This is a genomic window from Gallalistipes aquisgranensis, assembly GCF_014982715.1.
Taxonomy (GTDB): domain Bacteria; phylum Bacteroidota; class Bacteroidia; order Bacteroidales; family Rikenellaceae; genus Gallalistipes; species Gallalistipes aquisgranensis.
Genome location: NZ_JADCJY010000001.1, coordinates 749,731 through 807,401 on the forward strand (window position 1 = coordinate 749,731; position 57,671 = coordinate 807,401).

48 protein-coding genes and 1 tRNA gene (2 of these 49 only partly in view) are annotated in these 57,671 nt (G+C 57.5%); 30 read left to right on the forward strand and 19 right to left on the reverse strand.

What is annotated here, in order from left to right:
* Nucleotides 1-398, reverse strand: partial view of a glycerol kinase GlpK gene (glpK, locus tag INF32_RS02670; RefSeq protein ID WP_226386871.1) — the beginning only. Its footprint begins 1,111 nt before the window's first position; the window shows 398 of its 1,509 coding nt (coding positions 1-398); its start codon is at nucleotides 396-398; its stop codon lies off the left edge, out of view.
* Nucleotides 399-617: 219 nt separating this feature from the next.
* On the opposite strand from glpK, the gene INF32_RS02675 reads away from it, so the two are divergent.
* The 3 genes from INF32_RS02675 (at nucleotide 618) to INF32_RS02685 (ending at nucleotide 1,962) form a co-directional block, all read left to right on the forward strand.
* Nucleotides 618-1,331, forward strand: coding sequence for a peroxiredoxin (locus tag INF32_RS02675; RefSeq protein WP_226386872.1), 714 nt, complete (start codon nucleotides 618-620; stop codon nucleotides 1,329-1,331).
* Nucleotides 1,332-1,413: 82 nt separating this feature from the next.
* Nucleotides 1,414-1,773, forward strand: coding sequence for a thioredoxin (trxA, locus tag INF32_RS02680; protein WP_226386873.1), 360 nt, complete (start codon nucleotides 1,414-1,416; stop codon nucleotides 1,771-1,773).
* A gap of 3 nt (nucleotides 1,774-1,776) precedes the next feature.
* Nucleotides 1,777-1,962, forward strand: a complete 186-nt coding sequence (locus INF32_RS02685; RefSeq protein WP_226386874.1) for a 4Fe-4S binding protein — start codon at nucleotides 1,777-1,779, stop codon at nucleotides 1,960-1,962.
* A 103-nt stretch (nucleotides 1,963-2,065) separates the two neighbouring features.
* Here the strand turns inward: INF32_RS02685 and INF32_RS02690 are convergent, their stop codons facing one another.
* From INF32_RS02690 to INF32_RS02710, 5 genes are all read right to left on the reverse strand, one after another.
* The gene (locus tag INF32_RS02690) at nucleotides 2,066-4,090 is read right to left on the reverse strand and encodes a beta-L-arabinofuranosidase domain-containing protein (RefSeq protein WP_226386875.1); all 2,025 of its coding nucleotides are present in this window, start codon (nucleotides 4,088-4,090) and stop codon (nucleotides 2,066-2,068) included.
* Between the two features lie 142 nt (nucleotides 4,091-4,232).
* Nucleotides 4,233-4,454, reverse strand: a complete 222-nt coding sequence (locus INF32_RS02695; protein ID WP_226386876.1) for a DUF2795 domain-containing protein — start codon at nucleotides 4,452-4,454, stop codon at nucleotides 4,233-4,235.
* A gap of 54 nt (nucleotides 4,455-4,508) precedes the next feature.
* Nucleotides 4,509-5,069: a cob(I)yrinic acid a,c-diamide adenosyltransferase gene (locus tag INF32_RS02700; protein WP_226386877.1), complete on the reverse strand. Its 561-nt coding sequence runs from the start codon at nucleotides 5,067-5,069 to the stop codon at nucleotides 4,509-4,511.
* Between the two features lie 4 nt (nucleotides 5,070-5,073).
* Entirely contained in the window at nucleotides 5,074-5,544 is a 471-nt protein-coding gene (locus INF32_RS02705; RefSeq protein ID WP_226386878.1) for a hypothetical protein, read from the reverse strand.
* Entirely contained in the window at nucleotides 5,541-6,857 is a 1,317-nt protein-coding gene (locus INF32_RS02710; protein ID WP_226386879.1) for a BaiN/RdsA family NAD(P)/FAD-dependent oxidoreductase, read from the reverse strand. The genes INF32_RS02705 and INF32_RS02710 overlap by 4 nt, the downstream gene beginning before the upstream one ends.
* A gap of 81 nt (nucleotides 6,858-6,938) precedes the next feature.
* On the opposite strand from INF32_RS02710, the gene INF32_RS02715 reads away from it, so the two are divergent.
* The 14 genes from INF32_RS02715 to INF32_RS02780 all read left to right on the forward strand — a co-directional run bounded on the left by INF32_RS02715 (nucleotide 6,939) and on the right by INF32_RS02780 (nucleotide 25,843).
* Complete coding sequence (locus INF32_RS02715) at nucleotides 6,939-7,877, forward strand: transcription antitermination protein NusB (protein ID WP_226386880.1); 939 nt, start codon at nucleotides 6,939-6,941, stop codon at nucleotides 7,875-7,877.
* A 102-nt stretch (nucleotides 7,878-7,979) separates the two neighbouring features.
* Nucleotides 7,980-8,402: a DUF1573 domain-containing protein gene (locus tag INF32_RS02720; RefSeq protein WP_226386881.1), complete on the forward strand. Its 423-nt coding sequence runs from the start codon at nucleotides 7,980-7,982 to the stop codon at nucleotides 8,400-8,402.
* Between the two features lie 39 nt (nucleotides 8,403-8,441).
* Nucleotides 8,442-9,395: a VOC family protein gene (locus INF32_RS02725; RefSeq protein WP_226386882.1), complete on the forward strand. Its 954-nt coding sequence runs from the start codon at nucleotides 8,442-8,444 to the stop codon at nucleotides 9,393-9,395.
* A gap of 75 nt (nucleotides 9,396-9,470) precedes the next feature.
* The gene (gene yajC, locus INF32_RS02730; RefSeq protein ID WP_226386883.1) at nucleotides 9,471-9,797 is read left to right on the forward strand and encodes a preprotein translocase subunit YajC; all 327 of its coding nucleotides are present in this window, start codon (nucleotides 9,471-9,473) and stop codon (nucleotides 9,795-9,797) included.
* Between the two features lie 9 nt (nucleotides 9,798-9,806).
* Nucleotides 9,807-11,045: a glucuronyl esterase domain-containing protein gene (locus tag INF32_RS02735; RefSeq protein WP_226386884.1), complete on the forward strand. Its 1,239-nt coding sequence runs from the start codon at nucleotides 9,807-9,809 to the stop codon at nucleotides 11,043-11,045.
* A gap of 198 nt (nucleotides 11,046-11,243) precedes the next feature.
* Nucleotides 11,244-11,747 carry a sigma-70 family RNA polymerase sigma factor gene (locus tag INF32_RS02740; RefSeq protein WP_226386885.1) on the forward strand — a complete coding sequence of 168 codons (504 nt, stop codon included), beginning with the start codon at nucleotides 11,244-11,246 and terminating at the stop codon, nucleotides 11,745-11,747.
* A 107-nt stretch (nucleotides 11,748-11,854) separates the two neighbouring features.
* Nucleotides 11,855-13,054, forward strand: a complete 1,200-nt coding sequence (locus INF32_RS02745; RefSeq protein WP_226386886.1) for a FecR family protein — start codon at nucleotides 11,855-11,857, stop codon at nucleotides 13,052-13,054.
* Nucleotides 13,055-13,113: 59 nt separating this feature from the next.
* Nucleotides 13,114-14,622 (forward strand): SusC/RagA family TonB-linked outer membrane protein, encoded by a 1,509-nt coding sequence (locus tag INF32_RS02750; protein WP_226386887.1) that lies wholly within the window; start codon nucleotides 13,114-13,116, stop codon nucleotides 14,620-14,622.
* Nucleotides 14,622-16,532 carry a TonB-dependent receptor domain-containing protein gene (locus INF32_RS02755; protein WP_226386888.1) on the forward strand — a complete coding sequence of 637 codons (1,911 nt, stop codon included), beginning with the start codon at nucleotides 14,622-14,624 and terminating at the stop codon, nucleotides 16,530-16,532. The genes INF32_RS02750 and INF32_RS02755 overlap by 1 nt, the downstream gene beginning before the upstream one ends.
* Before the next feature lie 14 nt (nucleotides 16,533-16,546).
* The gene (locus INF32_RS02760; RefSeq protein ID WP_226386889.1) at nucleotides 16,547-18,073 is read left to right on the forward strand and encodes a RagB/SusD family nutrient uptake outer membrane protein; all 1,527 of its coding nucleotides are present in this window, start codon (nucleotides 16,547-16,549) and stop codon (nucleotides 18,071-18,073) included.
* Between the two features lie 7 nt (nucleotides 18,074-18,080).
* Nucleotides 18,081-18,779, forward strand: a complete 699-nt coding sequence (locus INF32_RS02765) for a DUF4843 domain-containing protein (RefSeq protein ID WP_226386890.1) — start codon at nucleotides 18,081-18,083, stop codon at nucleotides 18,777-18,779.
* A 14-nt stretch (nucleotides 18,780-18,793) separates the two neighbouring features.
* Nucleotides 18,794-20,470, forward strand: a complete 1,677-nt coding sequence (locus INF32_RS02770; protein ID WP_226386891.1) for a PKD-like family lipoprotein — start codon at nucleotides 18,794-18,796, stop codon at nucleotides 20,468-20,470.
* A gap of 97 nt (nucleotides 20,471-20,567) precedes the next feature.
* Entirely contained in the window at nucleotides 20,568-23,204 is a 2,637-nt protein-coding gene (locus INF32_RS02775) for a zinc-dependent metalloprotease (RefSeq protein WP_226386892.1), read from the forward strand.
* An 11-nt stretch (nucleotides 23,205-23,215) separates the two neighbouring features.
* The gene (locus INF32_RS02780) at nucleotides 23,216-25,843 is read left to right on the forward strand and encodes a zinc-dependent metalloprotease (protein ID WP_226386893.1); all 2,628 of its coding nucleotides are present in this window, start codon (nucleotides 23,216-23,218) and stop codon (nucleotides 25,841-25,843) included.
* Nucleotides 25,844-26,036: 193 nt separating this feature from the next.
* Here the strand turns inward: INF32_RS02780 and INF32_RS02785 are convergent, their stop codons facing one another.
* Nucleotides 26,037-26,462 carry a DUF5606 family protein gene (locus tag INF32_RS02785; protein ID WP_226386894.1) on the reverse strand — a complete coding sequence of 142 codons (426 nt, stop codon included), beginning with the start codon at nucleotides 26,460-26,462 and terminating at the stop codon, nucleotides 26,037-26,039.
* A 170-nt stretch (nucleotides 26,463-26,632) separates the two neighbouring features.
* Here INF32_RS02785 and thrA point away from each other — a divergent pair, with 170 nt between their 5' ends.
* From thrA to thrC, 3 genes are read left to right on the forward strand one after another with little or no spacing between them, the layout of a single operon-like run.
* Nucleotides 26,633-29,065 (forward strand): bifunctional aspartate kinase/homoserine dehydrogenase I, encoded by a 2,433-nt coding sequence (thrA, locus tag INF32_RS02790; RefSeq protein ID WP_226386895.1) that lies wholly within the window; start codon nucleotides 26,633-26,635, stop codon nucleotides 29,063-29,065.
* Nucleotides 29,066-29,069: 4 nt separating this feature from the next.
* Entirely contained in the window at nucleotides 29,070-30,278 is a 1,209-nt protein-coding gene (locus INF32_RS02795) for a cofactor-independent phosphoglycerate mutase (RefSeq protein WP_226386896.1), read from the forward strand.
* A 5-nt stretch (nucleotides 30,279-30,283) separates the two neighbouring features.
* Nucleotides 30,284-31,588: a threonine synthase gene (thrC, locus tag INF32_RS02800; protein ID WP_226386897.1), complete on the forward strand. Its 1,305-nt coding sequence runs from the start codon at nucleotides 30,284-30,286 to the stop codon at nucleotides 31,586-31,588.
* Nucleotides 31,589-31,636: 48 nt separating this feature from the next.
* On the opposite strand, the gene INF32_RS02805 is transcribed toward thrC, so the two are convergent.
* The 3 genes from INF32_RS02805 to INF32_RS02815 all read right to left on the reverse strand — a co-directional run bounded on the left by INF32_RS02805 (nucleotide 31,637) and on the right by INF32_RS02815 (nucleotide 34,750).
* The gene (locus INF32_RS02805; RefSeq protein WP_226386898.1) at nucleotides 31,637-33,103 is read right to left on the reverse strand and encodes a hypothetical protein; all 1,467 of its coding nucleotides are present in this window, start codon (nucleotides 33,101-33,103) and stop codon (nucleotides 31,637-31,639) included.
* 77 nt (nucleotides 33,104-33,180) lie between these two features.
* Nucleotides 33,181-33,648 (reverse strand): CYTH domain-containing protein, encoded by a 468-nt coding sequence (locus INF32_RS02810; RefSeq protein WP_226386899.1) that lies wholly within the window; start codon nucleotides 33,646-33,648, stop codon nucleotides 33,181-33,183.
* 151 nt (nucleotides 33,649-33,799) lie between these two features.
* A complete protein-coding gene (locus INF32_RS02815) occupies nucleotides 33,800-34,750 on the reverse strand; it encodes a mechanosensitive ion channel family protein (RefSeq protein WP_394368315.1) in 951 nt (316 codons plus the stop codon).
* Nucleotides 34,751-34,923: 173 nt separating this feature from the next.
* Between INF32_RS02815 and INF32_RS02820 the strand changes: the two genes are divergently transcribed.
* Nucleotides 34,924-36,336 (forward strand): MFS transporter, encoded by a 1,413-nt coding sequence (locus tag INF32_RS02820; protein WP_226386900.1) that lies wholly within the window; start codon nucleotides 34,924-34,926, stop codon nucleotides 36,334-36,336.
* A 57-nt stretch (nucleotides 36,337-36,393) separates the two neighbouring features.
* Here INF32_RS02820 and purT read toward each other — a convergent pair whose 3' ends face one another.
* The 3 genes from purT to INF32_RS02835 all read right to left on the reverse strand — a co-directional run bounded on the left by purT (nucleotide 36,394) and on the right by INF32_RS02835 (nucleotide 40,749).
* Nucleotides 36,394-37,587: a formate-dependent phosphoribosylglycinamide formyltransferase gene (gene purT, locus INF32_RS02825; RefSeq protein ID WP_226386901.1), complete on the reverse strand. Its 1,194-nt coding sequence runs from the start codon at nucleotides 37,585-37,587 to the stop codon at nucleotides 36,394-36,396.
* Nucleotides 37,588-37,678: 91 nt separating this feature from the next.
* The gene (locus INF32_RS02830) at nucleotides 37,679-38,632 is read right to left on the reverse strand and encodes a FimB/Mfa2 family fimbrial subunit (RefSeq protein WP_226386902.1); all 954 of its coding nucleotides are present in this window, start codon (nucleotides 38,630-38,632) and stop codon (nucleotides 37,679-37,681) included.
* Between the two features lie 50 nt (nucleotides 38,633-38,682).
* A complete protein-coding gene (locus INF32_RS02835) occupies nucleotides 38,683-40,749 on the reverse strand; it encodes a cation:proton antiporter (protein WP_226386903.1) in 2,067 nt (688 codons plus the stop codon).
* Nucleotides 40,750-40,930: 181 nt separating this feature from the next.
* Here INF32_RS02835 and INF32_RS02840 point away from each other — a divergent pair, with 181 nt between their 5' ends.
* The 5 genes from INF32_RS02840 to INF32_RS02860 all read left to right on the forward strand — a co-directional run bounded on the left by INF32_RS02840 (nucleotide 40,931) and on the right by INF32_RS02860 (nucleotide 46,395).
* A complete protein-coding gene (locus INF32_RS02840; protein WP_226386904.1) occupies nucleotides 40,931-41,218 on the forward strand; it encodes a YciI family protein in 288 nt (95 codons plus the stop codon).
* Between the two features lie 138 nt (nucleotides 41,219-41,356).
* Nucleotides 41,357-42,019, forward strand: coding sequence for a uracil-DNA glycosylase (gene ung / locus INF32_RS02845; RefSeq protein ID WP_226386905.1), 663 nt, complete (start codon nucleotides 41,357-41,359; stop codon nucleotides 42,017-42,019).
* A gap of 101 nt (nucleotides 42,020-42,120) precedes the next feature.
* On the forward strand, nucleotides 42,121-42,417 hold the full coding sequence (locus INF32_RS02850) for a nitrous oxide-stimulated promoter family protein (RefSeq protein ID WP_226386906.1): 297 nt from the start codon (nucleotides 42,121-42,123) through the stop codon (nucleotides 42,415-42,417).
* 303 nt (nucleotides 42,418-42,720) lie between these two features.
* Nucleotides 42,721-43,710: a BF3164 family lipoprotein gene (locus INF32_RS02855; RefSeq protein ID WP_226386907.1), complete on the forward strand. Its 990-nt coding sequence runs from the start codon at nucleotides 42,721-42,723 to the stop codon at nucleotides 43,708-43,710.
* Nucleotides 43,711-43,881: 171 nt separating this feature from the next.
* Nucleotides 43,882-46,395, forward strand: a complete 2,514-nt coding sequence (locus INF32_RS02860) for a TonB-dependent receptor domain-containing protein (protein ID WP_226386908.1) — start codon at nucleotides 43,882-43,884, stop codon at nucleotides 46,393-46,395.
* A 164-nt stretch (nucleotides 46,396-46,559) separates the two neighbouring features.
* Here the strand turns inward: INF32_RS02860 and INF32_RS02865 are convergent.
* Both INF32_RS02865 and INF32_RS02870 read right to left on the reverse strand, forming a co-directional pair.
* A tRNA-Lys gene (locus tag INF32_RS02865) sits at nucleotides 46,560-46,635 on the reverse strand.
* A gap of 104 nt (nucleotides 46,636-46,739) precedes the next feature.
* Complete coding sequence (locus tag INF32_RS02870; RefSeq protein ID WP_226386909.1) at nucleotides 46,740-47,996, reverse strand: pseudouridine synthase; 1,257 nt, start codon at nucleotides 47,994-47,996, stop codon at nucleotides 46,740-46,742.
* Between the two features lie 83 nt (nucleotides 47,997-48,079).
* Between INF32_RS02870 and INF32_RS02875 the strand changes: the two genes are divergently transcribed.
* The gene (locus INF32_RS02875) at nucleotides 48,080-49,273 is read left to right on the forward strand and encodes a MalY/PatB family protein (protein WP_226386910.1); all 1,194 of its coding nucleotides are present in this window, start codon (nucleotides 48,080-48,082) and stop codon (nucleotides 49,271-49,273) included.
* 48 nt (nucleotides 49,274-49,321) lie between these two features.
* On the opposite strand, the gene INF32_RS02880 is transcribed toward INF32_RS02875, so the two are convergent.
* Both INF32_RS02880 and INF32_RS02885 read right to left on the reverse strand, forming a co-directional pair.
* The gene (locus INF32_RS02880; RefSeq protein WP_226386911.1) at nucleotides 49,322-50,092 is read right to left on the reverse strand and encodes a class I SAM-dependent methyltransferase; all 771 of its coding nucleotides are present in this window, start codon (nucleotides 50,090-50,092) and stop codon (nucleotides 49,322-49,324) included.
* A 1-nt stretch (nucleotide 50,093) separates the two neighbouring features.
* The gene (locus INF32_RS02885; protein ID WP_317172660.1) at nucleotides 50,094-50,963 is read right to left on the reverse strand and encodes a CvfB family protein; all 870 of its coding nucleotides are present in this window, start codon (nucleotides 50,961-50,963) and stop codon (nucleotides 50,094-50,096) included.
* Between the two features lie 53 nt (nucleotides 50,964-51,016).
* Here INF32_RS02885 and INF32_RS02890 point away from each other — a divergent pair, with 53 nt between their 5' ends.
* The 3 genes from INF32_RS02890 to uvrA all read left to right on the forward strand — a co-directional run bounded on the left by INF32_RS02890 (nucleotide 51,017) and on the right by uvrA (nucleotide 55,607).
* Nucleotides 51,017-51,787 carry an amidohydrolase gene (locus INF32_RS02890; RefSeq protein ID WP_226386912.1) on the forward strand — a complete coding sequence of 257 codons (771 nt, stop codon included), beginning with the start codon at nucleotides 51,017-51,019 and terminating at the stop codon, nucleotides 51,785-51,787.
* A 107-nt stretch (nucleotides 51,788-51,894) separates the two neighbouring features.
* The gene (locus INF32_RS02895) at nucleotides 51,895-52,782 is read left to right on the forward strand and encodes a lytic transglycosylase domain-containing protein (RefSeq protein WP_226386913.1); all 888 of its coding nucleotides are present in this window, start codon (nucleotides 51,895-51,897) and stop codon (nucleotides 52,780-52,782) included.
* Nucleotides 52,779-55,607 carry an excinuclease ABC subunit UvrA gene (gene uvrA, locus INF32_RS02900; protein ID WP_226386914.1) on the forward strand — a complete coding sequence of 943 codons (2,829 nt, stop codon included), beginning with the start codon at nucleotides 52,779-52,781 and terminating at the stop codon, nucleotides 55,605-55,607. Before INF32_RS02895 ends, uvrA begins: the two co-directional genes overlap by 4 nt.
* Nucleotides 55,608-55,661: 54 nt before the next feature.
* Here uvrA and INF32_RS02905 read toward each other — a convergent pair whose 3' ends face one another.
* Together INF32_RS02905 and INF32_RS02910 are read right to left on the reverse strand one after the other, a co-directional pair.
* On the reverse strand, nucleotides 55,662-57,551 hold the full coding sequence (locus tag INF32_RS02905; RefSeq protein WP_226386915.1) for an ABC-F family ATP-binding cassette domain-containing protein: 1,890 nt from the start codon (nucleotides 57,549-57,551) through the stop codon (nucleotides 55,662-55,664).
* Nucleotides 57,552-57,608: 57 nt separating this feature from the next.
* Nucleotides 57,609-57,671, reverse strand: partial view of a DUF169 domain-containing protein gene (locus INF32_RS02910; RefSeq protein WP_226388086.1) — the 3' portion only. The gene runs 654 nt beyond the window's last position; 63 of the gene's 717 nt are visible here — the last part of the coding sequence; its start codon lies beyond the right edge, outside the window; its stop codon occupies nucleotides 57,609-57,611.

The following is a 57,671-nucleotide window of genomic DNA, read 5'->3' on the forward strand; positions in this document are numbered from 1 at the left end:
ACAAGGCCCGTTTTTTCGAAAATCATCTTGTCATACCCTTTTTCGCGGAGCTCTTCGCAGTAGGCGGAGGTGCGCCGGTCCTGCCAGACGATGGCGTTGGCAAGCGGGAGTGAAGTCTCCCGGTCCCAGAGAATAGTGGTTTCGCGCTGATTGGTGATACCGATGCAGGCGATGTCGAGCCCCGAGAGGTTGGCTTTGGCTACGGTTTCGGCGGCTACGGAGGACTGGGAAGCCCATATTTCCTGAGGATCGTGCTCCACCCAGCCCGGCCGGGGATAGAGCGGTTCGATGCTTTTCTGCGAGGAGGCCACGATCCGGCAGTCGTGATCGACGAGGATCGCCCGCGAAGAGGTGGTCCCCTGGTCCAGGGCCAGAATGAATCGGTTCTTGTTTTCCATGCAGCGGAGTTTTGTATTTTCTTTCCGTACAAATACGGAGCCATTTTTCGGGCAGACGTTTCCTTTGCGGGACCCTGCGGGGACGTCCGGCTCCCCTTCGTTTCGGTTGGTATAGATTTTGTGAATTACGGGATAGTTCCTATCTGTTTGATTTATGATTCTCCTGTGCCTACCTTTGCCTTGTAAACGAAAATAATGAACAGATAAAAACAGTCAATCATGGAAAACGAAGTAAACGTAATGCCCCGTATCGGGGAAAAGGCGCCTGCTTTCGAGGCAGTCACCACGCAGGGTAAGATCAATTTTCCCGCTGATTTCAAGGGTAAATGGAAAATCCTGTTTAGCCATCCGGCCGATTTCACGCCGGTCTGCACCTCCGAGTTCATGACTTTCGGCAAAATGGCCGACGAATTCGAGGCGCTCAACTGTCAGTTGGTGGGTCTTTCGGTGGACGGGCTGTACAGCCACATCGCCTGGTTGCGTACGATCCGAGAGAAGATCGAATACAAGGGAATGAAGGATGTCGAGATCCATTTTCCGCTGATCGACGACGTGTCGATGAAGGTCGCCAAACTCTACGGGATGATCCAGCCGGGAGAGAGCGAGACTTCCGCCGTGCGTGCGGTCTTCTTCATCGACCCGAAGGACACGATCCGCACGATCATGTACTATCCGTTGGCACTGGGCCGCAATTTCGACGAGATCAAGCGGGTGCTGGTCGGTCTGCAGACGGTGGATAATTTCGGCGTGGCCCTGCCGGCCGACTGGCGTCCGGGCGACGAGGTGATCGTGCCCACGGCCGGGAGTTGCGGCGTGGCCAAAGAACGGGTCGAGGACAAGAGCGGTGAGATACATTGTTACGACTGGTTCTTCTGCACCCGGAGGCTTCCGAAAGAGGAAGTGGAGAGCCGTCTGGGATGTGCTGAAAAATGATCCGGAACGAAAAAAAAGAGTGTAAACGATCCGGGACGGCCGGTTGCTGCCGGCGGTTTCCCGGGCTTTAAAACAGAAAATTATGGCAACCATACATTTGAATAAATCGGAATTTGCGCAAAAGGTGGCCGATCCGGCCGGATACCCTGCTGCATGGAAATTCGTCGGCGGCCGTCCGGCGGTGATCGACTTCTATGCTCCGTGGTGCGGGCCGTGCCGGGCACTTTCGCCCGTACTCGAGGAACTTTCGGACGAATACGCCGGAAAGGTCGATATTTATAAGGTCAACGTAGACGAGAATCCCGAACTGGCTGCGGCCTTCGGTATCCGTTCCATCCCCACGCTGCTGTTCGCGGCGGGGGAGGGTAAACCCCGGATTTCGGTGGGCGGCATGTCGAAATCCCAGCTGGAGGGAGTCATCGCGGAACTGCTGAAAGCCTAAATCATGTCCGTATCGGTCGATCCCGGAAAATGTCCGCAGAACCATCGCTGTCCCCTGATCGACGCATGTCCGGCGGGAGCGATCTCGCAGGAGGGAAACGGGTTGCCGTTCGTCGATGCCGGTCTGTGCATCGGGTGCGGCCTGTGTGTGGAGAGTTGTCCGAAAGGGGCGATGCGCGGAGATGAATGACTGCGATGCCGGGAACATCGTATCCCCGGTAGGAAAAACGGAGAGGGCCGTCCGACAAATTCGGACGGCCCTCTCCGTTTTCTCTTGAGTTTTTCCGGACAGGTTATTCGGCCGCCAGGGCTCCCGGGTCGATATTCTTCTTTTTCCAATAGGGGAACATGGAGATGCGCAGTTGCGTACTGCCATAGGGAACCAGGTCGATTCCCTCGGGGCGGATACGTCGTGTCGAGAACATCATGGCGCCGCGGGTGGGCAGGGCCGGAGTGACGGGAACGTACTCTTTCTCGTCCCGGTAGTAGGCCGTTCGCCAGGAGTAGTCCGGAGCCAGGGGAACTTTCAGCCGCAGCGGCTGGGGCGACTCCGTCCACGGATTTTCCGGCTGGGTGATCTTCGTTTTCACTACCCGGATCAGGGAGTTGTCCGTACCGTCCACACACAGGAAGTAGTTCCATGCGGAGATGGGGTTCATCCGGTAACCGAAAAACGGTTTGTCGTACGGGGCTTCCAGTGAGTATGTCTTCCGTTCCGTTTCCGTCTCCACGTTCAGTGCGAAAAGCAGCGGTCCGTAGTTCACTACCATGGCGTCGTAGCCGTTCCATTTCTGGAATTCGGCCCTCTTGGGTAGCGACAACGTGATCCTGTCGCCCGGGGCGAATTCCCGGTCTATCCGGAAGAAGGTCCCGCTCTCCACCCCCTGCATTTGCGTGCCGTTCACCGCCACGGCGGGCGTGTGGCACCATCCCGGAATGCGGACGTAGAGCGGGAAGCGTCCGTGACCCGATACCACGTGCAGAGTCACCGTGTCCGTATAGGGATAGACCGACTCTTCCCGTAGAACGATCTCCCCGCCGGCAGTCCGGTGGGTGACGGACCCCGGACCGTAAAGTGTCTTATAAAGAGCGTCTCCGTCGGTCATCCACTGCGATCCTATGTAGATGGGAAACATCCGGTTTACATTGCCCGTGCAGCAGGGGGGCTTGTGGAACTGCCGGTAGGCCATTCTGCTTCCGTCGTAAGCGGCCACGAGACTGGAGCGGTCGTCACAGAAAACCTGGTTGGGGCAGGACTGATACTGGTGTGCGGAGAAGTCTTTGGTAATGGCGCCCAGTCCGGCGTTGAACACGGCCCGTTCGATGCGGTCGGCCCACTGCGTCTCGCGTGTGAGCTTCAGCATGTAGGTGCAGGTCCACGAATAGTCCACGATGTCGCATGTTTCGTGGGTGTTGGTGCTGCCGTTTCCCGAGAGGCCCTCTTCACTGCTGTTCACCCCGTCGGGAAGCATGTGCCAGCGGTCGATCTTGTCGAATCCGTTGCGGGCGGTACGAAGGCCCGCCCCGTCTCCGGTCACCATGTAATACATCAGAGGGACCTTCAGCATTTCGAGGTAGGTCACCCCGTGAATCTCCTGTTTCTCGCCGGAGGCGTAATCCCCGGAGTTTTCGGGTACGAGCGCTTCGTAGAGCGAGACGATCCGGTCGAGAAGTCGCTCGTTGCCGGTCTTCCGGTAGAGCCAGGCCAGGGCTTCCGCATTACACAGGTCTCTCCACCGGTAGCGTACGGTGTCGTTCAGGTAGTGGCGCTCCATCCGTTCGGGAATGATCGGGTTGCCCGTAGCTTCGTATTCGGCCATCCATGCCCGGAAAAAGATCGAATGCGGCCAGCGGGACCCCTTTTCTCCATGCAGTTCGGAAGCGATCACGCCTTCGGGAGAGGCTGTTTCGATACTGCCGTAGATGGCTCGGGTGCCTTTCCCTATGAGAAATTCGTCGTCCAGCAGGTATCCGCAGCGGAGTACACCGTCGAGATAGTAGGCCGTCTGTTCGTAGGGTTCCCATGTCACCTTTCTTTCCCCGTTTTTCATGTAATAAAACGGCTCGGTGCCCCATCCGCCGTGAGTGAACGGATAGGCGATCGTGTCGAGGTATCCGGTCAGGTGCCCGCGTTGGTTCGTGAGCATCGTGTGCAGCCAGCCCTCGGGCCGGACGGAGCGGAGGCTCACGTTTTCCAGGAGAACCGGAATTTCCGTTCCGGTCGTGCACGAGAACATCAGCGGCATCAGAAAAAGGGAGTACGCTATCGCCTTTATCGAATTGCCGACTGTGCGTTTGTTCGGGTGGATTGAGATCATGTCTTTTTCGTTTCTGAAAGAGGTGTAAAGATAAACGAAAATTATCGGAAAGTTGATATGTCGGGACAACAATCCCTGAAATACGGAAAGAGCGGTTTTTCGAAAACCGCTCTTTCCGGACACAAACTAAAGTTGTTGAGGATCAATATTCTTCCTCGTTAAAAAAGAAGTCGTCCTTACTCGGGTAATCCGGCCATATGTCTTCGATGCTTTCGTAGATTTCTCCTTCATCCTCTATCTCGTTGAGGTTTTCGATCACCTCAAGCGGGGCTCCTGACCGGACGGCGTAGTCGATCAGCTCGTCTTTGGTGGCGGGCCACGGTGCGTCTTCCAGTTTTGAGGCTAACTCCAGTGTCCAATACATAGCGGTTATGATTTAAAGTGGTTTATTGTCGAATTTGCAAAAGTATAAAAAAATTTATCTTTCGGGCATCCAGTAGACCTCTTTTACATTAAATTCTTCGCTGAGCCCCCTGCCGAGTACATAAAGGTAATCCGAAAGGCGATTCAGGTAAACCAGGGCATCGTTGCAGACCGGATGTCCGTGCCCTGCCGCGATGGCGGCCCGTTCCGCCCGGCGGCATACCGTGCGGCAGATGTGGGAGAGGGAGACGAGCGGATGCCCCCCCGGAATGGTGAAGTGGGTGAGGGGAGGGAGTCCGGCGGAGATTTCGTCGATCCGTTTCTCCAGAAAAGTGATCCGCTCCGGTTGCAGCGGGGGGACTTTTGGGGATGCCTCTTCCGTGGTGGCGAGCAGAGCGGCTACCGTCATCAGCGCTTCCAGAATGTTGAGCAGGTCGTTGCGGTACAGTTCCAGATTATTCTCCTCTCCGTCCATGCTGTCCCGCAGGTGGGCGACAAAAGCGGTCAGTTCGTCTACCGTGCCGTAAGCGTTCACTCTCGGGTCATCCTTGCCTACACGGGTACCCCCTATGAGAGAGGTCGTTCCCTGGTCTCCTGTTTTCGTATAGATTTTCATGGCATTACAGTTTATAGTGCAACTTCGTCAGCCGGTTGTCGTAGAAGAAAAGCATGTACCTGCGGTTGTCGATGCTCAGCCCGTTGTGTTCGCGGACCATCTGCCGGCAGCGTCGGATACGGGTCCTGTTCTGGCGGGGGAAAAGGACGCACAGGACCGCCTTTTCTCCGGCGGGCACCGTGAGCGGGTCGGGCTGGTCGTTCCGCAGGACGATACTGAAACGGTGCTCTCCGCAATAACTGTGCAGATTTTGCAGTTGGACGGCACCTTTTTCCGGAAGCCCTTCTCCGCGCAGACGGTCGTACAGCGAGTGATCGTCTCCCAGGATACGCCGTTTCATGAAGACGTTCCGGATCAGCGAATAGGTGTAGGGGGAGTGGACTCCGTGTCCCCGCCAGTGGCGGATATGGGTCATGGCGCCCAATGTGAGGGCGATGCGGAAAATGCGGTTGCGGATATGATAGCGGTGTGTCATACGGTTGGATTTTCTTTCAGTTGTCCGGCCAGATGTCCTGTCGAGAAGGCGATCTGCAGGTTGTAGCCGCCCGTGTTGGCGTCCAGATCGAGCACCTCGCCGGCAAAGTAGAGGCCCCCGATCAGTTTCGACTGAAGGGTGGTCGGGTCGATCTGTGAGACGTCTATTCCCCCGGCCGTGACGATGGCCTCTTCGAAAGGGCGGTAATCCGAAACGGGAATGACGAAGTTTTTCAGGATGTCCGTCAGGCTGTGCAACCTGTCGGGGGATACGCTTTTAAGGGTCATACGGGGTTGTAGCCCCATTTTACGGGCGAGATGGGGCACCAGCGAACGGGGAATCAGCTTGCGCAGCAGGTCTTCCAGCCGTGCCCCGTCCTTGTCTGCGAACAACTCCCGCTCCCGGTCGATCCGGGCGTCCAGTTTCGTTTCCGACAGGGCGGGTTTCAGGTCGAGCACCAGTTCGACCCGGTGCTCTTCGATCAGCGCATCGACGGCGTCCCGGCTCAGACGCAGGACGATGGCTCCACCCACGCCCCGGTCCGTGAACTCCATCTCCCCGAATTCCGAGGCGACCCGCCGCCCGTCGACCGACAGATGTGCGGTAATGTTTTTCAACTGCAATCCTCTCAGAGTGCGGATTTGGGGCAGATCGCTTTCGAGCGGCACCAGCGAAGGGCGGACGGGTTCGATGCGGTGTCCCAGCCGGTCGGCCAGCGTGTAACCGTCGCCGGTCGATCCCGTAGCGGGGTAGGAGACCCCGCCCGTGCAGAGGATGACGTTGCGACAGCTCTCCGTCCGGATCTCCGGCCGTTTCGGTTCGTTTTTTCTCCTTCTGCGGCCGGAGTAGGCGGCCATGCTGTCGTGTTCGGCGTACTCCACGGCACAGACACGTCCCTTTTCCGTCCGGATGTCGGTGACCCGGGCGTCGTACTCCACCGTGACTCCGCCCCGGACGCACCAGCCCACCAGCGCGTCGGCCACGTCCCAGGCCCGGCCGCTGCACGGGAAGACCCGTTCCCCGCGTTCGGTGGCCAGCGCTACGCCCAGCCGGGTGAAGAACTCCACGGTGCTGCGGTTGTCGAACGCTTTGAAAGCCGGACGGAAGAAATCGGCGTGCGTGCGGACCATTTCGAGGAACTCCTCGTGCGGCCGCATGTTGGTCAGGTTGCAACGTCCCTTGCCCGTAATGCGCACCTTGCGTCCGGCCTTCTCCATCTTTTCCAGCAGGAGCACCTTGTGCCCCAGCCGTGCAGCCGTTCCTGCCGCCATCAATCCTGCTGCTCCGCCCCCTATGACTATTACGTCGTACACCGTTTCCGAATATTTTCCGCAAAGATATGTTTTCCGAAAAAATTTGCATACTTTTGCAGCCGAAAAATAAGTTCTGAAAATATGCTGAGCCGGAGATTATTAAGAATTAAAGCCATAAAAGCCCTCTACGCACATTTCAAATCGGAATCGGATTCGTTGATCGCCTCGGAGAAGAATCTCATGACCGGCATCGACAAGACATACGACCTCTACCACCAGATGCTCTGGCTCATCGTCGACGTGGCCCGTTATGCCGAGGAGCGTATCGAACTCGGGCGGAAGAAGAAACTGCCTACGCCCGAGGACCTCAATCCCAATACCCGTTTTATCGACAACGCCGTGATCCGGCAGATCGGAAACACCCGGCAGCTGACCGATTACCTGGACAAGCGGTCGCTCGGGTGGGTGAACTATCCGGAGCTTGTCAAGAAGCTCTACGCGGAGCTGGTGGCGAGCGATTATTACCGGGATTATATGTCCGCCTCCGGATCGGGTTACCGCCAGGACGTCAAGCTGGTAGAGGATTTCTACGTGAAGACCGTCTCCGACAATGCCCTGCTCGAAGAGGTGGTCGAAGAACAGTCCATCCTCTGGGCCGACGACGTGGATTTCGCGCTGGTGATGGTGGTGCGTACGCTGGGCGATTGCCGTGCCTCGATGACGGAGGTGCCGCTGCTTCCCGAATTCAAGAATGACGACGACCGTGAGTTCGTGCGCGAACTGTTCCGCAAGACGCTGGTCAATTACAAGGAGTATCTGAGTTACGTGGAGAAGTTCACCCAGAACTGGGACGTGGACCGGATCGCTTTCATGGACAACCTCATCATGACGTCGGCACTGGCCGAGCTGCTCAATTTTCCGTCGATTCCGGTCAAGGTGACCCTGGACGAGTTTATCGAGATCGCCAAATATTACAGTACGCCGGGCAGCAGCCTGTTCATCAACGGCGTGCTCGACAAGATCATCGAGAGCCTGAAGGCCGAAGGCCGGGTGAACAAGACGGGCCGGGGACTTCTTTAGTCCGGCGCGGCGGCGGATGTGATTCTGCATGGATTTTCCCGCAAGTGAAATATTTTTCGTATTTTTGACCGCATGGGACGTTCGGTCGGAATAAGGTGTCGGGTGCAGGCTGTTCTTGCCTGCTGCTGCCTGCTGGCATCAGTCGGTTGCGGCGGTGGTCGGAAACCCGCCCGGCCTTCCGTCTCCGAAGGGCCCGTACTGGAGTTGTCCGACTCTTTGCTCAGGGCGGGCGGGGCGTGCGACACCGTGTCGCTGGGACGGTTGCGGGAGGGGGAAGTGGTCGTCCGCCGCTTTTCGTTGCTCAACACGGGAAAGACCCCGCTGGTGATCCTGAGCGTGGAGACCGGATGCGGCTGTACGGAGGTGGAGTTTCCCCGCCAGCCTCTGCTGCCCGGAGAGAGACGGCCTTTTTCCTTTTCGTTCGATTCCCGCGGATTTTACGGTTGGCAGCTCAAGACGGTCACGATCCGCACATCGGCCGGCGGACAGCCTTTCAGACTGCTGATTACGGCCGATGTGATCTGACGGTGCGATTCCTTGAAACTTTATAATATTTCTTATTGTATGAAAAAAACGATATTGCTCGTCCTGTTGCTGGCCGTTTTCGCGGCCGAAGCGCAACAGACTCCGGAACGTCCGAAGATACTGGGAATCTCCCATGCCGGTTTCGCCTCTGCCGACATCGAGAACAGCCGCTCCTTTTTCCGGGATTATCTGGGCTTCGCCGAGCCGGTCGTGATCCGTGACGGGGACGAAGGGGATATCCGTATCCTTTATGTGAAGATCAACGACGAACAGTATGTCGAGCTGACGCCTCTGAAAAAAGGGGAACCCGGCCTGACCCACCTGGCTTTCCAGACCGACGATGCGGAGGGAATGCGCCGCTATCTGGAGGCGAAAGGGTGCAAAGTGTCGGCGAAAACCACGTTCGGACGGATCGGCAACGGGCATATTTCTGTCATCAGTCCGCTGGGTATGCGTCACGAGTTCATCGAATACCGGCCGGACAGCAAGACGTCCGCTGCCCGGGGAAAAATGATGCCTGATAGCCGGATCAGCCGCCGCATGGGCCATGCAGGGTTCATGGTGGCCGATCTGGATGCGGCACTGGCGTTTTATGTGGATATCCTGGGCTTCAGGGAGGTCTGGAGGGGCGGGAAGGACCCCGCCAAGGTGAGTTGGGTCCACCTGCAGGTGCCCGACGGCGACCAGACGATAGAACTGATGCTCTATGAGACCGAACCCACGCGGGCCCAGAAAGGGTCGCTGAACCATATTTCGCTGGATGTGAAAGACGTGTACGCGACCCAATCCCTGCTCGACGGCCGCCGGCTGCCGGAAGGATGCCGCCTGGCCCGGGAGATAAAGGGGGGAGTGATCCGGAAATTGCACGTGAATTGCTTTATGTCCGACGGTTCCCGGGTCGAAATCATGGAGGACCATACGATCGACGGTAAACCCACTCCCTCCTCGAAAGGGGTTCCCATGAAGTATGTGCCGGCTCCGGTGGAACGTTAAATTTTGAAGGGGAATTTTCCAGTCTCATATTTTTTTCATAAGTTTGTGGAACTTAAATTTTAAAAACTGAACAGAATGAATGTAATGACGATCCTATTGCAGGCAGCAGGAGGCAGCGGCGCCGGCGGCAGCATGCAGTTCCTTATTATGATGGTGCTGATCTTCGGCGTGATGTATTTCTTTATGATCCGCCCGCAGCAGAAACGCCAGAAAGAGCTGATGAAATTCCGCAATGCGCTCGAAAAGGGCCAGAAGATCATTACCGCAGGCGGTATCTACGGCACTGTGAAAGAGGTGAAGGAGACTTACGTGCTGGTGGAAGTGGACAACAACGTAGCCATCCGCGTCGATAAGTCGATGGTGATGAAGGACCCTTCCGACCTGGCTCAGCAGGCGAAATAATATCCCTTTATGTATAAGCGGATTGCGGCGATACTCCTGTCGGTGACGGGGGTATCGCTTTGTTTCGGACAACAGGCGGACGGGTGCCCGCCCGTGCTGGAGACGCGGGACGGCGTCCGCGTGACGACTATCCGGGAGTGGGAACGGATACGCCGGCCGGAGATACTGGAGCTGTTCGCCACGCAGATGTACGGTGTCGATCCCGGCACGAAGGTGAAAACCTCCTATCGGGTGCTCGAAGAGGATGCCCGTGCGCTCGGAGGCAAGGCCACGCGGCGGCAGGTCCGGATGACTTTTGCGGCCAACGGCATGGAACGTACGGCCGACATGCTGCTCTATATTCCCAACGGGGTGCGTCGCCCCGTTCCCGTCATCGTGGGGCTGAATTTTCAGGGAAACTACGCCACCACTTCCGATCCGGCCGTGCTGATGACCGATCGGTGGGTGCCCTATCCGAAAGGGATCAACCGGCCGGCCGACTCCCTTCGGGGACGTGCCGCCTCCCGGTGGCCGTATGAGAGGGCCGTGGAACGCGGGTATGCGGTTGCTACGATTTTCAACGGCGATTTCTTTTCCGATCGCCGGGAGGGATACGACGGCAGCGTCCTTCCGATGCTTTATGCCGGAAGCACGGTGCCCGATTCCGCACGGATGAAGGCGGTCGGGGCTTGGGCCTGGGGGTTGAGCCGGGCCGTGGACTATTTCGAAAAGGCCCGGGAGCTGGATGCCCGCAGGATCGTCCTGCTCGGGCACTCCCGTCTGGGGAAGGCCGCCTTGTGGGCCGGGGCGAGCGATCCCCGTTTCTCCGTGGTGGTTTCGAACGACTCCGGCTCTACGGGCGCGGCTCTCGCCCGCAACAAGCGGGGGGAGAACGTGGAGAGGATCAACCGTAATTTTCCGTATTGGTTCGCGGATAATTACAAAAAGTACAACGATAACGAGTTCGCCCTGCCTGTCGATCAGCACCTGTTGCTGGCCCTCGTGGCGCCGCGTCCGCTCTACGTGGGGAGCGCCAGCCGGGACCAGTGGGCCGACCCTGCCGGGGAGTTCGGGGCGGCCCGCCTGTGCGGCGACGCCTACCGGCTTTACGGTCTTCGTCCGCTGGAGTGGAAGGGCGAAGGGCTGCCCCCGGTCAATACGCCGTTGCAGAAGGGGGATGTGGCCTATCATCTCCGCGAAGGGAAACATGATATAACCCTTTACGATTGGGAACGGTACATGGATTTTGCCGACAAATATTTCAAATAGACAGCGAAACCGGGATAGGCGGCGCCGAAATGTTTTCGGCGCCGCTTTTTATTTTTCATCTCCGGCGGCTTCCGGCTACTAAATCGTAATCGGTTTGTGTAGCAGGGCTTCGTTTTTATAAATTCCGTTTTTTTCGGCCGAAAAAAGTTTTTTGATATTTTAATCGAATTTATATTTTTGCTTCAAACCGATTCGACCATGATAACCCGGACTCTTGAGGACCTTTTCAATGCACATTTCCGCAGCGCGGCCTATATCGCGGAGGAGATCGTGCATTCCAAGTCCGTTGCCGAGGATATCGTGCAGGATGTCTTCATCCGCCTGTCGAAGGTCGATCTTTCCAAAGTCCGCTCGCCCGTGCAGTATCTGTACAAGTGTGTGCGCCATGCGTCGCTGGATTACGCCAGTACGCACACCCTGCGGCGCTGGGAGGAGCTCAACGGATCGGAACTGATCGCCGACGAGGTGAACTTCGATCTGAGCCGCGATGCGGTCGAACGGGCCAACCGGCTCCACCGCCTGTACCAGGCCATCGAGAAGTTGCCCGCACAGTCGCGCCGGGTCGTCAAGTTGATCTGTCTGAATAACTATTCGTATGCCGATGCCGCCTCGGAGTTGGGCGTTTCGCTGGCTACGATCAAGACGCACATGTACCGTTCGGTGAAGAGCCTGCGGAAATTCATGATGACATTCTTTTTTTAACAGGTTGATTGATTTTTGATAAAAAAACGGGTTTTGCCCGTTTTTTATTTCGGATATGTAAGGAATTTTTTCCCGGGTCCTGTCTCTTTAATAGAAACGGGAACGTTATGGACAATACCCAGGTGGAAAAATGGCTGCTTGCCTATATTTCGGGCAGGATCACTCCGCAGGAGATGGCCCTGCTCGAAGAGTGGGCCGCCGCTTCGGAGGAAAACCGCCAGATTCTCGACCTGATCGAGGGGCGTTCCGAACTGGGGACGGAGCTGCGGCGCATGTACGGGTACGATAAGGAAAAGGCATGGAAGGCCGTCTGTGCGGCGGACCGCCACTACACGCGCCGGCGCCGGTTGGTGCGTGCCTTCCGTTTCGCTGCTGCCGCGGTCCTTTTCGCGGGGGTCCTGGCGACCGGAATTCTGCTGCACGATGCGAAGGAGCGTTTCGATCCGGGACGCAATCAGCTCTCCTCCACGGTCGGACCCGGAGCCAGGGGCGCGGTACTCGAACTCTCTTCGGGGCGGCAGGTGATTCTTTCCGATTCCGTTTCTGAAGAACTTACCGATTGCGATACGAAGATCGAGATACGGGGCAACGAACTGGCCTACGCGGCCGAACAGGACTTTCCCGAGGCGGGCCGTATTGTACCGGAGGAGCCCGCGTATAATACGGTGAGGGTGCCGATCGGCTGCGAGTATTCGCTTACGCTCAGCGACGGTACCCGCGTATGGCTGAACGCAGGATCGAGCCTGACCTATCCGCCCCGTTTCGAAAAGGGAAAACGGGAGGTTTCGATGACCGGGGAGGTCTATTTCGATGTGGCCCGCGATCCCGGCCGTCCTTTCACCGTATTGGCGGGAGAGGTCGGTCTTACCGTGCTGGGTACCTCGTTCAACGTGATGGCCTATGCCGACGAACCCCGTGTGGAGACGACGCTGGTGGAAGGATCGGTACGGGTCGCGGCCGCCGGACGGGAGACGGTGCTGGAGCCGGGATTCCAGGCCGGGTTCGACCGGAGTGGGGGCAGCCTGACGGTGCGCAAGGTCGATGCCGACTCCTTTTCCGCATGGACCCGGGGACTGCTGGTCTTTTACGACGAACCTTTGCGTTCGATCTGCCGGAAACTGGAGCGGTGGTACGGCGTGCGGATCGACGCCTCTTCCCCTTCGCTGGACGGAGTGCTCTACACGGGAATGATCAAACGCTACGAGACGCTCAACGAAGTGGCCGACCTGATGAACCTGACCAACGAGGTGGTCTTTTCCGAAGAAGACGGCGTAGTCCGTGTGGAGCTTCGGTCGCGGAACAAGTAATCCGCCATGCCGGATTTCCGGTGCAGACGAATTTACCGATGTGTTTAAATAATAGTTGTATGAAGAACCTTTACTTATGTGCGCTTCTCTCCCGTGCGAGGGGTCTTTGCGCCGTTGCCCTGCTGACGCTGGCGGTTTCGCTGGCGGCGTCGGATGCGGCGGTGGCCGGGGATCTGGCTCAGCCGAGGAAGAACCGGATTTCGATCTCCCTGACGGGAGCAACGCTCGACGACGTGCTGCAATACGTCAAGAAAGAGACGGGCTATTATGTCCTCTATAACAGCAGTTCGGCCAAGGCGATCAAGGGTATCAACATCCGGCGGGAGAACGCTCCCGTCGAAGAGGTGGTACGCGAGGCGCTTCGCGGCACAGGACTCGATTTCACTATCAACGACGATACGATCGTCATCAAACCCCGCGATGAAAAGGCGCAGACCGCTTCGAAAACCGAATCCCAGTCCTATACCCGGGTGACCGTTACGGGCAAGGTGACCAACCGTGCCACGAAGGCTCCCGTGGCGGGTGCCATGGTGCTGGTCAAAGGGACCAATGTAGGGACGGTGACCGACGAAAAGGGCGCTTACTCGATCAAGTTTCCGAACCGGCCCGGAACGGTGCTGGCATTCAGCTTCCTCGGCATGGAGTCGCGCGAGGTTCCCTACACCAACCAGACGAGTGTGGACGTGCAGTTGCTCGAGAGGGTGGAGAGTATCGACGATGTGGTGGTGACCGGTTATGCGCAGGTGCGTAAGGAGGGTTTTACGGGCAACACCACCCGTATTTCGCAGGAGGATATCGTGAAGGTCTCGCCCAAGCGGATGATTGATGCCATCCAGGTCTTCGATCCTTCGTTCCGTATTGCGGAAAACATCACGATGGGATCGAACCCCAATGCGCTGCCCGAGTTCTATATCCGCGGTCAGAACAGTATTTCGACCGAACTGAGTGCCAATACGGCCGATATTTCGCGCCAGAACCTGACCAATAACAACAACCTTCCGATCTTCATTCTGGACGGTTTCGAGGTGGATGTGGAGAAGATTTACGACATGGACCCCAGCCGGGTGCACTCGCTGACCCTGCTGAAGGATGCCGCAGCCACGGCCCTCTACGGGTCGCGGGCGGCCAACGGCGTCGTGGTGATCGAGTCGCGGGCTCCGGAACCCGGCAAACTGCGCATATCCTACAATCTGACCGGAAGCGTCGAAATGCCCGACCTGTCGGCCTACAATCTGATGAATGCCCGCGAAAAGCTGCAGGCCGAACTCGACGGGGGAATCTATTCGTTCGATGCCACCGACTTTACCGAAAGCGTGTACCAGAAAAACCAGGAGTATTACGCGAAACTCAACGAAGTGAACCGGGGGGTCGATACCTACTGGCTGTCGAAGAACCTGCGCACGGCCGTCAATCATCAGCACAGCCTCTATATCGACGGCGGTGAGAACGACGTGCGGTGGGGCGTTGAGTTGAAATATGCCGGCAACAAGGGTGTCATGCGGACTCCAAGCGCGACACCTACGGTGCCGGGCTTTTCCTCGACTACCGCATCGGCCGTTTCCAGCTGATGAACCGTGCCTCGTACGACGCCAACAACTCGACCGATTCCCCCTATTCGTTCTCGCAGTTCTCCCACATGTTGCCCTACAACGTCCCGATTGACGAGACGACCGGCAAGTATCTTCAGAAACTGCGGTTCGGCCAGTCGGCGCTCAATCCCCTCTACGAGCGGGAGTATCTGAACAGTTTCGACAAGAGCAAATACCATACGCTCCAGAACAATTTTGCGATCAACTTCTATGCGACCCCCCATTTTACAGCCAAGGCGTGGATCGCTTTCAGCCAGCGCATTTCCGACGACCGTACGTTCGTGGACCCGCTCTCCGCATCCAACAGCGCCTTCGCCACTCCCACGGAACTGGGATCGCTGACGGTCATCGGGCAGGAGAACTCCTACTACGATGCCAACATCCTGTTCATGTACAACCGCAATATCAACAAGAATTACCTGAACTTCTCGCTGGGCGGTAATATCCGCGAAACCAACTATACGGTGAGCAGCACCACCTACAAGGGATTTTCGACCGGATCGCTCAACTCGCCCAACGATGCGGCGCAGGTGGATGGCAAACCGACCGAATCGAAGAACAAGACCCGTCTGGTCGGTATGTTCTTCTCGGCGAACTACACCTACGACGATATCTACCTGCTCGACGCTTCGGTGCGTATGGACGGTTCGTCCGAGTTCGGAAGCGACAACCGGGTGGCTCCCTTCTGGGCGGCCGGTGCCGGTATCAATATCCACAATTACGGGTTCCTGAAGGGTAACAAGACCCTCAGCCGTCTGAAAATCCGCGGTTCGATCGGTACGGTCGGTAAAGTGGGCTATGCGGCTTATGCGGCCCAGTCGACCTATACGACCTCTTCCACGTCGGACTGGTATTCCACGGGTGCCGGGCATATCCTCTACTACATGGGCAATCCCGACCTGGGGTGGGAGAAGACCCGGATTGCCGACATCGGTCTGGAACTCGGCTTCTTCCAGGACAGACTGTTGTTCAAGGCCAGCTATTACGACAAGATGACCATCGACCAGATTACCGACGTAACGATTCCCTCCTCTTCGGGTTTCACCAGTTACAAGGATAATCTGGGCAAGGTGAGCAACCGCGGTTTCGAACTCGACCTCCGGTATAATTTCTACCGCACGCGGGACCTCGACCTGACCCTTTACGGCAATATGGCCCACAACAAGAACAAGATCATCAAGATCAACGATGCTCTGCGTGCCTATAACGAACTGGTGCAGAAACAGTACGACGACTACGACGACTATTCCACGCAGAGCAAGTACGCGCAGACCTTCACCCAGTACCAGGAGGGCGGTTCGATGTACGCCATCTACGGCATGAGGTCGCTCGGAATCAATCCGGCCAACGGTAAGGAGGTCTACCTGCGTCCCGACGGAACGATCACCTACGAATGGCGGGCCGCCGACCAGGTGCAGATCGGAAATACGGAGCCGTGGGCCCAGGGTTCGTTCGGGCTGAACGCCCGCTGGAAGAACTTCTCGCTCTTCGCTTCGTTCCTCTACGAATTCGGCGGCCAGCGCTACAACTCCACGCTGGTGAGCGAGGTGGAGAACGCCAACCTCGAACGGTACAACGTGGACCGGCGGGTTTCGACCGACCGCTGGAAGAATCCCGGCGACGTGACCCCTCTGAAAGATATCAAGGATCGCACGCAGGTCACCCGTCCCACCTCGCGCTTCGTGCAGGACTACAACACTCTGCAGTTCAACTCCCTTTCGGTCAGCTATGATTTTCCCTCCAAGCTGGTCAAACGGTGGGGGCTCGGAATGCTGAGGCTGACCGCCAACATGGAAGACCTGGCCTATATCAGCTCCGTACTTCAGGAGCGCGGTCTGAGCTATCCCTATTCGCGCGTGATGAACTTTACGCTTAATCTTACATTCTAATCGTCATGCATGTTATGAAATCATACACGAAAATATTCACTGCCTGCGTCCTCGCCCTGTCGCTTTCGTCCTGCAACGGCTGGCTCGACATCACGCCGCAGGGTCTGACCACCGAAAAAAACCTGTTCGAGGACTACGACGGTTACCGTTCGGCATTGAACGGCATCTATCAGCAGATGGCTTCGGCCGATCTTTACGGACGGGAACTCTCCTGGGGCTTTATGAGTGCCCTGTCCCAGTATTACGATTTCGGTTCGATGGACAACACCCAGCTGTACACCTACACCGAGAAGATGGATTACGAGAACAAGGAGGTGCTCGACTACATGGAGGGTATCTGGCAAACGGCCTACAACACGGTCGCCAACTGCAACGTGCTCATCTCCCATATCGAGGAGGCCGATCCGCAGATGTTCCCTTATGTGGACAGCGGCGAAAAGGGCATGATCCACGGGGAGGCGCTGGCCGCCCGGGCCCTGATGCATTTCGAGGTGCTGCGGCTTTTCGCGCCCGCTCCGGTCGTGGACCGGACTTCCAAGTCGATTCCTTATTCGACCACTTATCCCGACAAGGTGCCCACCCGCTATACGACCGGGGAGGTGCTCGAAAAGATCGTGGCAGACCTGCAGGCCGCACTGCCCCTGCTGGAGCAGAACGACCGGAATCTGAGTGCGCTCCAGACGGCTTCCAACCGTTTCGCAGCGAACGATTCGAGGGGCCTGTTCTTCGGTTACCGCGGCACCCGGCTCCATTATTGGGCCGTCAAGGCGCTGCTGGCCCGGGTGTATATGTATGCGGGTGACTATGCCAATGCGCTGACTACGGCAAAAGAAGTGTACGACACCTGCAAGGAATGGTTTCCGCTGACCGACTATACGACGGCCAACGGTGTGTCGGGTGCCATCAAGTTTTACGATGATATCATTTTCGCCTCCTACGATCAGTATCTGGTGGACAATTACGACGACGTGATGTTGGCCAACCAGAGTGCTGCGGCCAATTTCATGCTGGCGCTGCGGAGTCCGCAGAACCGTTTTACGGGGCAGACTACGTACGATATCCGGTACAAGTTCGGCATCAACCGTCCCGACGAGGAGGAACAGGAGAATGTGTACGCTTCCTGCAAATACGTGAAATATTCCCGCACGGGGGGCGATATAGAGTCGGCTTCCAACGACACGCAGGGCGCCCTGATCCCGGTGATACGCATGTCGGAGATCATGATGATCATCGCCGAATGTCAGGCCCGCGGCGAGAGCGGACAGGGCGACGGAGTCATCAGCGAGGCCGTTTCCACGCTGAATGCGGTACTTCAGGCCCGTTCCCGGAACCGGTATAAGGTCTCCGCTTCCACGTTCGACGAGTTCATGAAGGAGCTGGAAGACGAAATGTGGAAAGAGAACATCGGCGAAGGCCAGTATTTCTTCTACCTGAAACGGATCAACAGCCCCACGCTGGTGACTGCCGCTTCGCAGACCATCCAGATGAGCGGAAAATACGTGTTCGACATTCCGGACAGCGAAACCAATTTATTACAATAAGCGAGTTATGAGAAAACTGATATATATTGTGGCTGCGGCTCTCGCACTGGGGGCCTGCTCGGAGGAGACGATCCCCGTGTACGACGGCAGCAGGAGTTACGTCTATTTCACGGAGGATTCGACCGAGATCACCCGTTTTTCGTTCAAGACGGTTCCCGGACAGACCGAGTACACCGTCTCCCTGCCCGTGGAGATCGTGGGTGTGACCCCGACCCAGACATTGGGCTACAAACTGTCGGTCGACCCGGCGCGGACGACGGCCCCGGCCGAGGCTTACGAACTCGATCCCGATCCGGTGATCCAGGCAGGCCGGTTCGACGGGACCACTTTCGTGACCGTGAAGAAGGTGGCCGCCATGGACGAACGGGAGCTGGACATCGCCGTGCGGATCGTGGAGGGTGGGGCCTACCTGCCCGGTCCCACGACCAATGTGCTGCACATCATCCGGGTTTCGAACATCATTTCCCAGCCGGGATGGTGGAACGACGATTTCGCGAATGCTTTTCTGGGCACTTATACCGATGAGAAGTACGAGGAGTTCATCAAGGCCACCCAGGTAAGCGACCTGACCGATATGGACAACAGCCAGATCGCTTCTCTGTGCCGGCAGTTCGTCTATTATCTGCGCGAGAAGAAGGACAACGGGGAAGAGGTGTTCGAGAAAGACGGCACCCCGATGCTCGACGGAATTAATATCAACGCTTAACCGAGGAAGAAAAGATGAAAATATTTGGCAGATTCCTGATCGCATTCCTGCTGGGCAGCGTGCTGGCTACGGGATGCTACGAAGATAAGGGGAATTACGACTATTCCACCCCGGGTGACGACATCGTGGTCTCCCGTTTCGACACGGTGAAAAATATCCGCCTCACCTGGGCGTACGATGAGCAGATCGAGATCGAGCCCGGATTCAGGATCGTTACGGACCGGGTGAGAGAGACCGATCTGGGATACGAATGGAACATCGACGGCGAGGTGGTTTCCTCCGAGCGCGTACTCCGTATCGATCCCCTCCCCGTAGGGCGTCATTCGGGGACCTTCACGGTGATCGACGAAGCGCACGGACTGCGCTATAATTCGATTTTTACACTGGTTATCACCTCGTCCTTCTCGGAAGGCTGGTTCATCCTGTCGGACGACGGCGGCAAATCGCTGCTCAGTTACGTCAATCTGGTGGATGAGAATACGCCCGGTGAACTGGTACGGGACGTGTACGGCGAAGTGAACGGCGAGGAACTCGGTTCCGATCCCCGCAAGATACGCATCGTCTCCTATGACGGTTCCCCGGTAACTTACGAGTGGGAGGTGTTGCAGGGCAGCGGCAGCGTCAGCATCGACCAGGCTACGATGGCCAAGATCGGGGTGATCGACGAGGAGTTCGTGGGTGGTGCGGCTCCGGCCGGGTTCGTGGCCGTGGACGGCTTCCAGCGCGACGGCGGTTCGATCGTGCTTTCGGAGGACGGAAAGGTCTATCAGCGCGATTTCAGTATTTACAATAATTTTCCCGTAGCCCATTCGGGTAAGTACGGTTCTACGCCCGTCTACGTGGAGGGCGGCATGAACATTGCCCTGATGAACGGGTTCGACCACTTTACCGTGAAGTCCTACGGTCATATACCTTTCGCCTTGCTGTACGACAAGCAGAACAACCGTTTTCTGAGTATTTACGGTTACAATGCGGGCGGTAGCGCTTCCGACCAGTTCGGCGTATTCGGTACGGTAAAGATTCCCGAGGCCGCAGCGGTGAAACCGGGTGATACCGATTCCGAATCGGGGCTCGAATTTCCCGATCCGGCCGGTCTGGGCGATTACACCGTGCAGGCGATGGGAGCGCGTATCACAGCGGCGCAGGGAACCCGAGTGGCGACTACGGCGACCAATTACATCCTGCTGAAATCGACCGTCGACGGGAAATATTATATCCTTTCGTTCAGCTATAAGATGAATTCCGCCACCTCCGTGGCGATCGAACTGCTCGGTTTCAAGGCTTTCCCCGAAACGGAAGGTTTCAATGACCAGAGCCTGTTCGAGGTGCTCATCGGCGGACAGGAGGTGATCTTCTATACGGCCGGGGCCGACAACAACACCCTCTATGCCTACGACATCCTCGATGGAACGAGCCGGTCGGTTTATACGGCACCTTCCCGCATTACGGCTTTGAGTACGGGGGTCGTGGACATTCCCCTGGCCAGTTCGCTCGTTCAATTGGCCAAAACCGCCTACAAGGACCGGATGATGGTGGGAACCTCGACGGGTTCGGCGGCGTTGCTCGACATTTCGGAGAGTGCGGTTCTGGCAGGAAATACGCCCGCGATCAAAACCTTCACCGGACTCGGACAGGTCGTGGATATGGATTTCTACATTCCGAAAAATGCCTATTGCTATTACGGATATTGATTGCCCGACAGCGTACTGTATCAGCTCCGGAACGATGCTTCGCCATCGCTCCGGAACTGTTTTTTAGAGAATAGCGATAATGAATAAATATAACATCATGTTAAAAAAATCCTGTATTCTGTTTTTCGGTCTGGCCGTGACCGCCCTCTGTCTCTTTCCTGCGGAGAGCGGGGCCGCCGTACGGAAGAAGAAAAAAGCCCCGGCCCCCGCTGCGGCCGCTCCGAAGAAACAGAGCGAGTACGACAAACTGTTCAAGGAGAAACATCCCGTGGCCGACGGCATGATCCGCCTCCACAAGGTGAAGGGGAAACTCTATTTCGAATTTCCCCTGGAGTTGATGGAGCGGGACATGCTGCTCGGATCGACGGTCAGCGAGATTTCGGACAACGGCGATGCCGTGATCGGGTCGAAACCTACCGACCCGCTCTGGATTCGGTTCACCCGCACGGGCGACAAGGTGCAGGTACGGAGCATGGTACGGGACAATGTCACCGACCGTGAGAGCCAAAACATCGCCCGTTCGCTGGAAAAGAACAGCATCGGTGCCATCATCAAGTCGTACGGCATCGCGGCGTGGAATCCCGACAGCACGGCCGTAGTGTTCGACGCCACCGACCTGTTTCTCGGCGACAATCCGGCCATGACCCCGTTCGATCCCTACGGACAGAACCTCTATTACGGACAGGTGACCCGTACGGCCTCCTACCAGTCCGACAAGTCGTTTCTCGGGGAGATCAAGGCATTCAGCGACAACGTAGTGATCCGAAGTCATCTGAGCTATACCTATTCGCTCCGGGCAGGTCGGAATGTGATCGCCTCCGACGTGCCTTTCACGGCCGTGATGACCCGTTCGATCGTATTGCTGCCCGAGGAGCCCTACCAGCCCCGTTTCACCGACAGCCGGATGTCGGTTTTCCCCACGGCCAAAATCCTGTACAGCGAGCAGAAGCAGCAGGCCGAACTGCTCTGTTATGCCAACCGCTGGCGGCTCGAACCCTCGGACGAGGCGGCCTATCGGCGGGGCGAACCCGTCGAGCCGAAAAAACCGATCGTCTTTTATATCGACCCCGATTTCCCGGCCAGTTGGAAAGGGCCCATGTTCGAGGCGGTGAACCAGTGGAAAGAGCCTTTCGAGCGGATCGGTTTTAAAAATGCCGTGGTGGCGAAGGAGTTTCCCGCGGACGATCCCGAATTCGATCCCGATAACATCAAGTATTCCTGCATACGTTACGCTCCGGTCGGAATCGCCAACGCCATGGGGCCTTCATGGGTGGACCCCCGCAGCGGCGAAATCGTGAATGCCTCGGTCTACGTGTTCCACGATATCATCAAACTGATGAACAACTGGCGTTTTATCCAGACGGCGCAGGCCGATCCTTCGGTGCGCGGGGTAAAGCTGCCGCGCGAGGTGATGGACGACGCGCTTCGCTATGTGGTGACGCACGAGGTGGGGCACTGCCTGGGATTCATGCATAACATGAGCGCCTCGGCCGTGATTCCGGTCGATTCGCTCCGTTCGCCCTCCTTTACGCAGAAGTACGGGACGACCACCTCCATCATGGACTACGCACGATTCAACTACGTGGCCCAGCCGGGCGATCTGGAGCGCGGCGTGAAGCTGACTCCGCCCCGGTTCGGCGTTTACGATTACTATACGGTGAAATGGCTTTATACACCCGTTTACGAGGCTTCCACGCCCGAGGGTGTCTATGAAATCACCTCGAAATGGATCACGGAGGCGGCCGCCGATTCCGTGTTCCGCTACGGCAAACAGCAGGGGGCCGTGATCGACCCCCGTTCGCAGACGGAAGACCTCGGAGACGATCCTGTGAGGGCTTCGGAATACGGTATCCGCAACCTGCGCTACATCCTGGCCCATCTGAACGAGTGGGTGGACGGCGAAGACCGGGACTACTCCTACCGCACGGAGATCTATCGCGGGATCATCGGCCAGTATATCCGTTATATCAGCCATGTGTTCGCCAACGTGGGAGGAATTTACCTGAACGAGAAACATGTGGGCGATCCGGTGGAGGCGTACCGGAGCGTACCCCGCCGGAAGCAGCGGGAGGCGCTGATGTTCATGCTCGGTCAGATCGGCGACCTCGGGTGGATGGACGATGCCGGTCTGATGCGCAACATTCAGCTCGTGGGTTCACCCAAGACCCACATGCAGATCGCCATTATCCGGGCTGTGGTGATGAGTGCCGTCAAGGTGGAGAATTCGGCCCAGCTGTCGGACGATTCGTACAGCGTGCAGGAGTGTATGAAGGACGTGTACGATTTCGTGTGGAGACCCACCCTGCAAGGAAAGAGGCTCACGGATGAACAGATGATGATCCAGCGCGAATACCTGCTGGCGGTCTGCAAGGCCGCCGGGCTGAAGTATGCCGGTACGGGCGCCCTGTCGAAAGGCTTCGCGGCCGGGGCGGAGACGGAGTGGGGGTTCGACCCCTATACGATCGCCGTTCCCGATTGTCTGAAAGGCCACCTGTCGCTGGCCGACAACCTCTGCTATTGTGGGGAAGATCATGTCTCGGCGGGCCGGGGACCCGTTTCGGGCTACAATCCGCCCCGTATCCTCTACGTGGTGAAGCAGTCGCTCGAGGCTGAAAACTATGCCAACCTGCTCCGGGTGCAGAGGCTGCTCAGGAGCCGGGCCGGCAGCGGCGACGAGAAGACCCGCATGCACTACGCCCTGATGCTGCACAATATCGAGAAAACCCTGAAATAGACGTGAAAGAGATGAAAAGACCGATTCCTGCGGCATTGACCGCCCTTTCCGTTCTGCTTTCGGGGTGTCTCGTCGTACTTCCCGCCGACGGCCGTGCTGCCGCGCGGAAAAAGGGAAAGGCGGGGACGGAGGCTTCCGCCCCGAAAAAACTCACTCCCTACGAAAAGCTGTTCAAGGACAAGCGGGTGACTACGGCCCGCGGTTTCATGACGCTGCACATGTTCGAGGGAAACAAACTCTATATCGAGCTGCCCGATTCGCTGCTGAACCGGGAGATGCTGATCGGGACGACCATCGAGGAGAGCTCCGATCCGGGCGAGGGATTTGCCGGACAGCAGCCCTGCGAGCCGCTTCACGTGGTCTTCACCCGGACCGATTCGACCGTCTACCTGCGGCGTGTGCGTTCCAACGTGCTGGCCGGGGGTGACAGCGCCGTGTTCCGGGCCGTACGCCGGAGCAATATCGACCCGGTGATCGCCGCTTTCCTTGTGAAGTGCAGCGCCCCGGACGGAGCTTCCGTTATCGAGGCCACTTCGTTTTTCGTGAGCGGCGATCCGGCGATGCGCCCTCACGATCCTTACGGTATCAACAGTTTCGGGGGATTCCTGGCCACGACCGTCAAGTATGTGCCCGGCTGTTCGCTGTTGAGCGGTGTGGAGGCTTTCCGCGACAACGTTTCCGTGCTCAGTTCGATTTCGTTCACCCTCTCGTCCCGGTTCGGGAACTATGTCATCAACCAGAACCGTCCCTTTACGGCGCTGGCCAGGCGGTCGATCATGCTGCTGCCCCGGGAGACGATGATGCCCCGCCTGTGCGACGCCCGTATCGGGACGATTCCCGTGGGATACATGATGTACAGCGACCGCGAGCAGGAGGCTAAAGAGGTCTACTATGCCGCGCGGTGGAATCTGAAGCCCGCCGATTCGGCCGCTTTCGCCCGGGGTGAGGCGACGGACCCCCTCCGCCCGATCGTTTTCTATATCGACGATACGTTTCCCGCCGGCTGGGGCGATGCGATCCGGCAGGGCGTGGAGCGTTGGAACGCGGTGTTCGAGAAAATCGGGTATCGGAACGCGGTGAGGGCCGTTCCCTATCCCCGTGCCGATCCCGCCTTCGATCCGAACGACGTGAAGTTTTCCTGTATCAAGTATGCCTATACGATGGGTGAAGTGCCTTCCAGCTCCGTGCGGATCGACCCCCGCAGCGGAGAGATTCTCGGTGCCACCATCTACATTCCCCACAATATCTCTTCGCGGATTCGTACCGACCTGTTCGTGCAGTTGGGAGCGGCCGACCCCGATGCCCGCCGTGTGAAGATGTCGCCCGGGCTGTTCCGCCGTGCGCTGGGGGCGGCCGTGACGCGGGAGGTGGGGGCCTGTCTCGGTCTTGCCGACAATTTCGCCGGTTCATGCTGTGTGCCGGTCGATTCGCTTCGTTCGCCCTCCTATACGCAGCGCTACGGCCTTTCGGCTTCGATCATGGACCAGCTACCCTATAACATGGTCGCCCGGCCGGGTGACAAGGAACGTGGCGTGGCGTTGATCCACACGGCTCCCGGAGTGTACGACGAGTATGCGGTCGACTGGCTGTACCGTCCCGTCGCCGGGGCGGGAACGCCCGAAGAGGAGATTCCCGAGCTGGACCGCCGCATCGCCGTCCGGCGGGGCGATCCGATGTGCCTCTACACGCCGTCCCCCGTTTCCGTTGCACTCGATCCCCGGGCCATGCCCTACAATCTGGGCGACGATCCGGTGAAGGCGGTCGGATATGAACTGGAGAACTATGCCTATGTAATGGCCCATGCCGACGGTTGGATCGGGCAGGAGGACGCCGACTATGTTTTCCGTTCGCTCGTTCAGGCGAGCGTGATGACTCAGCTCTACTACGCCTTCGTCAACGTGTCGGCCAACATGGGAGGAATCTACATGAACGAAAAGTACGAGGGCGATACGCTTCCGTCCCATGTCTCCGTGCCGCGCGATGTACAGCGCCGGGCTCTCCGTTTCCTGCTGGAGCGGCTGGAAGATATGTCGTGGCTCGATAACGACCGGCTCAACAAAGACGTGGTGGAAGTGGTCTCGCTGGGTGATTACTGTCAGGACATGCTGAGCACGGTGGTGTTCAAGAGTCTCTCTACGCTCGACCTGAGCGCTTCGAAATCGGACGACCCCTACACGCAGGACGAGGCGATGGAAGACCTTTACGGGTACATTCTGCGGGATGTGGCTTCGGGCCGCGAATCGACCGATGCCAACATCGCCATGCAGCACCTGTTGCTGATCGACGTCATTCGCAGTGCGGGCGTCATGCCCCAGACACGCCGGAGGGCGGCCGCCTTTGCCGATGCGCCGGGAAATCCCGGCGATCCGTGGGGCCTGCGTTCGGGTGCGCTCTTTTTCCGCTATCCGGGGCTGGGCGTGCGGTTGTCCGACCGGTGGAGGGACGGCGTCGAGGGGGTGCTGCCGATGCGCCGGGTCGAATATATGGTGCAGCCTGCGGTCGACTACAAGCGTTACGGTATGCTGCTCCGGATGAAGGAACTCTACGAAGGGGCTCTCCGTACCGGCGCTTCCGAACGCATGAAGAACCATTATCGGTATATGCTGCTGGCTATCGGCCGTGCCCTCAAGGTGGAGTAGGGTGCCTCTTCGCTTACACAGAAAGCCCGACCTTCAGGTCGGGCTTTCTGTGTGTCGGAGATATCTTATCGGCGGTCCTGCAACTGCAAGGGAGATGTTTTTGCACAACTTCCGTCATCGTCGCCTCCGCATGCGCAGAACGAGCAGAGGACGGTCAGTAGCAGGACGAATGGAAGCACGGACCGTATCATGTCTATTTTTCTGCGTTATTTTCCTTTTCGGCTTTCTCTTCCGGGGTGAATCGGGTCATGCCCGCTCCGACCAGGATGTTGAACCACGAGATGATTTTCTTCATGTCCGACACGTGTACGCGGTCGCGGTCGTACTCGGGAACCACTTCGGCGAACAGGGCTTTCATCTGGTCGGGAGAGGATTTGTGGCTGATGGTCTCCTTGCCTGCCGTGTGGGCGAACAGCGCGTCGAGCACCTTCGACAGAGGCATATCCTCGTCCTCGGTGAAGATGGCGATCTCGCCCAGGGAACTCACTTTGGACGAGGCGGGTATATTGGTGCGGCGTTCGTCGGCGAGCGACTCCACGATGATTCCGTTCGTGCTCTGGGCGATGAATTTGAAGAGGCCCGGTTGACCCGATATGGCCAGAATATCTTTCAGTTCCATAATCTGATAAATTGTGTGAATGTTAACCGGGGCAAAGATAGTAAAAGATGGGAATCTCCGCGAGAAAATCGGACCGTGCCTTTCTCTTTTTTCGGTCTCCGGCGGTCCGGATTAGGTTTTTTGTTAAAATTTTTATAAAATTGCGGATTAATAAACACGGACAACAGAATATGAAGGTAATGAAGTTTGGCGGAACGAGCGTAGGTTCCGCGGGGGCGATGCTGAAAGTAAAGCAGGTGGTGGAATCCTGCCGGGAGGAAGTGGTCGTGGTGGTTTCTGCCCTGGGCGGCATTACCGATCATCTGCTGAAGACCGCGAGGCTGGCTTCAGCCGCCGATCCCCGTTACAGGGAAGAACTGGAAAAGATCGTCGCGCGGCACCGGGAACTGGTCCGCGACGTGGTGCTGCCGGAGAAGAAGGAGGAGGTCGGTGCCCGGGTCGGCACGATGCTCGACGAGTTGACCAATATTTTCAAAGGGGTCTTTCTGATCCAGGACCTTTCGGTGAAAACGACCGATACCATCGTCAGCTACGGCGAACGTCTCTCTTCGACCATTATCAGCGGTGTGATCGAAGGCGCTGTCCTCTACGATGCGCGGCAGTTCATCAAGACGAGGGACTATTATAACAAGCATACGGTCGATTTCGAAAGCACCGACCGGCTCGTGGCGGAGACATTCGCCCGTCTGCCCCGTATCGCCGTCGTGCCGGGATTCATCGCCTCGGACGCCCATAGCGGCGATGTGACCAATATCGGGCGTGGGGGGTCGGACTATACGGCTTCCATCATCGCCTCCGTGCTCCAGGCCTCGATTCTGGAGATATGGACGGACGTGGACGGTTTCATGACGGCCGATCCCCGGGTGATCGGCAATGCCTACGTGATCGAGCGGCTGACGTTCGTCGAGGCGATGGAGCTCTGCAACTTCGGGGCGAAGGTGATCTATCCGCCCACCATTTTCCCCGTTTACCACAAGAATATCCCGATCATCATCAAGAATACCTTCAATCCCGACTCCCCGGGGACTTTCATCTCGAAAGAGAAAGTACACGATGCCAGCAAAGCGATCAAGGGGATTTCGTCGGTGGACGACACCTGCCTGATTACGATCCGGGGACTGGGCATGGTCGGTGTGATCGGTGTCAATTACCGGATATTCAAGGCGCTTTCGAAGGCCGGTATCAGTGTTTTCTTCGTTTCGCAGGCCGCCTCGGAGAACACCACTTCGATCGGTGTTCGCAACGACGACGCCGATCTGGCTGTGGAGGTGCTGAACGCGGAGTTCCGGCAGGAGATCGTGCAGGGGGAGATCAACAACATCAAACAGGAACGTAACCTGGCCACCGTGGCGATCGTGGGAGAAAACATGAAACACACGCCCGGTATCGCCGGCAAGCTGTTCGGCACGCTCGGACGGAACGGCATCAACGTCATCGCCTGTGCACAGGGTGCTTCGGAAACCAATATCTCGTTCGTCATTGCCGTGGAGAGTCTGCGCAAGGCGCTCAACGTGATCCACGATTCGTTCTTCCTCTCCGATTATCAGGTGCTCAATATCTTCGTGGCGGGTGTGGGGCTGGTAGGGCGCAATCTGTTGGACCAGATACGCCAGCAGCAACTCAAGTTGCAGCAGGACAATTCGCTGCAAATCCGGATCGTGGGGATCACCAACTCCCGTAAATATGTCGTGGACCGGGGCGGCATCGACCTTTCGCGGTGGCGTCAGCGGCTGGATGAATCGGAGAACGACGCTTCGCCGGAGAGATTCGCGGACGAAATCCTGAAGATGAATATTTTCAACTCCGTATTCGTGGATTGTACGGCCAGTCCCGATATTGCGGCGCTGTACAAGCGGCTGCTCGACCGCAACGTTTCGGTCGTGACGGCCAACAAGATCGCCGCTTCGTCCGAATACGAGGTGTACAGCCAGCTCAAGTGTACGGCCCGCAAACGGGGTGTGAAATTCCTTTTCGAAACCAACGTCGGGGCCGGGCTCCCGATCATCAATACGATCAGCGACTTGATCAACAGCGGTGATAAGATTCTGAAGATCGAAGCGGTCGTGTCCGGTACGCTCAACTATATTTTCAACGTGATGAGCGAGACCGTGCCGATGAGCCGGGCGATCCTCATGGCGAAAGAGGCCGGTTATGCCGAGCCCGATCCTCGGGTCGATCTGAGCGGGACGGACGTGATCCGGAAGCTGGTGATTCTCTCCCGCGAGGCTGGTTACCGTATCGAACAGTCGGACGTGAAGAAAAATCTGTTCATTCCCGAAAAATATTTCGAAGGGAGCGTCGAGGAGTTCTGGCGTACGATTCCCGAGGTGGATGCCGATTTCGAACGCCGCCGCCGGGAGGTGGAGGCGGCCGGCCGGCGTTGGCGCTTCATCGCCACGCTCGATAACGGCCGTGCCGAAGTGGCCCTGCGCGAGGTGGACAGTCTCAGTCCGTTCTACAATCTGGAGGGTAGCAACAACGTGATTTCACTGACTACGGAACGTTACCGGGAGTATCCCATGCAGATCAAGGGATACGGTGCGGGAGCGGGAGTGACGGCTGCCGGTGTTTTCGCGGACATTATCAGCATAGCCAATATCTGACGCCATGAAATACATCATCATACTGGGTGACGGCATGGCCGACGATCCGGTCGGATCGCCCGGCGGCCGCACGCCGATGCAGGCGGCCGAAACGCCGTGGATGGACCGTCTGGCCCGCGAGGGGCGGACGGGAATGTTGCACACCGTTCCCGAAGGGTTCCATCCGGGCAGCGAGATCGCCAACCTTTCGGTGTTGGGATACGATGTGGCGAAGGTGTTCGAGGGACGCGGCTCGCTCGAAGCGGCCAGCATGGGCGTGCCGATCGCGGAGGGGGAGATGGCCATGCGCTGCAATCTGATCTGTGTCGAAGAGGGCCGGATCAAAAATCATTCGGCCGGCCATATCGCGAATGCCGAAGCGCACGAACTGATCGCTTTCCTGCAACGGGAGTTGGGCGGTGACCGGGTCGGTTTCTTCCCGGGAGTCTCCTACCGGCACCTGCTGAAAATGAAGGGGGGAGACAAGCGTCTCGTCTGTACGCCGCCGCACGATGTGCCCGGCGTTCCGTTCGCCGATGTCATGATCCGTCCGGAGGTCGGAGAGGCCCGCGGAACGGCCGATTTTCTGAATGATTTGATTCTTCGCTCCCAGGAGTTGCTGGCCGCTCATCCCGTGAACGTGAGGCGGAGGGCCGAGGGAAAGGACCCCGCCAATTCAATCTGGCTCTGGTCCCCGGGTTACCGGCCCCGGATGGAAACCCTCTCCGAAAAGTACGGTTTCGCCGGTGGTTCGGTCATTTCGGCGGTCGATCTGATCAAGGGGATCGGTATTTATGCCGGTCTGAAGTCGATCGACGTGGAGGGCGCTACGGGGCTGTACGATACGAATTACGAGGGAAAGGCCGCAGCGGCCATCGGAGCGCTTCGCCGGGACGATTTCGTATTCCTGCATATCGAGGCCAGCGATGAAGCGGGCCACGAAGGGGATTACGAGTTGAAAAAGACGACGGTGGAGTATCTGGACCTCCGCGCCGTGGGACCCGTGGTGGAGGCGGTGCTGGGGATGGGTGAACCGGTGCGCATTGCTGTATTGCCCGATCATCCTACGCCCTGTCGGTTGCGGACCCATACATCCGACCCGGTGCCTTTCCTGATCTGGGGGGCGGGGATCGAGCCGGACGGCGTGGAACGTTTCGATGAACTTTCCGTGCGGGACGGAGGGTTTGGGGAGATCGAAGGCTCCCACTTTATGGATATTCTGACCGGAAAATAGTCGTTATGTTGTATTACAGTACAGGTAAAAATGCGCCCGACGCCACGCTGGCCGAGGCCGTAACGCGGGGGCTCGCACCCGATCGGGGTCTCTATATGCCCCGCCGGATCGAACGCCTGCCCGATTCCTTCTTCGCAGGAATCGACCGTCTTTCGTTCCATGAAATCGCCTGCCGGGTGGCGGAAGCCTTTTTCGGGGAGGACATTCCCCGGGAGGAACTCGACCGGATCGTCTGCGATACGCTTTCGTTCGATACTCCCGTGGTGAAGGTGAGAGAAAGTATCTGGGCGCTTGAATTGTTCCACGGTCCCACGTTGGCCTTCAAGGATGTCGGGGCCCGTTTCATGGCCCGGATGCTGGCGCATTTCATCGCCCGGTCGGGACGGAGGGAGAAAGTTACCGTGCTGGTGGCCACATCGGGCGATACGGGAAGTGCCGTGGCCAACGGTTTCCTCGGGGTGGAGGGAATCGACGTGGTGGTGCTCTATCCCAAGGGGAAGGTGAGCGAAATCCAGGAGAAACAGTTCGCCACGCTCGGCCGGAACATTACGGCCCTGGAGGTGGACGGCACGTTCGACGACTGTCAGCGGTTGGTCAAAAGCGCTTTCCTGGACGGAGACCTTACGCGCCGGCTGACCCTCACTTCGGCCAATTCGATCAACGTGGCCCGCTTCCTTCCCCAGTCCTTCTACTATTTCCATGCCTATGCCCGGATGAAACGGGCGGGGGCGGCGGACCGTCTCGTCGTCTGCGTACCCAGCGGCAATTTCGGAAACATCACGGCCGGATTGTTCGCCGCACGCATGGGGCTGCCCGTGGCCCGTTTTATCGCGGCCAACAACCGGAACGACATCTTCCTGCAATATCTCGAAACGGGAGTCTACGCTCCCCGGCCTTCGGTAGCGACCGTGGCCAACGCCATGGATGTGGGCGATCCGAGCAATTTCGCCCGTATTCTCGATCTCTACGACGGTGACTGGCAGACGATCCGGTCGGAGATTTCGGGATACCGCTACGATGACGACCGGATACGGGCCGCTGTCGCCCGGGTAGACAGGGAGTGCGGTTATCTGCTCGACCCGCACGGCGCCTGCGGTTATCTGGCTCTGGAAGAGGGGCTGAAACCGGGAGAGACGGGGCTGTTCCTCGAAACGGCCCATCCTGCCAAATTCCGCGATACGGTGGAGCCCGTGATCGGCCGGAGCGTGGAGATTCCCGAGCGGTTGCGCCGTTTTATGGAGGGGGAGAAACTCTCCGTCGGAATATCTGCGGATTTCGGGGATTTCAAAGACTATCTGCTTTCCCGATAATATCCTGCCGCGTGATATGGCTTCGCGGACGCATACGGGCGCGCGTGCCTATTTCAGCTCTTCGATCTCCTGGATGCCGGTCCGGGTCAGTACGATCCGGTACCGTTTGTAATCGGTGCGGGCATCGTATTGGAACTGCATCACCAGGTTGAGGTAATAGACCTTGTCGCTGGCCGTGATCCGGGGCGTTCCCTCCGCATCCAGCGCGTAAATGGGAATCTGGGGGTTGTCCATCTTCTGTGTGAAGGAGTTCATGTGCAGCCGGATGATTTCATGGATGCCGGCGATGGAGTAGCGGTTCGAACCGCTCAGTTTCCTACGGTCGATCCGCACCATTTTGCGGTAGAGGATAATCTTCTCGTCGCTGATCCGGTTCTCCGCTTCGAGCAGGGGCGAACGGCTCCGTATCTCCATTACCTGCCGGGGAACCTTGCCGTCCGTAATGAAGTCCACGCCCTCTTTGCTCCATCCGATGGTATCTTCCTTGATGCCGATGGTCGTCTTGTTGTCGAAATAGCGGCTGCCGAGCCGGTGGGCGAAATAGTACCGCATCAGCTCCTTGATCCGGTCCTTGAGCATATAGCTCACCACCAGTGCCACGAACAGCGGCATGGTGAAATTGCCGTATTTCATCTGAAACGAAAAGGCCACAGTGGTAGCGAAGATCATCGACAGTCCCGCTGCCAGGCTGTAATAGACCTGTTCCACCCACACGGCGTCCTTCTTGCGGCGGGCGTTGAGGAAAAGATCGCTTTCTACGTATTTTTTCAGCACTCCGTGGCGGAACAGCAATGCCCTGTTGTGGTCCGGGCTTTCCGTCTCCGCGTTCAGGTATCCCTGCCTGCGGCGATACTCCTCTTCCTCCCTCACCAGTTTCGTGAGCGCTGCGATCCGTTCGGCGAACCGTGTCTCCGAAAGCGTCTGCAACCGTCGGATCAGCCGCAGGGTATGCTGTATCAGCAAATTGCTCATGAATTCGTCGCCGAACAGGAAGTAATCGAGCATCCGGGGCGGAACGGACGCTGTGTCGACCGTCTTTCGCTGCTCCCGGTAGCGGGACATGACGGTGCGGACCTGTGTGCGGTAACTCTCCGTGAGGTAGTCGATGTCTTCGGGAACGGTCGCCCCGAGGATATGCCGCACTTCGTCGCGTACGGAGCTTTTGAAGATGGCCGAAAACATTTTGATCTGGTACTCGTATTCGGCAGCGGCGGCTTTGGCGGGGGATTCGGCCAGTGATGCGAACGCTTCCCGCAGGTGGCGGAGGGGCACGGCTTCGCCCGATGCGATCTCCCCGAGCGGAAAGATGGGAGTGATGAGCCGGGTATTGGTGTTGACGTCGCGGTAGAACTGGGTTTTCGTGTAGGTGGCCGGATTGATGTCCAGACTGTTCGGCACGAAAATCCATGTGTTCATCCGGAACGTGTTTTCCGACAGGTCGTCGCCCCATGTGAGGAATCCGACCTTGAATTCCAGCGAAAACTTATCGTGGATTTTTACCTGTATCTCGATCATGACTTCCCTGCGGCATTGGTTCAGGTATGAAGGTACGAAATTTTAACCGTTCCGCCACGGACAGACGGACGGAATGTTCACCATTTCGTGTAGGGTTTCCGGCAGAGATAGGCGTTGTAGTAGCGTTTGTCTCCCGTGACCTCTTTGCCCAGCCATTCCGGTCTGTCGAACGGTTCGTTTTCGTCGGTCAGTTCGATCTCCGCCATTGTGAGCCCCTCGTTCTCTCCGAAGAATTCATCCACTTCGAACGTGTGACCTCCGAACGGGACGAAATGGCGGATCTTGTCGATCGACCCCGTCTCGCAAAGAGGCAGCAGCGCTTCGGCATCCGCGACCGGGATCGGGTGCTCCCATTCGAACCGGGTGGTCCCCGATGCGTTTCCCGCCCCTTTGACCGTCAGGAAGCCTTTGTCGTCGGCGATCCGTACACGTACCGAGCGTTCCGGAACCGAGCAGAGATAGCCCTGCACGATGCGGATGCTGTGGGAAACGTGGCTTTTGTAGTCGCCCGAGATCAGAAATTTCCGCTCTGTTTCCTGGTTCATATCTTATGGTTAAGGACAAGTAAAGATAATACAAATCCGGAATGTAACGAAATAGTCGGAAGGGATTCCCTGTGTCGGAAGTTCTCGTTCCGGGGAGAAGAGAAAGCCGGAACCGGAGCTCCGGTTCCGGCTTTTGTACGGAAGGGAGGGGTCAGGCTTTCGGAGCCTCCTGCGACAGGTGGACGTCCATTTGCGGGAACGGAATGCTGATTCCCTTTTCCGCGAAGGTTTTGTAGACTTTCTCGTTCAGGTCGAAATAGACGCTCCAGTAGTCCGGTGTGGCGGTCCAGGCCCGGACGACGATGTTGACCGAGCTGTCGCCCAGGCTGTGCAGGGCGATGAAATAGGCCGGGTCTTTCTGTACGCGCGGGTCTTTTTCCAGCAGGTCGGTCAGGATGGCTTTGGCTTCGTCGTAGCTGTCCCCGTAGGCGATGCCGAACATCCAGTCCACCCGGCGCCGTTCCTCTTTGGAGTAGTTGTTGACGATGCCCGTGGAGATGCCTCCGTTGGGGATGATGATGGTCTTGTTGTCCACCGTGTTGAGCACCGTGTTGAAAAGCCGTATCTCCTTGACCGTGCCGCTCTGTCCCTGTGCCTCGATGTAGTCGCCGACCCGGTAGGGTTTCAGAATGAGGATCATCACTCCGCCCGCGAAGTTCTGGAGTGTTCCGCTTAGGGCCATACCGACGGCCAGACCTGCCGAAGCGAAGAGGGCGACGAACGAGGTGGTGTCGATTCCCAGAATGCCGACGATAATGATGATAAGGAAGAGCGTCAGCGAAATCTGTACGAAACTTTGCAGGAACGACCGCAGGGATACGTCCACCTCCCGTTTTTCGAACAGCCGGGCCAAAAACCTGCGTACGGCCCGGATCAGCCAGCGGCCGATGAAGTAGATGACCAGGGCCACGAGGATTTTCAGCGCGATCTCCACGACGTTGCGCGTAACCATCTGTATGATGTCTTCCACGGACATGCTGGAGAGCTTTTCCAGTTTTTGTTCGAATTCGGCCTTGCGCACCGAATCGGGCACGACTTTGAGTTCCGGTACGGTGGCGGACTGTGCCAGAATGAACGAATAGGCGGAGGAGAGTAGGGACATGGCGGATAGTTTTAATTTTCAGTTTTATGGCAGATACAAAACGTATGCAAAGATAATAGAATCGGCCGGAGGGCGAAAATCTTTTACTCAAAAAGTACCTTTGTTTTTGCGGAGAGGCGTGGGATTCCCTCTCCCGGAGAAGGGGCGGAAAATCCCGAAACGAAACTGGTTCGATGAATGCGTGTGCGAATCTTGCTTCGGGCGGACCTGCGGACGGTCTGCCTGTCCCCCGGCGCTATTGGGCGATTCTCGCCATTGCGATGGGGATCACGCTTTCCGTGCTCGACGGGGCGATCGCCAATGTGGCCCTGCCGACCATCGCATCCGATCTGAATGCCAGCCCTGCCACCTCCATTTGGGTGGTGAACGCCTACCAGTTGGCTACGGTGGTCTCGCTGCTGTCGCTCTCTGCGCTGGGCGACATGATCGGGTACCGGAAAATCTATGTTTCCGGACTGGTCGTCTTCACCCTTGCCTCGCTGGCCTGTACCTTGTCGCGCTCGCTGGCGGCGCTCACGCTGGCCCGGATGCTGCAGGGGTTCGGTTCGGCGGCCATCGCCAGCGTCAACACCTCCCTGATCCGCGTTATCTATCCCCGGCACTTTCTGGGACGGGGAATGGGGATCAATGCATTGGTCGTGGCTGTCTCTTCGGCAGCAGGGCCCACGGTGGCCGCCGGAGTGCTCTCCGTCGCCTCGTGGCCGTGGCTTTTCGCCGTCAATCTGCCGGTGGGGGTTGCCGCGTTTGTGTTGAGTCGCCGGTTCCTGCCCGATAATCCCGTAAAAGTGAAAGGACGGCATTTCGACTGGCGGGACGGTGTGCTCAATGCCCTTACGTTCGGTCTGCTGATCGCTTCCATCGAAGGGTACGCCCATGGAATGGGTGTCGGACATATCGTTCCCGGAATCGCAGGAGCGTGTGTCGTGGGATATTTTTTCGTCCGCCGTCAGTTGCATAGTCCGTTTCCGATTCTGCCGCTCGATCTGCTGAGAATACCGATTTTCTCGCTCTCCATCCTCACTTCGGTCTGCTCGTTCCTGGCCCAGATGCTGGCGATGGTCTCCCTGCCGTTTTTCCTTCAGGGGGTGCTCGGGCGGGACGAGGTCGGCACGGGATTGCTGATGACGGCGTGGCCCGTGGCGATCGTGTTCACGGCTCCCGTGGCCGGTTTGCTCGTGGAACGCGTACATGCGGGAATTTTAGGGGCCGTCGGGCTGTCGATCTTCGCAGCCGGGCTGTTCTGCACCGCCTGCCTGCCCGCCGTTCCGACCGACGGGGCGATTCTCTGGCGGCTGGCTCTGTGCGGATTGGGTTTCGGGTTGTTCCAGTCGCCGAACAACAGCATCATCATCTCGTCGGCGCCGGCCGGCCGTAGCGGAGGGGCGAGCGGCATGCTGGCCACGGCGCGTCTGCTGGGGCAGACCACGGGAGCCGCGCTGGTTGCCCTCTTTTTTCATCTGTTCCCTGCGGAGGGCATGCATGTGTGCCTGTTCGTAGGAGGAACGCTGGCCGGGATCGGGGCTGTGGTCAGCAGTCTCCGGATCTCGCAGCCCCTGCCCGAGGCGTTGAGACGTCCCGGGAAATGAACGGAAAACGGGAACCGTGTATCCCGGTTCCCGTTCCTGTGAATCGAAAGGAAAAGGTTATTCCCTATCGTAGATATTTACCTGCAGTTTTGCCATCATACGTTCCGTCTTTTCCCGGGCTTCCCGCACGTCTTTCCCCCGGGCCAGCAGAACGGCCATGCGGCGGTGCCCCTGTACTTCCGGTTTGCCGAAAATACGCATTTGCGTCTCCGGTTCGGACAGCACATGGTCCAGATTGGCGAACTCCACCCGGTTCGAGTTGCCCTCCACGACCACTGCACGCGAGGCCGAAGGTCCATGGAACGCGATGTCGGGTATCGGCAGGCCGAGCACGGCACGCACGTGCAGGGCGAATTCCGAAAGGTCCTGTGAGATCATCGTCACCATGCCCGTGTCGTGCGGACGGGGGGATACCTCGCTGAAGATCACCCGGTCGCCCTGTACGAAAAGCTCCACCCCGAACAGTCCCCGGCCTCCCAGCGCATCGGTCACCTTGCGGGCGATTTCTCTGGCCTGCTCCCGTGCCTGAGGGGTCATGGGCTGCGGCTGCCACGATTCGCGGTAGTCGCCGTCTTCCTGATGGTGTCCGATTGGTTCCAGGAACGACGTGCCTCCTGCATGGCGCACGGTGAGCAGCGTGATTTCGTAGTCGAATCTGACGAATCCCTCCACGATCACCTTGCCGGCTCCGGCACGTCCCCCTTCCTGGGAATAGGCCCATGCCCGGGCCGTGTCTTCAGGTCCCCTGACCACGCTTTGTCCGTGGCCCGACGAACTCATCACCGGTTTGACCACACAGGGATAGCCGATCTCGGCGACCGCCCGGTCGAATTCCTCCCGTGTGGAGGCGAAACGGTAGGGCGATGTGGGCAGGCCCAATTCTTCGGCTGCCAGCCTGCGGATACCCTCCCGGTTCATGGTGAGCCGGGTGGCCCGGGCCGTCGGAATGACATTGAATCCTTCCTTCTCCAGCTCGACGAGTGTGTCGGTGGCGATCGCCTCGATTTCGGGAATGATGTAGTCGGGTTTTTCCCTTTCGATGATCTCCCGCAGGCTTTTGCCATCGAGCATGGACACCACGTAAGAGCGGTGGGCGACCTGCATGGCGGGTGCGTTTTCGTATTTGTCCAGCGCCACGACCTCCACTCCGAAACGTTGGAGTTCGATGGCGACCTCTTTGCCCAGTTCGCCCGCTCCGCAAAGCAGTGCCTTGCGTCCGACGGACGTGAATGGGGTGCCTATTTTCACCATGATTTTCCTGTTTAGGTTTTTTCAGTGCCCCAAAGATAGAAAATCCTGGTTAAAAATATTCTGCCGAGCCGGTTTTTCCGCGGGTTCCGTGTCAGATGTCGATCGACTCGTCCGACTCGTCCCAGTTGCCTATTTCGAAATCGCTGCCTGTCGACGAGGAAGAGTAGATCTCTCCGATTTCGATCGTCAGGTTGCGCATGTTGTTGCGCGACAGCGGAGAGGTCAGCCGGGACTGATAGGTCTTGATGTCTCCGTTTTCGAGTGTCAGGACGATCGTCAGGAGCGGATCGGGGCCCGTGGGGAAGAAGGTGACCCGGTTGTAGGCGCTGTACCGGCTCGGACTGAACTTGAGCGGTACGGCGACTGTCTTGGTCATGTCGCTCGGTTCGCCCGTGGTTACGTCGAGCCATTGCGCTACCGAACCGACCGTGACGAGAATACTCTCTATGGCCGGGTCGATCTGCTTTCCGTCTTTCGACGTGAGGATGACGTTAAGACCCGTGACGACCCGTTGCAGGTTCGTCCCGATGTTCTGTTCTCCGATGTGTATCTCCTGGGTGGCGAACACGTAATCGGGAGTGTTCCAGTAGAGCGTGTCCGGCGATGTCTTTTTTCTCAATCCGTATTTCTGTTGGGATAGGTCGGCACCCAGCGTCAGGGCCGGACTGTGGATTTCGGGGTAGGTGATGACCGTGTCGGGCGGCAGGGTCTGTCCCCAGTAGATCAGATTGTAGGTGCCCACCGGCAGCAGAAGCTGTGCGGACGGGGCTTCGGGATGGATGCTGCCTGCATTGATGAGATAGGAGGCCGGGAATACCTGTCTTTTGGGGATGGCTCCCCGGTAGTTCCCGTAATAGGTGTAGGTTCCCTGCGTACAGGGGTAGATTTCCAGATAACCCGTGAAGGGCGATTGCGCCTGGGTGATTCGTACCCGGGGACTGACCAGTTGCGCGGTGCTGTGTCCCCACTCCTTTTCTTTCGTGTTGTCGTCGGAACATGCTGCCAACAGTAGCGGCAGCATGAACAGGGTGATGCCTTTTTTCATGTTCCTGCATGTAATGGTTTCGGAGAGTTACATGCAAGAGGTGTGCCGCATCAGACGTAATAGCGGTTTTCTTCCGGTTTGTCTCCCTGCGCAGGGAAAAGCAGGATGAAGCTGTTGTCTGCGAAATAACGGTTCAGGTAGGCCGGAATCCGGTTCATGGCCGGGTGGAACGAGGGTTTGTCCCGGCGGCTGAGAATGGTCCAGATCATATCGTCCGTGCGGATGTCGCGCGAGAGGATCAGGAAATCTTCCCAGCCGGGGAAATCTTCCATTTCGGCGTCGATGGGATGGCGTTCGCAGATCTCTTTCAGGCTGTTTTGAGTGGCGGAGTCGGCATAGAAGACGATTTTGGCCCCCGTGCTGGAGGCAAGCTGCCAGAGCTTGCGGAGCCAGAGCGTGAATCCGATCTCCTTTTCCGCCCGTTCGGGAACGACGATCAGATGGCGTTTTACCGTCGAGAGAGGCTGTACGGGACGATAGACGAAGGTTGTGACATTACTCTGCGAAATGATCCATTCGATATGGCGCAGCGGATTCGGCTGCTCCGGATTGTCTGTCGGCATACCCATGATCAGGTCGGTGATCCGGTGCTCTTTGGCTACGCTGACGATGGCGTTCGTGCTGCTCAGGTCGTACCGGAGCAGTTCGTGCAGATAGGTATCCGTGGCGGCAGCCGTCTTGGCGGCTTCCGAGAGTATCTTCCCGGCCTTTTTGACGGCGTTCTCGTCGGTGGACTGGTTGTCCACCACGTTGATGGCATACAGGTCGGACGTGTTGCTTTTGGCTTTGAGGGCCGTGCTGAGATTGATCAGTTCGCCGACGGTGTTTTCATTGCTGACCGAGATCAGGATGCGTTCGTGTCCCTCCTTGCCCGAGTCGTGGCGGGATACGTCTGTGAGGGCCAGGTTCTGGGCCCCTTTCTGAGTGGCGAACGAAGAGATGATGCACGAGACGAGAATCATCAGAATCGTGCCGTTGAGTACGCTGTCGTTCAGCAGGCGGATCGGTTCCCCGTCGTCTCCGGTGCCCAGTACCACGTTGTAGCCTACGGTCACGATGGCCAGCGTGGCGGCCACATGGGCGTTGCTCATGCCGAAGATGACCCTGCGCTGGTCCGCCGACAGGCGGAATGTCTTCTGGGTGAGCCACGCGGCCGTGAATTTGGCTCCCGTCGCCGTGGCGATCATGATGGCGCCCACTTCGAGCGTCTCCCAGCCGCTGAAAAAGGCCCGGTAGTCGATCAGCATGCCCACGCCGAGCAGGAAGAAGGGGATGAAGATGGCGTTGCCCACGAACTCGATCCGGTTCATCAGCGGCGATGTGCTCGGGATCAGCCGGTTCATCGCCATGCCGGCGAGAAAGGCCCCGATGATGGCTTCGATTCCGGCTACCTGGGCCAGGAACGCGCCGAGGAAAACCATCGCCAGGACGAAGACGAACTGGGAGATATTGTCCTTGCAGCGTTTGAAAAACCAGCGTCCGATGATCGGGAAGACCAGCATGACCAGCAGACCGAAGATCACGACCGAGGCCCCCAGCCTGATCCAGAACATTTCAGTCACCTCGCCTCCGGCCATCCCCACGATGATGGTCAGTACCAGCAGGGCCAGCGTGTCGGTGATGACCGTGCCTCCTACGGTGAGGTTGACCGAGATGTCCTTGCTCACTCCGAGCCGGCTGACGATCGGGTAGGTGATCAGGGTGTGGGAGGAGAAGATACTGCCGAAGAGGATCGACGACAGGAGCGAGAAGTGGAGCAGGTAGTGGCTGATCAGGAAACCCAGCGTGAGGGGGACGCAGAAGGTGAAAAGGCCGAACACAAGGCTCTTGTTGCTGTTTTTCTTGAAGTCGTTCAGGTCGATTTCGAGCCCGGCCAGGAACATGATGTAGAGCAGGCCGGCTGTTCCGGAGAGGATGATGCTGCTATCGCGCAGGATAAGGTTGAAACCGTGCGGACCGATGACGGCCCCTGCGATGATGAGTCCCAGCAGTTGCGGGATTTTGAGTTTGTTCAGCAATAGAGGGGTCAGCAGAATGATAATCAGTATGATGAGAAATTTCAGTACGGGGTCTGCGATCGGCAGGGTAATGGGAGGCATGGTGAGTAATGTGGACATAGACTTCCTTGTTCTCTTTTTATTGTATAGAAATATTCGCTATAAATATACCGAATTTTTCCGGAATTCCAATCGGGCGTTGCGGAATATAAATCATAACACGGATAAGGGTTGCGGTATCATCTCCGGGAATATTTCCTATCTTTGCAATCGTATAGGAAAAAATCAAATCTTTCCGATTATGTATCTGATATTCGTGAATTATAAGAAGCCGCTGGCCGAAGTGGAGAAATACGTGGACGCCCACCGCTCCTATCTGGACCGGTATTACGGGACGGGCGAACTGGTCTGCTCCGGTCCCCGCAATCCCCGCGTGGGTGGAATCATTCTCTGCCGGGCGGAAAACATGAAGGCCGCCAAAGCGATCACGCTCGGCGATCCTTTCTATCTGAACGGCATCGCAGACTATGAAATCATCGAATTCGATCCGGTCAAACGGGCGCCCGGATTCGAGCAGTTCATAGAGTAGGATGCTCCGTTCCGCCCGAAAGGGTGGGCGGCCCCGTCGGAGACCGAACAATCCGTATCCTGGCCGGATACGGATTTCCTGTTTGCAGACACGGGGAATGATTTCTATCTTTATTTCCCAGTTAAGGTCATCGGTTTTATGCAGGTAAAAATTGAAGAGAGTTGGCGTGCCCGTTTGCAGCCCGAATTCGATAAGCCCTATTTCGAAAAATTGACGGCTTTCGTCCGGGAGGAATATGCGAGACATACGGTGTTCCCGCGCGGCGGGGCGATCTTCCATGCGTTCAACACATGTCCGTTCGACCGGGTGAAGGCGGTGATTTTGGGGCAGGACCCCTATCACGAACCGGGACAGTATTACGGGCTCTGTTTTTCCGTGATGGACGGTGTGCCGTTTCCGCCTTCGCTGGTCAATATTTTCCGGGAAGTCTCGTCCGATCTGGGAAAACCGATACCGGTGTCGGGTCGTCTGGAGCGCTGGGCGGATCAGGGCGTACTGCTGATCAATGCGATCCTGACGGTCAGGGCCCATCAGGCCGGTTCCCATCGCGGACACGGTTGGGAGGAGTTTACCGATGCCGTGATCCGTTGTATCAACGACCAGCGGGAGCATGTCGTCTTTATGCTTTGGGGGGCTTATGCCCAGAGGAAAGGCGCTTTTATCGACCGTACGCGCCATTTGGTGCTTACCGCCCCTCATCCTTCGCCGCTCTCTGCCGACCGGGGGTTTTTCGGCTGCCGCCATTTCAGCCGGGCGAATGCCTACTTCCGGGCGAACGGGCTTCCCGAAATAGATTGGTGACGCTGCTTCGGAGGGCGGGCTGTTGCCGGATTTTCCTATCTTTGCGGCGGGGTTCGGTCCATGCCGCCGGCACGGACCGGAAAAATCGGAAAGGAGCGGGTATGACAAGCCGGATCGAACGGGAGAAAACTACCGTGAAGTGCATGATTGCCTTGTATTGCCGGAAGAAGGAGCGGAACGCGACGCTCTGCGACGACTGCCGGCGGTTGACGGAGTATGCCCTCGCCCGTCTCGATGCATGTCGTTGCGGGGAAAATAAACCGGCCTGCAAAAAATGTCCGCATCATTGTTACGCGGGGCACTATCGGGTGAAAATCCGGGAGGTCATGCGGTTCTCCGGTCCGCGGATGATGTTGTATCATCCGCTTGCGGCCCTCCGGCATTTCCTGAAAAGATAATTCGACGGGCTGACGTTGCGGAGTGTGTCCGGATCGGTAGGTCCGGATTTTCGTTTTGTCGGACGGGATGTTCTGTGTTTTTGCCCTGCGTTTTTTTGCGAATTTATAGGATTGTTGCCGGGTAATTTTTATATTTGTTTAAGAGGGGAATGTGTCGCATGTCTGATTGGCGAAGTGAAGAGATGGTTTTGTTAAATTTTTCTGCAAAATTCATGGGTAATGGTTGTCCTTTTTGCTTTTATAAGTTTGTGTGCGGCTGTTCTTGCTGTACCTTGCGTCCAGGCCCAGACCTATGGTCCGCCTGTGTATGAGACGGTATATACGCCCCGGGTCGAGCGGATAGAGGCTATTCCTGAAGAACAGTATGTGGCTCTGGCCGTATATAAGGATATGCTGGTCGCAGGCGGATATGTGAACGGCTGTATGCTTCATCTGTTCGATCGTGAAAGCGGCGAGTATGTCACCGGTTTTGCCCGGGCGGGTAATGATGCGGGAGAGTTTTCTGCCCGTCCCTTTTTTCAGGCGGACGAAAAGTCGGGACGGCTGACGGTCGTTCCCGCAGGCACCCGGCGGGTGATCGTGTACGATTTGGAGAAGATATTGGATGAACAGCCTGCTGTCAGCGGGGAATTCACTTTCCGTTTCCCGCTGAATATTTACAATGCAGTCCTTTCGGAGCGGGGATTGCTGGCCAATGGGGCCTGTGCGTCCGATTCGCTGCGTTTCAGAATGGGCTTCGTCGATCCGGAAAGTATGTCTGTGAAGTGGTCGTCCGTTTATGCGGATATTCCTTTTCCGTATTCCGACGGAATCGAATACCGGATAAAACGCAATCTGGCCGGGTCGATGTTTGCCTGGCATTTCAATCCCGAACGGCGCAGGATCGTTGCGGGAAGCGGTTACGGAATGGTTCTCGAAATTTTCGATGTCGATTCGGTGGTGAAACCGGCTGCCGTCCGGTATTTTCTGGATGCCGGCTCTTACGGTGTGGAACACCGGACCGCCCTTTTCCCGGTGATTGTCCCGACCGGCGAAACCGTTTTGGGATATAGATGGATCACCTCTTCGGACCGCTATATTTACACGCTCAATTTTTGCGACCGAAACGGCAGGAGACTTGGCAATGGGATGTCGGAGATCAGCGTTTTCGATTGGCAGGGGAATCCCGTTGCTCTCCTGGAGGGATTGCCGCATCTGTCGTGTATTGCTTCCGGAAGAGATGGCTGCTTGTTCGGAATTGTTCAGCCGGAAGACAGGTCGACGCGTTATATCGTAAGGATAAGAACAAAATAACGGGTCATGGGATAGAGTGGTTGCCCGTGTTGTCGGCGGCGAGGATCGGGGTGTCGACGGAATGGACGGGCGTCAGATTCCGACCATGATATGAATATTGTCGGCGAGACTGCCGGTGGTGATGTTCGGGCACTTGACAGGCAATATCATAGATATAAAAAAATTGATTCGATGCGCATCTGTTACCGGTTGCTGTTGTTGGGAATATGCCTGTCCGTGGGTGTTGCCTCTCGGGCCCAGGTGGAGGTTTTCGTACCGGTGGGGACGCCTGTGGTCAACGCCGATATGGTGGATGGACAGAAGGATAAACTGAAAAGAAGTTTTTCGGTTTCCGGCCGGCTGGTCGATTCGGTATATCATACGCCGATCCCTTTTGCCGGAGTCGTCCTTCTCGATACGATGGGCGTGCGGACGATCGCCCAATCCATATCCGACGAGGCGGGGCGGTTCACCGTGCGGGTCGATGATTCGGGGACATACCTGTTGCGGATCATCGTTTTCGGAAATATGCCCTGGCAAAAGAGAGTCAGACTCAGTTTGCGCCACCGCAAGATCGAACTCGGTGACCTTGCGTTCCGTTATGTCGTCGGAATTGATTCCGTGTCGGTTACGACGGTCAAGAAATTGATCCGTGTGGACATGGACAAGATCGTGTACAACGTGGCGGACGATCCTTTCGCCAAGGGCGCCCCTCTGTTCGACGTCATGCGGAGCGTTCCGCTGGTTTCGACGGACGGCCAGGACGAACTGACGCTGAACGGTCAATCGAATTTTCTGGTTTTGGTCGACGGAAAGCGGAATGCGATTTTCAAGGGAAAGGGATTCGCCCTCTCCTCGGTCATGAAGGCTTATCCGGCGGATGCCGTGGAAAGTATCGAGGTCATGACGATTCCTCCGCCCCGGTATGAGGCGGAGGGGATCGGCGGGGTTATCAATGTCGTCACGAAACGCAGTAAGGTGAACGGGTATTCGGTCGGGGTGAATACGTTGGCGACCTCGTTGGGGACGTTGAGTGCAGGCGCGACCGCCATGTTGAAATACGACCGGTTCTCCATGTCTTTGTTCGGCTCCGTTTCCCGGAACGACACGGGCATGGCCGAATCATGGACGGAGCGGGAAAATTTCGGTTCCGATCGGAATCGGCTGTGGTCGAATTACCACAGGAATGACCAGCGGGAAAGAAGCCTGTTCGGAATTCTCCATATGAGTTACGATATAGATTCTCTGCGGTTGCTGACTGCCGGGGTGGATTTCGGCCATACGGAGACCCGGGCCGACCGGTCCGGCGTCGCCGGGATTTACGACCGGTCCGGGTTGCTGACCCGCAGATACGATACGTATGACGATGTGAAGTCCCCTTCTCCCCGGCTGACCGTCAATGTCGAATACCAGCGTTCCTTTCGGAAAAAGGAACGGATGCTGACGTTCGCCTATCTGTTCGATCGGAGTGCCGATAGGGCGGATGATCTCCGTACATTGATAGATTTTGTCGTAACGGGATCGGATATCCGGAGGGACAGGTCCCATACGCTCTCTTTCGAGCATACGGGACAGGTAGACTATTCCGATGTGTTCAACCGCCGGCACGAGTTGAGTGCAGGAGGAAAGTACATCTGCCGCAGGTATGCAACGGGATCGTCCCGGGATTTGTTCGATGCGGCCGGTAACGTTTGGTCTAAAGACCCGTCTTATGTGGCCGACAGGCTCGGTTACGTACAGCAGATATTTTCAGGATACGGAAATTATACGCTGAAGGGAAGTAAATTCGGAGGCCGGATCGGATTTCGGGCGGAATATGCCGATAATGATGCCCGGGCGGGAACCGGCGAACAGGAAAACCGTTTTTCGAACGCCTTTTTCAACTTCATGCCGAACGTTTCCTTTTATTTCGTCCTGTCCGGAAGCCAGAATCTCAATGCCGGATATACCCACCGGGTCGGACGTCCGTCGGTGTCGATGCTCAATCCGTACAGGAATGATGCCGACCCGTCCTATATCTATTACGGCAATCCCGATCTGGAACCGGAATCGGCACACACTTTCAACGTGCAATGGGGATATTACCGGCAGAGGCATGCGATGTCGCTCACCTTTTCTTCGGTCCTGTGCAACAATAAAATCTTCTATTACGCCCGAGATCATGGGGACGGGGTGAAGGAGATGACCTATGGCAATGTCGGCAAAAAGAACGATTTTATGCTCTATTTTTACTATACTTATCGGACGGGCAGGAATTTCGAATGTGGGATAAACGGGCATTACGGGTATACCCGTTTGGGCGACAGGACGAATTCCGACAGTTTCAATTCCGGTTGGCACGGGGCCCTGAACTTCCGTATCCGGACGGCTTTGTGGAAGAATGCCGGGATCAACGGTTTTGCCACCTATTTGTCCGATAATATCCTTCTGCAAGGAGAGCGGAGTTCCTGCCCGAGCTATTCCCTTCAGTTATATCAGAATTTCCTGGAGAACCGATTGCGGGTATCTGCGACTGCGGCACAGTTTTTCAATCAATATTATACGACGGACGGCACTACCGAGACTTCGGAATTCCGGGAGGTGTCGGAATTCCGACGCCGGGCCCGCTTTTTCAACCTGGCGGTTTCGTTCACTTTCGGGAAGATGGATGAGAAAGTCAAAAAATCCGGCAGGGCGATTCTGAACGATGATTTGATCACGCAGTGATACGTATTGTTCTGAAAAAACGATAGTGTATGATCCTGTTTTTCTGCAACGAAAGATGCGGGAGAGCGGTCGGCCTTGCGGAAACGGGGTTCGGGGAAGAGGCGAATGCGGTGTCCGAAAATGAAAACCCTGATTATCTTGATAGATAATCAGGGTTTTCATTTTGGTGGATCGTCAGGGGCTCGAACCCTGGACCCCAACATTAAGAGTGTCGTGCTCTACCAGCTGAGCTAACGATCCGTCCGTTGCCCAAAGAAGACCGGATGGTTTTCAATAGCGGATGCAAAGGTAGCTATTTTTGTGCTATTTCCAAATTTTCCGGCGAAAAAAATCGGTAAAATGCACTATTCGTACTCTCCCGACTTGAGCATCGCCACTTCGCGCGGAGTCAGAAAACGCCATGCACCCCGTTTGAGGCTCTTTTTGGTCAGCCCTGCGAAGTATACCCGGTCGAGTTTCTGCACCTTGTAGCCGAAGTATTCGAAAATACGGCGCACGATACGGTTGCGTCCCGAGTGGATTTCGATACCGATCTCCTTGTGGTTGTCCTTCACGTAGCTGATCTCGTCGGCGAAGATGGGACCGTCTTCCAGTTCCACTCCCTGAGCGATCTGTTCCATGTCGGCTTTGGTGAGGGGTTTGTCGAGCGATACTTGGTATATCTTCTTTTTGGAGTAGGAGGGGTGGGTGAGCCGTTTGGTCAGATCGCCGTCGTTGGTGATGAGCAGGACCCCCACACTGTTTTTGTCCAGTCGTCCCACGGGATAGACCCGTTCGGTGCAGGCGCCCTTGACGAGGTCCATGACCGTTTTGTCGGCGTGCGGATCGTCCAGTGTCGTGACGAACCCTTTGGGTTTGTTCATCAGGATGTACACTTTCTTCTCGCCCCGCACGATACTGTCGTTGAAACGCACTTCGTCATCGGGGGAGACTTTGCTGCCCAGCTCTGTCACTACCACACCGTTGACCGTCACCACTCCCGCCGTGATGTAGTCGTCCGCTTCCCGGCGGGAACAGAGACCGGACATGGCCAGGAACCGGTTCAACCGGATAGGTTTGTCCTGTTTCGGAGCGGCGAACCGGGGATAGTCTCCGTCTTTTTTCGGTTTGTCGAAGCGTTTGCCTCCCGTCTGTTTTTTCCATTCCCCGCTCTTTTTCCTGTCGCCGTAGGGTTTGCCCGTTCGTTCCGGGTCGTTCCGGTCGCGCCATCCGTGGCCCGCTCCCTCGTCCCTGCGGAAATGTTCCCGTGCGGGTTTGCCTTTCCAATCCTTCTCTTCGTATGGTTTTCGTGTCGTACGGGCGTTCCCGTCCTCTTTCGGATAAGGCTTCCCGTTATCTTTCAGCCGGTTGTCTTTCGTGAAATTGGGGTTGAAAGAGCGGCGCGGACGCTCGCCTTCCTCTCTGTCGTGCCTCGGATAATCGGGCCGGGTGTCCCGGGATATCCGCTCCACGCGCTTGACACCCGTGCGTGTCCGTTTGTCCTTGGTAAAGGAGGCGTAGCTTCCTTCGCGGCGGTCTGAATCTTCCCGATGGAGACCGTCTCCATTCCGCTCCCCGAACTCTTTCGTGCGGGGTTTGTCTTTCGGATTGAAATTTCTCATGTGTGGTTGTGTGTTAAAAGTGGTCAAAGGTAAGGTTTATTTTGTTATATTTGTACAGGTTTCGAATTTAATTCTCAATCTGCATGTCTGTTATGGAGTACGATTTCGACCGGGTGGTCGTCCGTGAAGGGACCCGTTGCGAAAAATACGACAGCCGGGAAGAGATTTTCGGCCGGGCCGATGTGATTCCGCTTTGGGTGGCGGACATGGATTTCGAAGTGGCTCCGTTCATCACGGAGGCCATTATGCGCCGGGCCGCCCATCCTGTTTACGGTTACGAGTTCCGGGGCTCCGGATTTTACGATTCCGCTGCCGGCTGGATCGCCCGCCGGGGCGGATGGAACGTCGAGCCCGGATGGATGAATTTTACTCCGGGGGTCGTTTCCGGTCTGGTTTGCGCGATGCGGGCCGTTACGCAGGAGGGCGATAGGGTGGTGATCCAGCCTCCGGTCTATCCTCCGTTCGCCCGTGTGACGAAGTCCAACGGGCGCCGTCTGGTCGAGAATCCGCTTCGGGAGACGAACGCGGGATATGAAATGGATTTCGACGATCTCGACCGGAAGCTGAACGGGGCGAAAGCGTTGCTTCTCTGCAATCCCCAGAACCCTACCGGGCGTGTCTTTACGCGCAGAGAACTGGAGCGGGTGGGGGAGTTGTGCATAAGGCATGATGTGGTTTTGATTTCGGACGAGATTCATTGCGACCTGATTCAAAAACCATACCAGCACATACATATAGCGTCTCTTTCGGATGAGTTGGCCCACAGGACGATAACGCTGGTGGCTCCGAGCAAGACCTTCAATCTGGCAGGTCTCTCCACGTCGCTGGCCGTGATTCCCGATCCGTCGCTCCGGAGGCGGTTCCGGGCCGAGTTCGACAGGATGCACATAGACCAGGGGAACGTTTTCGGCACGGCTGCGCTCGAAGCCGCCTACCGGCAGGGTGACGAATGGCTGGACCGGCTGTTGGAGTATGTGAGGGGGAATATGGAGTATGTGACGGAATTTTTCGCCCGGCATATTCCTTCCGTGAAGACCCGGCCGAGCGAAGGAACCTATATGATGTGGCTCGATTTTCGTGCCTGGGGGCTCTCTCCGCAGGAGTTGTGGCATTTTCTCGTCTTCGAGGCGGGGTTGGGTCTGAATGAAGGGGCCCGGTTCGGCACGGGAGGCGAAGGGTTCATGCGGATCAATCTGGCCACCCGCCGGGCACTGGTCGAACAAGCCATGTCGCAACTGGAAACGGCTTGCCGGAAACGGGGTCTGACAGGGGTGTGACGGCTTTCTTTCGTATGCCTGTCGATTCCGGGACCGCGGTGTCCGGGTCTACTTCCTGGCGATGAAATAGAGGTCGAAACAGCGGTCGTCGGCCGTCGCAAAACGGTAATCTTCCATGGTGATGGTCGAGGTGAGCCGGCGGTTGTCCACCAGCAGCCGGCGACGATTCATGCGGTTGAGGATGTCGTAGGGAATTTTGAGCATCCACCGGGGCAGGACATACTGCAGCCGGAAGATGTCGAACCGGGTGATGTTTTCCACCGACTTCTTGTTTTTGGCATAGTAGTCCATCACCTTTTCGTCGCCGAATACACCTTGGGCGTCTATTTCTCCGAAATGACTGCCGATCAGGTTCTTGAATTCATCCACGGTGTATTCCCTCACGTGCCACGGATTGCGTGTGAGCGACATCTTCTTGTTGGGAGTCGAGACGATCAGTTGTCCGCCCGGTTTCAGCACGCGGTATATCTCCCTCACGAAACCGAAGTCGTCCTTGATATGTTCGATCACCTGGAACGTGATGACGAAGTCGAAACTGTTGGAGGCGATTCCCTTCAGTGGCGGAACCGTCATTTTGTGGAACTCTACGTTTCCGTATCCCGACAAGTCTATTCCGGGTTCGAATTTGTCGATCGTGATGAAACTTTTGGCATGGGGCGATATGATCGAGACGCCGTAGCCGCTGCCCGTGCCGATTTCCAGTACACTGCCCGATACCAGTTCCGCTGCCCGGTGATAGGCCAGCTGCGATCTCTGAAATACGTAGTTGTCCGAAACGTCCTGTTGCGATACCCGTTCCGCGCTTTGTATGCTTCTCATCTCACTGTTTTTTCGTTAGTCGGGTCACGGTGCCGTCCGTCTCCACTTCGCCGCGCTTGAGCAGGTAACCCAGCGACCGTTTGAAAACCTTTTTGCTCATGCGGATCGCTGCGGCGATCGTCTCCGGCGGGCTGTCGTCTCCCAGCGGAATGCTCCCTCCCGCGTTGCGGATGATTTCCAGAAGCCGGTCGGCCGACCGGCGCACCTCGTCGAACCCCTCCTGCTGCAGGCTGACGTCCACCCGGTTGTCCGGAGCGATCTTGCGGACGTAGGCCGTAGCCGTCTCCCCGATGGATACATGTCGGAACAGCTGGTTGCGGTAGAGCATGCCCCAATGCCGGTCGTCAATAACCACGCGGTAGCCCAGCGGCGTCTCCGTTGCGATCCGGACGGTTACCTGCTGGCGGGGACGGATCGTCAGCTCCTCGTTGGAGATGAATCCGTTGAGGCGGGCGGAGGCTACGGCCCGGCCCGTGATGTTGTCCCGGTAGATATAGACCACATAGCTGTGCCCGGCCTGCATCGGAACGCTCTGGTTTCGGTTGGGGACGAAAAGGTCCTTTCCCTGCAGACCCCAGTCGAGAAAAGCCCCGTGGATGGTTTTGTCCACCACTTTCAGATAAGCCGTCTGGCCGACGGCAGCCAACGGACGTTCGGTCGTAGCTACCAAGCGGTCCTCCGAATCGTGGTAGACGAACACTTCCTTCGTGTCGCCCGGTTTGTCGTTCAGCGACACATAGCGGTTGGGCAGGAGTACTTCGGCCCCCTCTTCGTCCGCGAGATAGAGACCGTGATCCGATATGCGACTGACCGTGAGGGTCTGGTAACTGCCTGCCTGCAACATGCTGTTTTTCGTAATGATTTCCCGCAAAGCTACTCAAATTCTCGTCAGAATCCGCTATCTTTATCCGAAATAATTCAGCTATGTCTTTGAAAATAGCTCTTATCCAGGCGGATATATGTTGGAAAAACGCGTCCCTGAACCGGAAGCGCCTTTCGGAGAGTCTTTCCGCGGTGGAAGCAGACCTGATCGTGCTGCCCGAAACCTTTACCACGGGTTTCGCCCCTTCGCCTTCCGTCGGGGAGGCCGAGACGATGGACGGAGAGACGGTGGAGTGGATGCGGCGGACGGCATTCCGCACGGGAGCGGCCCTGGCCGGTTCGCTGCCCCTCTCCGAGGGAGGCGTCGTGTATAACCGTTTTCTGTTCGTCACTCCGGAAGGAGGTCTTTACGCCTACGACAAGCGCCATCTGTTCCGTATGGGAGGGGAAAGGGGGGCCTGCCGGCCGGGAGAGAGACGGGTGATCGTAGAATACAGGGGGTGGCGGATCTTCCTGTCGGTCTGCTACGATCTGCGGTTTCCCGTCTGGTGCCGTAACCGGGGCGATTACGACCTGATGCTCTGCTGTGCTTCGTGGCCCGCTTCGCGCCGGGAGGTATGGAATCTGCTGCTGCGTGCCCGGGCGGTGGAAAACCTCTGCTACGTGGCGGGGGTGAACCGGGTGGGGAGCGATCCGTTCGTGCCTCGTTATGCGGGCGATTCGACCGTCGTGGATTTCCGGGGAGGAACGCTGGCACGGGCTCCGGAGGACAAGGAGGCCGTCGTGACGACCGTGCTCGAACGGGAACCGTTGCTCCGTTTCCGTGAGAAATTTCCTGCACATCTGGATGCAGACGATTTCCGTCTGGAATAGAGCGTGTTTCCTGTCTCCGTCGTCGGCGCAGCCGCTTCGTTTTGTTTCGCGTGCGGGAAAATGTGCAGAATAATTCCTATCTTTACACGTTTATTTTGCGACGACGTATGAAGAATTGTATCTGCCTGTTCCTATCGCTTTTCGTGCTGACCACGGTGCTGCCTGCCCAGAACCTTTTTCCGCAGGCGATGGTGCCCGTGATGCCCGAGACTTTGGAATTCGCCGGCGAGGAGGTGCCGCTCGGCAACTACGACACGAGGGAGAGCCTTCGGCGCGAGCTCTCCGTAACCATGTACATGCATTCGCGCACGCTCTATGCCCTGTTGCAGACCACCCGCTACTTTCCTGTGATCGAGCCGATTCTGAAAAAGAACGGTATTCCGGACGATTTCAAATACCTGTGCATGGCCGAGAGCGGTCTCAATCCCGAAGTGCGCTCCCCGGCCGGAGCCGCAGGCCTGTGGCAGATCATGCCCGCCGTGGGACGGAGCTATGGCATGGAGGTGGGCAGGGGCGTGGACGAGCGTTACCATGTGGAGATGGCTACCGAAGCCGCCTGCCGTCACCTGAAAGAATCGTACGACCGGCTGGGGTCCTGGACGTTGGCTGCGGCCGCCTACAACCTCGGTCTGACGGGAGTCGTCACCCGGCTTGAAAAGCAGGGGGTAAACGACTATTACGATGCGTTCTTTCCCGATGAAACCCTGCGCTATGTCTTCCGGATTCTCTCGCTCAAACTGGTGACGGAACATCCCCTGCGCTACGGATTCCTGATCGGGGAGGAGGACTATTGCGAGCCGTTGGATGAGTACCGGGAAGTGACGGTCGGCGACCATAAGATCGACTGGGCCGCTTTTGCCCGGGAACAGGGCACCAACTACAAAATGCTCCGGGCCTATAATCCCTGGATACGGAATTACGACAGTCAGAACCCTGCGGGACGCCGCTACACGGTGCGTATTCCGCTCGAAGGACACAGAAACGGAAAGAAGTGAAAGAGGACAAGATCAAGATACTGGGCGCACGCGTCCACAACCTGAAGAATATCGACCTGGAAATTCCCCGCGACGAACTGGTCGTCATTACGGGACTTTCCGGTTCGGGCAAGTCGTCGCTGGCTTTCGATACGATTTATGCCGAGGGGCAGCGCCGCTACATGGAGACGCTTTCGACCTATGCCCGCCAGTTCGTCGGTTCGATGGAACGTCCCGACGTGGACAAGATCACGGGATTGAGCCCCGTGGTGGCGATCGAGCAGAAAACCACCAACAAGAATCCCCGCTCCACGGTGGGTACCGTCACGGAGATCAACGATTTCCTGCGGCTGCTTTACGCCCGGGCCTCCCGGGCCTACTCTCCCGTCACGGGCGAGGAGATGGTGCACTACACCGACGACCAGATCGTTGAATTGATCCGGGAGAACTTTCCGGGACGCAAACTGGCTCTGCTCGCTCCCGTAGTGAAAGGACGAAAGGGGCACTACCGGGAACTGTTCGAGTCGTTCCTGAAAAAGGGATACTTGTATGCAAGGGTCGATGGAGAGATTCGGGAAATCGCATCGGGTATGCGGCTCGACCGTTACAAGATACACCATATCGACCTGGTGGTCGACCGGTTGATCGTAAACGGCGAGTCGGTCGACCGACTGTCGAAGAGCCTCAGGGAGGCGATGCGCCAGGGGAAGGGTACGATGGCCGTTTACGATTACGATACGAAAGCCTCCCGCTTTTACAGCCGCCATCTGATGTGCCCCACGACGGGGATCGCTTTCAACGAACCCGCTCCCCATACTTTTTCGTTCAACTCTCCCCAGGGAGCCTGTCCCCATTGCAACGGGCTGGGAGAGGAGGTCGTCTTCGACCGTTCGAAAATCATTCCCGATCCGAAGAAGAGTATCCGGGAGGGAGCCGTCGAGCCGATCGGAAAGTACCGGAACAACCGGCTGTTCGCTTTGCTGGAGACGTTGGGCAAACGCTACGATTTCACGCTGGACGATCCGGTGGAGACTCTTTCCGAGGAGGCGCTCGGTGCCGTGCTCAACGGGGATTCCGAGCCGCTGACGATCGACACCCGCGAGTTTGCACTGGCCGGGGGCAACAACATGGCTTCGTGGGACGGTGTCGCCGATTATATCGAGCAGTTGGACGAAGACTCTTCCAGCGGCAAGGGGAACAAATGGAAGGAGCAGTTCGTGGCGCGGCGCAAGTGCAGTGTCTGCGGAGGAACCCGTCTCAGGAGCGAAGCGCTTCAGTTCCGTATTGACGGGAAGAATATTGCCGAAGTATGCGCCATGAGTATCGACGAATTTTCGGCGTGGATCGCCGGTATCGAAGACCGTCTGACGGATCGGGAACGTCGCATCGGCCGCGAAATCATCAAGGAGATTCGGGAAAGGCTCCGTTTCCTGGTGGATGTAGGGTTGGGTTACCTCTCCCTGAGCCGTGCTTCCCGGACGCTTTCGGGCGGGGAGAGCCAGCGGATTCGGCTCGCCACCCAGATCGGTTCGAAACTCGTGAACGTACTTTACATCCTCGACGAACCCAGCATCGGCCTTCACCAGCGGGATAACCGGAAACTGATCCGCAGCCTGCAGGATTTGCGCGATGCCGGCAACTCGGTGATCGTGGTCGAACATGACGAGGAGATGATCCGCAGCGCGGACTATATCGTGGACGTTGGGCCCAGGGCCGGGAGGAAGGGCGGTTACATCGTAGCGGCCGGCAGGCTCGGCGACATTCTGAAATCCGATACGGTCACGGCCGATTACCTTTGCGGCCGCCGCCGGATCGAAGTGCCTGCCGTGCGGCGTAAGGGCAATGGCGAAAAACTGACCGTGCGGGGGGCGAGAGGCAATAACCTGAAAAACGTGACGGTCGATTTCCCGCTGGGCTGCATGGTCTGCGTGACGGGAGTGAGCGGCAGCGGCAAATCCACGCTCGTGAATGCGACGCTGCGTCCGTTCCTGAGCCGCCATCTTTACCGTTCGCTCGAGTCTCCGCTGGAATGCGACGGAGTGGAGGGCATTGATCATATCGACAAACTGGTCGTGGTGGATCAGTCGCCGATCGGTCGTACGCCGCGCAGCAATCCCGTCACCTATTCGGGCGTTTTTTCCGATATTCGCAAACTGTTCGAGTCCACGCCCGATGCCAAGGCGCGCGGTTTCAAGGCGGGCCGCTTTTCCTTCAACGTGAAGGGAGGACGGTGCGAGGAGTGCCGCGGGGCCGGAGTGCAGACGCTGGAGATGAACTTTCTGCCCGATGTGTATGTGCGCTGCAAGGCCTGCGGCGGCAAACGCTACAACCGTGAAACGCTGGAGGTGAAATACAAGGGCAAAAGTATCAACGACGTGCTCGACATGACGGTCAATATGGCTGTGGAGTTTTTCGAAAACATTCCTTCGATCCATACCAAACTAAAGGCCATTCAGGATGTGGGGCTCGGTTACCTGACGCTCGGACAGCCCTGTACGACCCTTTCAGGCGGGGAGAGCCAGCGGATCAAACTGTCGTCCGAATTGGCTAAACGCGACACGGGCAGAACGCTCTACATTCTGGACGAACCCACGACGGGACTCCATTTCGAGGATATCCGGCTGTTGCTCAGCGTGCTCGACAAGCTGGTGGAACGGGGAAATACAGTGGTCGTCATCGAGCACAATCTCGATGTGGTGAAAGTGGCCGACTATCTGATCGACATAGGGCCCGAAGGCGGGGCCGGCGGCGGTCGGGTCGTCGCTACCGGTACGCCCGAGCAGGTCGCCGAAGTTGCGGAAAGTTACACGGGACATTATCTGAAGCCGCTTTTGGTCCGGGAGTAGGCGTTGCCGGACTGAAAGGGAATGGCTGGTTTTGTCCGGTGAAGGGTTGTCCGATTATCCCTCGATTTCGCTCAGTTCCAGCCAGCGCATCGACTTTTCGTCGATGAGGCCGATCAATTCTCCGATCCGTGTGGAATCGGCGTTCAGCTCTTCGATCCCCAGCGTGCCCGAACTGATCCGCTCCTCCAGTGTGGCTTTTTCTGCTTCCAGACGGGGAATCTCTTCGCCCAGAGCCTCGAACTCCCGTTTTTCCTTAAAGGTCATCCTGCGCCGGCCGGGGGATGGGGCGGTCGTGTGCCGGGACGGCTGTTCCTGCCTGTCGGCTGTGTGCCGTTCCGTCTGGAGCGCCTTCTCCTCCGCCTCCCGGGCCGTCTTCCATTCGAGGTAGCGGGAATAGTTGCCCGGAAAGTCTTTGATCTGCCCGCCGCCCCGGAAGACCAGCAGGTGATCGGCTACCTTGTCCATGAAATAGCGGTCGTGCGATACGACCATGACACAGCCGTCGAATCCTTGCAGATACTCTTCCAGTATGTTCAGCGTCATGATGTCCAGGTCGTTGGTGGGTTCGTCGAGGATCAGAAAGTTCGGATTTCCTATCAGCACCGTGCACAGATAGAGCCGCCGGCGCTCCCCGCCGCTGAGTTTGGCGACGTAGTTGTACTGCACCTCGGGCGGGAACAGAAAATGTTGCAGAAACTGCGATGCGCTCAGGCGGCGCCCTCCGCTCAGGGTGATTTCGTCGGCGATACGGGTTACCACGTCGATCACCTTCATCGAATCGTCGAATTCCAGCCCTTCCTGGCTGTAATAGCCGAAACGGACGGTCTGTCCGATGTCGATCGTCCCGCTGTCCGGCTCCACCAGTCCCATCAGCATTTTGATGAACGTGGACTTTCCTGTGCCGTTCTCCCCGATGATACCCAGTTTCTCATAGCGGGCGAATGCGTAGCTGAAACGGTCGAGTATCCGTACCTCACCGAAACTTTTGCAGAGGTCTTTTATCTCGAAAATCTTCTTCCCGATATAGGAGGATTTCACCTCGATCCTGACATTGCCTTCGTTTCGGCCTCCCTGCACCCGCTCCTTCAGGTCGTGGAACGCGTCGATCCGGTACTGGGCCTTTCCCGCCCGTGCCTGCGGCTGGCGGCGCATCCATTCCAGTTCCCTGCGGTAGATGTTGCGGTCCTTGTCGAGCTGGGATGCGGCTGCGTCGATCCGTTCCTGGCGTTTCTCGAGATAGTAGCTGTAATTACCTTTATAGGTGTACACTTTCCCTCCGTCGATTTCGACGATGTCGCTGCATACCCGGTCGAGGAAGTAACGGTCGTGGGTCACCATCAGCAGGCTCGTTTTCGAGCGGGAAAGATACTCTTCCAGCCATCCGGTCATCTCCAGGTCGAGGTGGTTGGTCGGCTCGTCCAGCAACAGCAGATCGGGTTCGCCGATCAGTACGCCGGCCAGCGCGACGCGTTTTATCTGTCCTCCGGAGAGGCTTTCCACGGGCTGGCTGAAATTTTCGATCCTGAGCCGCGAGAGAATCTGTTTGCACCGCTGTTCATAGTCCCAGGCTTTGAGACGGTCCATGTCCGAAATCGCCTCCTGCATCGCTCCCGGGTCGTCTCCGACGAGAGCCCGTTCGTAGCGGGCGATGGCCCGGACCGTTTCGTTCTCTTCCCGGAAACAGGCTTCCAGTACGGTCTGTCCCGGTCGGAAGGTCGGGTTCTGTTCCAGATAGCCTACTTTCAGGTCGCGCCGGAAGACTACCTCTCCCTCATCGCTCCGCTGCCTGCCGGCGATGATCTCCATCAAGGTACTTTTTCCTGTTCCGTTGCGGGCGATCAGTCCTACACGCTGGTTCTCCGCCACCGAGAACGATATGTCCCGGAACAGTTCGCGTTCTCCGAAACTTTTGCCGAGCGATTCGACCTGTAAATACGTAATCATGGTGCTGGATGTAGATAGGGTTGATGTATCGGATACTTTTGGACCGGGTCCGCGGAGTCAGGGACGGGCGCCGATCCGTTCTTTCACTTTTTTCCATACGTGTGTGCCGGACAGACAACA

What these genes read in the sequence shown, in the direction of transcription:
- INF32_RS02745 (WP_226386886.1), top strand. Translation starts at nt 11,855, where the DNA reads ATGGACAATACCCAGGTGGAAAAATGGCTGCTTGCCTATATTTCGGGC.
- trxA (WP_226386873.1), top strand. Translation starts at nt 1,414, where the DNA reads ATGGCAACCATACATTTGAATAAATCGGAATTTGCGCAAAAGGTGGCC.
- INF32_RS02815 (WP_394368315.1), bottom strand. Translation starts at nt 34,750, where the DNA reads ATGTCCCTACTCTCCTCCGCCTATTCGTTCATTCTGGCACAGTCCGCC.
- INF32_RS02765 (WP_226386890.1), top strand. Translation starts at nt 18,081, where the DNA reads ATGAGAAAACTGATATATATTGTGGCTGCGGCTCTCGCACTGGGGGCC.
- purT (WP_226386901.1), bottom strand. Translation starts at nt 37,587, where the DNA reads ATGGTGAAAATAGGCACCCCATTCACGTCCGTCGGACGCAAGGCACTG.
- INF32_RS02880 (WP_226386911.1), bottom strand. Translation starts at nt 50,092, where the DNA reads ATGAGAAGCATACAAAGCGCGGAACGGGTATCGCAACAGGACGTTTCG.
- INF32_RS02820 (WP_226386900.1), top strand. Translation starts at nt 34,924, where the DNA reads ATGAATGCGTGTGCGAATCTTGCTTCGGGCGGACCTGCGGACGGTCTG.
- INF32_RS02840 (WP_226386904.1), top strand. Translation starts at nt 40,931, where the DNA reads ATGTATCTGATATTCGTGAATTATAAGAAGCCGCTGGCCGAAGTGGAG.
- INF32_RS02775 (WP_226386892.1), top strand. Translation starts at nt 20,568, where the DNA reads ATGTTAAAAAAATCCTGTATTCTGTTTTTCGGTCTGGCCGTGACCGCC.
- INF32_RS02705 (WP_226386878.1), bottom strand. Translation starts at nt 5,544, where the DNA reads ATGACACACCGCTATCATATCCGCAACCGCATTTTCCGCATCGCCCTC.
- INF32_RS02740 (WP_226386885.1), top strand. Translation starts at nt 11,244, where the DNA reads ATGATAACCCGGACTCTTGAGGACCTTTTCAATGCACATTTCCGCAGC.
- INF32_RS02785 (WP_226386894.1), bottom strand. Translation starts at nt 26,462, where the DNA reads ATGGAACTGAAAGATATTCTGGCCATATCGGGTCAACCGGGCCTCTTC.
- yajC (WP_226386883.1), top strand. Translation starts at nt 9,471, where the DNA reads ATGAATGTAATGACGATCCTATTGCAGGCAGCAGGAGGCAGCGGCGCC.
- INF32_RS02700 (WP_226386877.1), bottom strand. Translation starts at nt 5,069, where the DNA reads ATGAAAATCTATACGAAAACAGGAGACCAGGGAACGACCTCTCTCATA.
- INF32_RS02735 (WP_226386884.1), top strand. Translation starts at nt 9,807, where the DNA reads ATGTATAAGCGGATTGCGGCGATACTCCTGTCGGTGACGGGGGTATCG.
- thrC (WP_226386897.1), top strand. Translation starts at nt 30,284, where the DNA reads ATGTTGTATTACAGTACAGGTAAAAATGCGCCCGACGCCACGCTGGCC.
- INF32_RS02805 (WP_226386898.1), bottom strand. Translation starts at nt 33,103, where the DNA reads ATGATCGAGATACAGGTAAAAATCCACGATAAGTTTTCGCTGGAATTC.
- INF32_RS02795 (WP_226386896.1), top strand. Translation starts at nt 29,070, where the DNA reads ATGAAATACATCATCATACTGGGTGACGGCATGGCCGACGATCCGGTC.
- INF32_RS02725 (WP_226386882.1), top strand. Translation starts at nt 8,442, where the DNA reads ATGAAAAAAACGATATTGCTCGTCCTGTTGCTGGCCGTTTTCGCGGCC.
- INF32_RS02890 (WP_226386912.1), top strand. Translation starts at nt 51,017, where the DNA reads ATGTCTTTGAAAATAGCTCTTATCCAGGCGGATATATGTTGGAAAAAC.
- INF32_RS02755 (WP_226386888.1), top strand. Translation starts at nt 14,622, where the DNA reads ATGAACCGTGCCTCGTACGACGCCAACAACTCGACCGATTCCCCCTAT.
- INF32_RS02685 (WP_226386874.1), top strand. Translation starts at nt 1,777, where the DNA reads ATGTCCGTATCGGTCGATCCCGGAAAATGTCCGCAGAACCATCGCTGT.
- INF32_RS02835 (WP_226386903.1), bottom strand. Translation starts at nt 40,749, where the DNA reads ATGTCCACATTACTCACCATGCCTCCCATTACCCTGCCGATCGCAGAC.
- INF32_RS02695 (WP_226386876.1), bottom strand. Translation starts at nt 4,454, where the DNA reads ATGTATTGGACACTGGAGTTAGCCTCAAAACTGGAAGACGCACCGTGG.
- INF32_RS02675 (WP_226386872.1), top strand. Translation starts at nt 618, where the DNA reads ATGGAAAACGAAGTAAACGTAATGCCCCGTATCGGGGAAAAGGCGCCT.
- thrA (WP_226386895.1), top strand. Translation starts at nt 26,633, where the DNA reads ATGAAGGTAATGAAGTTTGGCGGAACGAGCGTAGGTTCCGCGGGGGCG.
- INF32_RS02905 (WP_226386915.1), bottom strand. Translation starts at nt 57,551, where the DNA reads ATGATTACGTATTTACAGGTCGAATCGCTCGGCAAAAGTTTCGGAGAA.
- INF32_RS02860 (WP_226386908.1), top strand. Translation starts at nt 43,882, where the DNA reads ATGCGCATCTGTTACCGGTTGCTGTTGTTGGGAATATGCCTGTCCGTG.
- INF32_RS02770 (WP_226386891.1), top strand. Translation starts at nt 18,794, where the DNA reads ATGAAAATATTTGGCAGATTCCTGATCGCATTCCTGCTGGGCAGCGTG.
- INF32_RS02760 (WP_226386889.1), top strand. Translation starts at nt 16,547, where the DNA reads ATGAAATCATACACGAAAATATTCACTGCCTGCGTCCTCGCCCTGTCG.
- INF32_RS02875 (WP_226386910.1), top strand. Translation starts at nt 48,080, where the DNA reads ATGTCTGTTATGGAGTACGATTTCGACCGGGTGGTCGTCCGTGAAGGG.
- INF32_RS02690 (WP_226386875.1), bottom strand. Translation starts at nt 4,090, where the DNA reads ATGATCTCAATCCACCCGAACAAACGCACAGTCGGCAATTCGATAAAG.
- INF32_RS02780 (WP_226386893.1), top strand. Translation starts at nt 23,216, where the DNA reads ATGAAAAGACCGATTCCTGCGGCATTGACCGCCCTTTCCGTTCTGCTT.
- INF32_RS02810 (WP_226386899.1), bottom strand. Translation starts at nt 33,648, where the DNA reads ATGAACCAGGAAACAGAGCGGAAATTTCTGATCTCGGGCGACTACAAA.
- INF32_RS02715 (WP_226386880.1), top strand. Translation starts at nt 6,939, where the DNA reads ATGCTGAGCCGGAGATTATTAAGAATTAAAGCCATAAAAGCCCTCTAC.
- INF32_RS02895 (WP_226386913.1), top strand. Translation starts at nt 51,895, where the DNA reads ATGAAGAATTGTATCTGCCTGTTCCTATCGCTTTTCGTGCTGACCACG.
- INF32_RS02830 (WP_226386902.1), bottom strand. Translation starts at nt 38,632, where the DNA reads ATGAAAAAAGGCATCACCCTGTTCATGCTGCCGCTACTGTTGGCAGCA.
- ung (WP_226386905.1), top strand. Translation starts at nt 41,357, where the DNA reads ATGCAGGTAAAAATTGAAGAGAGTTGGCGTGCCCGTTTGCAGCCCGAA.
- INF32_RS02870 (WP_226386909.1), bottom strand. Translation starts at nt 47,996, where the DNA reads ATGAGAAATTTCAATCCGAAAGACAAACCCCGCACGAAAGAGTTCGGG.
- INF32_RS02750 (WP_226386887.1), top strand. Translation starts at nt 13,114, where the DNA reads ATGAAGAACCTTTACTTATGTGCGCTTCTCTCCCGTGCGAGGGGTCTT.
- INF32_RS02850 (WP_226386906.1), top strand. Translation starts at nt 42,121, where the DNA reads ATGACAAGCCGGATCGAACGGGAGAAAACTACCGTGAAGTGCATGATT.